The 55,755-nt window shown below is 68.3% G+C and carries 53 protein-coding genes (2 of these 53 only partly in view); 35 read left to right on the forward strand and 18 right to left on the reverse strand.

From position 1 onward, the window contains the following. The 4 genes from OU996_RS19540 to OU996_RS19555 all read left to right on the forward strand — a co-directional run. On the forward strand, positions 1 to 125 hold the 3' portion of the coding sequence (locus tag OU996_RS19540) for a GlsB/YeaQ/YmgE family stress response membrane protein (RefSeq protein ID WP_267583247.1). 127 nt of this gene lie to the left of the window's left edge; the window shows 125 of its 252 coding nt (coding positions 128-252); the start codon falls outside the window, past its left edge; its stop codon occupies positions 123 to 125. 6 nt (positions 126 to 131) lie between these two features. Then, a complete protein-coding gene (locus OU996_RS21505) occupies positions 132 to 311 on the forward strand; it encodes a hypothetical protein (RefSeq protein WP_267583248.1) in 180 nt (59 codons plus the stop codon). Between the two features lie 24 nt (positions 312 to 335). Beyond that, entirely contained in the window at positions 336 to 1,934 is a 1,599-nt protein-coding gene (locus OU996_RS19550) for an alpha-amylase family glycosyl hydrolase (protein ID WP_267583249.1), read from the forward strand. Between the two features lie 63 nt (positions 1,935 to 1,997). Further along, positions 1,998 to 2,561, forward strand: a complete 564-nt coding sequence (locus OU996_RS19555) for a cysteine hydrolase family protein (RefSeq protein WP_267583250.1) — start codon at positions 1,998 to 2,000, stop codon at positions 2,559 to 2,561. Here OU996_RS19555 and OU996_RS19560 read toward each other — a convergent pair. The 3 genes from OU996_RS19560 to OU996_RS19570 all read right to left on the reverse strand — a co-directional run bounded on the left by OU996_RS19560 (position 2,558) and on the right by OU996_RS19570 (position 4,851). After that, positions 2,558 to 4,225 carry an alpha-amylase family protein gene (locus OU996_RS19560; protein ID WP_267583251.1) on the reverse strand — a complete coding sequence of 556 codons (1,668 nt, stop codon included), beginning with the start codon at positions 4,223 to 4,225 and terminating at the stop codon, positions 2,558 to 2,560. The genes OU996_RS19555 and OU996_RS19560 overlap by 4 nt on opposite strands. A 72-nt stretch (positions 4,226 to 4,297) precedes the next feature. Further along, positions 4,298 to 4,513 (reverse strand): hypothetical protein, encoded by a 216-nt coding sequence (locus OU996_RS19565; protein ID WP_267583252.1) that lies wholly within the window; start codon positions 4,511 to 4,513, stop codon positions 4,298 to 4,300. 59 nt (positions 4,514 to 4,572) lie between these two features. Continuing rightward, entirely contained in the window at positions 4,573 to 4,851 is a 279-nt protein-coding gene (locus OU996_RS19570) for a hypothetical protein (protein ID WP_267583253.1), read from the reverse strand. Positions 4,852 to 5,122: 271 nt separating this feature from the next. Here OU996_RS19570 and OU996_RS19575 point away from each other — a divergent pair, with 271 nt between their 5' ends. After that, a complete protein-coding gene (locus tag OU996_RS19575) occupies positions 5,123 to 6,418 on the forward strand; it encodes an SDR family oxidoreductase (RefSeq protein WP_267583254.1) in 1,296 nt (431 codons plus the stop codon). Continuing rightward, positions 6,415 to 6,891, forward strand: coding sequence for a DUF2269 family protein (locus tag OU996_RS19580; RefSeq protein ID WP_267583255.1), 477 nt, complete (start codon positions 6,415 to 6,417; stop codon positions 6,889 to 6,891). The genes OU996_RS19575 and OU996_RS19580 overlap by 4 nt, the downstream gene beginning before the upstream one ends. A 157-nt stretch (positions 6,892 to 7,048) precedes the next feature. Here OU996_RS19580 and OU996_RS19585 read toward each other — a convergent pair whose 3' ends face one another. The 3 genes from OU996_RS19585 to OU996_RS19595 all read right to left on the reverse strand — a co-directional run bounded on the left by OU996_RS19585 (position 7,049) and on the right by OU996_RS19595 (position 8,443). Then, positions 7,049 to 7,309, reverse strand: a complete 261-nt coding sequence (locus OU996_RS19585) for a hypothetical protein (protein WP_267583256.1) — start codon at positions 7,307 to 7,309, stop codon at positions 7,049 to 7,051. 70 nt (positions 7,310 to 7,379) lie between these two features. Beyond that, the gene (locus OU996_RS19590; RefSeq protein ID WP_267583257.1) at positions 7,380 to 7,967 is read right to left on the reverse strand and encodes a cysteine hydrolase family protein; all 588 of its coding nucleotides are present in this window, start codon (positions 7,965 to 7,967) and stop codon (positions 7,380 to 7,382) included. Between the two features lie 14 nt (positions 7,968 to 7,981). Next, positions 7,982 to 8,443, reverse strand: coding sequence for a DUF2934 domain-containing protein (locus tag OU996_RS19595; RefSeq protein WP_267583258.1), 462 nt, complete (start codon positions 8,441 to 8,443; stop codon positions 7,982 to 7,984). Positions 8,444 to 8,618: 175 nt separating this feature from the next. Here OU996_RS19595 and OU996_RS19600 point away from each other — a divergent pair, with 175 nt between their 5' ends. After that, entirely contained in the window at positions 8,619 to 9,725 is a 1,107-nt protein-coding gene (locus tag OU996_RS19600; protein WP_267583259.1) for a DNA topoisomerase IB, read from the forward strand. Positions 9,726 to 9,728: 3 nt separating this feature from the next. Here OU996_RS19600 and OU996_RS19605 read toward each other — a convergent pair whose 3' ends face one another. Together OU996_RS19605 and OU996_RS19610 are read right to left on the reverse strand one after the other, a co-directional pair. Continuing rightward, positions 9,729 to 10,343, reverse strand: a complete 615-nt coding sequence (locus OU996_RS19605) for a histidine phosphatase family protein (RefSeq protein WP_267583260.1) — start codon at positions 10,341 to 10,343, stop codon at positions 9,729 to 9,731. 244 nt (positions 10,344 to 10,587) lie between these two features. Next, positions 10,588 to 11,166 carry a DUF2934 domain-containing protein gene (locus tag OU996_RS19610; RefSeq protein WP_267583261.1) on the reverse strand — a complete coding sequence of 193 codons (579 nt, stop codon included), beginning with the start codon at positions 11,164 to 11,166 and terminating at the stop codon, positions 10,588 to 10,590. A 123-nt stretch (positions 11,167 to 11,289) separates the two neighbouring features. On the opposite strand from OU996_RS19610, the gene OU996_RS19615 reads away from it, so the two are divergent. The 6 genes from OU996_RS19615 to OU996_RS19640 all read left to right on the forward strand — a co-directional run bounded on the left by OU996_RS19615 (position 11,290) and on the right by OU996_RS19640 (position 17,193). Then, positions 11,290 to 11,538 carry a hypothetical protein gene (locus tag OU996_RS19615; RefSeq protein WP_267583262.1) on the forward strand — a complete coding sequence of 83 codons (249 nt, stop codon included), beginning with the start codon at positions 11,290 to 11,292 and terminating at the stop codon, positions 11,536 to 11,538. A 76-nt stretch (positions 11,539 to 11,614) separates the two neighbouring features. Beyond that, positions 11,615 to 12,574 carry a cytochrome c oxidase subunit II gene (gene coxB / locus OU996_RS19620; protein ID WP_267583263.1) on the forward strand — a complete coding sequence of 320 codons (960 nt, stop codon included), beginning with the start codon at positions 11,615 to 11,617 and terminating at the stop codon, positions 12,572 to 12,574. Next, the gene (gene ctaD / locus OU996_RS19625) at positions 12,571 to 15,096 is read left to right on the forward strand and encodes a cytochrome c oxidase subunit I (protein WP_267583264.1); all 2,526 of its coding nucleotides are present in this window, start codon (positions 12,571 to 12,573) and stop codon (positions 15,094 to 15,096) included. Before coxB ends, ctaD begins: the two co-directional genes overlap by 4 nt. An 11-nt stretch (positions 15,097 to 15,107) precedes the next feature. Next, positions 15,108 to 15,476, forward strand: coding sequence for a hypothetical protein (locus OU996_RS19630; RefSeq protein ID WP_267583265.1), 369 nt, complete (start codon positions 15,108 to 15,110; stop codon positions 15,474 to 15,476). Beyond that, on the forward strand, positions 15,476 to 16,123 hold the full coding sequence (locus tag OU996_RS19635; RefSeq protein ID WP_267583266.1) for a cytochrome c oxidase assembly protein: 648 nt from the start codon (positions 15,476 to 15,478) through the stop codon (positions 16,121 to 16,123). The genes OU996_RS19630 and OU996_RS19635 overlap by 1 nt, the downstream gene beginning before the upstream one ends. After that, the gene (locus tag OU996_RS19640; RefSeq protein WP_267583267.1) at positions 16,120 to 17,193 is read left to right on the forward strand and encodes a c-type cytochrome; all 1,074 of its coding nucleotides are present in this window, start codon (positions 16,120 to 16,122) and stop codon (positions 17,191 to 17,193) included. The genes OU996_RS19635 and OU996_RS19640 overlap by 4 nt, the downstream gene beginning before the upstream one ends. Before the next feature lie 62 nt (positions 17,194 to 17,255). Here the strand turns inward: OU996_RS19640 and OU996_RS19645 are convergent, their stop codons facing one another. Continuing rightward, entirely contained in the window at positions 17,256 to 17,753 is a 498-nt protein-coding gene (locus OU996_RS19645; protein ID WP_267583268.1) for a ferritin-like domain-containing protein, read from the reverse strand. A 74-nt stretch (positions 17,754 to 17,827) separates the two neighbouring features. Next, positions 17,828 to 18,841 (reverse strand): AraC family transcriptional regulator, encoded by a 1,014-nt coding sequence (locus OU996_RS19650; protein WP_267583269.1) that lies wholly within the window; start codon positions 18,839 to 18,841, stop codon positions 17,828 to 17,830. A 128-nt stretch (positions 18,842 to 18,969) separates the two neighbouring features. Between OU996_RS19650 and OU996_RS19655 the strand changes: the two genes are divergently transcribed. The 3 genes from OU996_RS19655 (at position 18,970) to OU996_RS19665 (ending at position 22,779) form a co-directional block, all read left to right on the forward strand. Next, entirely contained in the window at positions 18,970 to 20,469 is a 1,500-nt protein-coding gene (locus OU996_RS19655) for an APC family permease (protein ID WP_267583270.1), read from the forward strand. Further along, complete coding sequence (locus OU996_RS19660; protein ID WP_267583271.1) at positions 20,466 to 20,681, forward strand: hypothetical protein; 216 nt, start codon at positions 20,466 to 20,468, stop codon at positions 20,679 to 20,681. The genes OU996_RS19655 and OU996_RS19660 overlap by 4 nt, the downstream gene beginning before the upstream one ends. Before the next feature lie 94 nt (positions 20,682 to 20,775). Beyond that, on the forward strand, positions 20,776 to 22,779 hold the full coding sequence (locus tag OU996_RS19665) for a primary-amine oxidase (RefSeq protein WP_267583272.1): 2,004 nt from the start codon (positions 20,776 to 20,778) through the stop codon (positions 22,777 to 22,779). Between the two features lie 140 nt (positions 22,780 to 22,919). Here OU996_RS19665 and OU996_RS19670 read toward each other — a convergent pair whose 3' ends face one another. After that, positions 22,920 to 24,338: a helix-turn-helix domain-containing protein gene (locus OU996_RS19670; protein ID WP_267583273.1), complete on the reverse strand. Its 1,419-nt coding sequence runs from the start codon at positions 24,336 to 24,338 to the stop codon at positions 22,920 to 22,922. Between the two features lie 145 nt (positions 24,339 to 24,483). Here OU996_RS19670 and OU996_RS19675 point away from each other — a divergent pair, with 145 nt between their 5' ends. The 6 genes from OU996_RS19675 to OU996_RS19700 all read left to right on the forward strand — a co-directional run bounded on the left by OU996_RS19675 (position 24,484) and on the right by OU996_RS19700 (position 33,354). Continuing rightward, positions 24,484 to 24,711, forward strand: coding sequence for a hypothetical protein (locus tag OU996_RS19675; protein WP_267583274.1), 228 nt, complete (start codon positions 24,484 to 24,486; stop codon positions 24,709 to 24,711). Between the two features lie 155 nt (positions 24,712 to 24,866). Then, a complete protein-coding gene (aceA, locus tag OU996_RS19680) occupies positions 24,867 to 26,165 on the forward strand; it encodes an isocitrate lyase (RefSeq protein WP_267583275.1) in 1,299 nt (432 codons plus the stop codon). Positions 26,166 to 26,346: 181 nt separating this feature from the next. Continuing rightward, a complete protein-coding gene (locus OU996_RS19685; protein WP_267583276.1) occupies positions 26,347 to 28,524 on the forward strand; it encodes a malate synthase G in 2,178 nt (725 codons plus the stop codon). Between the two features lie 239 nt (positions 28,525 to 28,763). After that, the gene (locus tag OU996_RS19690) at positions 28,764 to 30,056 is read left to right on the forward strand and encodes a hypothetical protein (protein ID WP_267583277.1); all 1,293 of its coding nucleotides are present in this window, start codon (positions 28,764 to 28,766) and stop codon (positions 30,054 to 30,056) included. A gap of 11 nt (positions 30,057 to 30,067) precedes the next feature. After that, positions 30,068 to 30,859, forward strand: a complete 792-nt coding sequence (locus OU996_RS19695; protein WP_267583278.1) for a hypothetical protein — start codon at positions 30,068 to 30,070, stop codon at positions 30,857 to 30,859. Between the two features lie 119 nt (positions 30,860 to 30,978). Next, positions 30,979 to 33,354: a mechanosensitive ion channel family protein gene (locus OU996_RS19700; protein ID WP_267583279.1), complete on the forward strand. Its 2,376-nt coding sequence runs from the start codon at positions 30,979 to 30,981 to the stop codon at positions 33,352 to 33,354. 2 nt (positions 33,355 to 33,356) lie between these two features. Here OU996_RS19700 and OU996_RS19705 read toward each other — a convergent pair whose 3' ends face one another. Next, complete coding sequence (locus tag OU996_RS19705) at positions 33,357 to 33,968, reverse strand: nitroreductase family protein (protein ID WP_267583280.1); 612 nt, start codon at positions 33,966 to 33,968, stop codon at positions 33,357 to 33,359. A gap of 163 nt (positions 33,969 to 34,131) precedes the next feature. Between OU996_RS19705 and OU996_RS19710 the strand changes: the two genes are divergently transcribed. Together OU996_RS19710 and OU996_RS19715 are read left to right on the forward strand one after the other, a co-directional pair. Next, positions 34,132 to 34,449 carry a GNAT family N-acetyltransferase gene (locus OU996_RS19710; RefSeq protein WP_267583281.1) on the forward strand — a complete coding sequence of 106 codons (318 nt, stop codon included), beginning with the start codon at positions 34,132 to 34,134 and terminating at the stop codon, positions 34,447 to 34,449. 191 nt (positions 34,450 to 34,640) lie between these two features. Continuing rightward, positions 34,641 to 37,433 (forward strand): DNA translocase FtsK, encoded by a 2,793-nt coding sequence (locus OU996_RS19715; protein ID WP_267583282.1) that lies wholly within the window; start codon positions 34,641 to 34,643, stop codon positions 37,431 to 37,433. 31 nt (positions 37,434 to 37,464) lie between these two features. Here the strand turns inward: OU996_RS19715 and OU996_RS19720 are convergent, their stop codons facing one another. Beyond that, the gene (locus OU996_RS19720) at positions 37,465 to 37,839 is read right to left on the reverse strand and encodes a hypothetical protein (protein ID WP_267583283.1); all 375 of its coding nucleotides are present in this window, start codon (positions 37,837 to 37,839) and stop codon (positions 37,465 to 37,467) included. 217 nt (positions 37,840 to 38,056) lie between these two features. Here OU996_RS19720 and OU996_RS19725 point away from each other — a divergent pair, with 217 nt between their 5' ends. The 5 genes from OU996_RS19725 to OU996_RS19745 all read left to right on the forward strand — a co-directional run bounded on the left by OU996_RS19725 (position 38,057) and on the right by OU996_RS19745 (position 43,465). Next, complete coding sequence (locus OU996_RS19725) at positions 38,057 to 39,514, forward strand: NAD-dependent succinate-semialdehyde dehydrogenase (protein ID WP_267583284.1); 1,458 nt, start codon at positions 38,057 to 38,059, stop codon at positions 39,512 to 39,514. A gap of 86 nt (positions 39,515 to 39,600) precedes the next feature. Beyond that, a complete protein-coding gene (locus OU996_RS19730; RefSeq protein WP_267583285.1) occupies positions 39,601 to 40,455 on the forward strand; it encodes a DMT family transporter in 855 nt (284 codons plus the stop codon). Between the two features lie 64 nt (positions 40,456 to 40,519). Beyond that, positions 40,520 to 41,359, forward strand: coding sequence for an EamA family transporter (locus OU996_RS19735; RefSeq protein WP_267583286.1), 840 nt, complete (start codon positions 40,520 to 40,522; stop codon positions 41,357 to 41,359). Between the two features lie 86 nt (positions 41,360 to 41,445). Then, complete coding sequence (locus OU996_RS19740; RefSeq protein ID WP_267583287.1) at positions 41,446 to 42,738, forward strand: ATP-dependent DNA helicase; 1,293 nt, start codon at positions 41,446 to 41,448, stop codon at positions 42,736 to 42,738. Between the two features lie 262 nt (positions 42,739 to 43,000). Then, positions 43,001 to 43,465, forward strand: a complete 465-nt coding sequence (locus OU996_RS19745) for an RrF2 family transcriptional regulator (protein ID WP_267583288.1) — start codon at positions 43,001 to 43,003, stop codon at positions 43,463 to 43,465. Positions 43,466 to 43,495: 30 nt separating this feature from the next. Here the strand turns inward: OU996_RS19745 and OU996_RS19750 are convergent, their stop codons facing one another. Then, positions 43,496 to 44,728, reverse strand: coding sequence for an acyl-CoA dehydrogenase (locus tag OU996_RS19750; protein ID WP_267583289.1), 1,233 nt, complete (start codon positions 44,726 to 44,728; stop codon positions 43,496 to 43,498). 277 nt (positions 44,729 to 45,005) lie between these two features. Here OU996_RS19750 and OU996_RS19755 point away from each other — a divergent pair, with 277 nt between their 5' ends. From OU996_RS19755 to OU996_RS19780, 6 genes are all read left to right on the forward strand, one after another. Next, on the forward strand, positions 45,006 to 46,604 hold the full coding sequence (locus OU996_RS19755; protein WP_267583290.1) for an ABC transporter substrate-binding protein: 1,599 nt from the start codon (positions 45,006 to 45,008) through the stop codon (positions 46,602 to 46,604). Positions 46,605 to 46,886: 282 nt separating this feature from the next. Continuing rightward, positions 46,887 to 47,900, forward strand: a complete 1,014-nt coding sequence (locus tag OU996_RS19760) for an ABC transporter permease subunit (RefSeq protein WP_267583291.1) — start codon at positions 46,887 to 46,889, stop codon at positions 47,898 to 47,900. After that, entirely contained in the window at positions 47,890 to 48,822 is a 933-nt protein-coding gene (locus OU996_RS19765) for an ABC transporter permease subunit (protein ID WP_267583292.1), read from the forward strand. The genes OU996_RS19760 and OU996_RS19765 overlap by 11 nt, the downstream gene beginning before the upstream one ends. Before the next feature lie 3 nt (positions 48,823 to 48,825). Further along, complete coding sequence (locus OU996_RS19770; protein ID WP_267583293.1) at positions 48,826 to 49,842, forward strand: ABC transporter ATP-binding protein; 1,017 nt, start codon at positions 48,826 to 48,828, stop codon at positions 49,840 to 49,842. After that, positions 49,839 to 50,831, forward strand: a complete 993-nt coding sequence (locus tag OU996_RS19775) for a dipeptide ABC transporter ATP-binding protein (protein WP_267583294.1) — start codon at positions 49,839 to 49,841, stop codon at positions 50,829 to 50,831. The genes OU996_RS19770 and OU996_RS19775 overlap by 4 nt, the downstream gene beginning before the upstream one ends. Positions 50,832 to 50,833: 2 nt before the next feature. Continuing rightward, positions 50,834 to 52,018, forward strand: coding sequence for a PLP-dependent transferase (locus OU996_RS19780; RefSeq protein ID WP_267583295.1), 1,185 nt, complete (start codon positions 50,834 to 50,836; stop codon positions 52,016 to 52,018). Here the strand turns inward: OU996_RS19780 and OU996_RS19785 are convergent. The 4 genes from OU996_RS19785 to OU996_RS19800 form a co-directional block, all read right to left on the reverse strand. Beyond that, positions 52,005 to 52,883 (reverse strand): energy transducer TonB, encoded by an 879-nt coding sequence (locus OU996_RS19785; RefSeq protein WP_267583296.1) that lies wholly within the window; start codon positions 52,881 to 52,883, stop codon positions 52,005 to 52,007. The genes OU996_RS19780 and OU996_RS19785 overlap by 14 nt on opposite strands. Next, on the reverse strand, positions 52,880 to 53,449 hold the full coding sequence (exbD, locus tag OU996_RS19790) for a TonB system transport protein ExbD (protein WP_267583297.1): 570 nt from the start codon (positions 53,447 to 53,449) through the stop codon (positions 52,880 to 52,882). The genes OU996_RS19785 and exbD overlap by 4 nt, the downstream gene beginning before the upstream one ends. A 35-nt stretch (positions 53,450 to 53,484) precedes the next feature. Further along, positions 53,485 to 54,606: a tonB-system energizer ExbB gene (gene exbB, locus OU996_RS19795; RefSeq protein ID WP_267583298.1), complete on the reverse strand. Its 1,122-nt coding sequence runs from the start codon at positions 54,604 to 54,606 to the stop codon at positions 53,485 to 53,487. Between the two features lie 208 nt (positions 54,607 to 54,814). Continuing rightward, positions 54,815 to 55,755 carry the 3' portion of an FAD-binding oxidoreductase gene (locus OU996_RS19800; RefSeq protein ID WP_267583299.1) on the reverse strand. The gene runs 478 nt beyond the window's last position, so 941 of the gene's 1,419 nt are visible here — the last part of the coding sequence; its start codon lies beyond the right edge, outside the window — the gene reads right to left on this strand; its stop codon occupies positions 54,815 to 54,817.

Here is a 55,755-nt window from a genome sequence, read left to right on the forward strand (position 1 = left end):
CCGCCGTGGCGAGCTTCCTGTTCGGCTTCTTCGGCATCGGCTTCGGCGGGTGGATCGGTTATCTCGTGGCCGGTGTCATCGGTGCCTGCATCCTGATCGGGCTGGTGCGGGCGATCCGAAGCTAGCCGGCCATGGCGCTCGGCTACCACGCATCGCACGAGCAGTTCGCCCCGGCAAACGGCGCGCCGGCATCATCGCGGCGGGCACGTGGGTTCCGCGACATCTACCTTCACAATGTCGGAGTAAACCAGCGCGCCTTCATCGATGATTTCGGCGCGAAGGTGCTGCCGCATTTTCCCTCGGCAGCCTGACGCGCCGCATACAGGAGAGCCGACATGAGCGAGGCCCATTGGTGGCAGCGGGGAATCTTCTATCAGGTCTATCCCCGCTCTTTTCAGGACACCAATGGCGATGGCATCGGCGACCTCGACGGTATCCGCGAGCGCCTGCCCTATCTCGCCGGGCTCGGCATCGACGCGGTGTGGGTCTCGCCCATCTATCCCTCGCCCATGGCCGATTTCGGCTATGACGTCGCGGATTATTGCGGCGTCCATCCACTCTTCGGCGATCTTGCCGGCTTTGACCGGTTGGTCGCCGAGGCGCACCGGCTCGACCTCAAGCTGGTGCTCGACTTCGTGCCCAACCACACATCGAGCCAGCACCCGTGGTTTCTGGAAGCCCGCTCATCGCCCAACAGTGCCAAGCGCGACTGGTACATCTGGCGCGACCCGGCGCCGGATGGCGGCCCGCCCAACAACTGGATCAGCAATTTCGGCGGCCCCGCCTGGACGCTCGATCCGGCCAGCGGCCAGTATTATTACCACGCCTTCCTGAAGCAGCAGCCCGATCTGAACTGGCGCAATCCCGAGGTGCGGGCCGCCATGCACGATGTGCTGCGCTTCTGGATGAACCGGGGCGTGGACGGCTTCCGTGTCGATGTCATCTGGCACCTGATGAAGGATCCCGAGTTCCGCGACGACCCGCTGAACCCGGCCTATCGCCATGGCGAACCGGAAGTCTCCCGCCTGCTCCAGACCCGCTCGACCGACCAGCCGGACGTGCACGGCATCATCGCCGGCTTGCGGGCGGTGCTGGAGGAGTATGGCGACCGGGTGCTGATCGGCGAGATCTACCTGCCGGTCGAGCGGCTCGTCACCTATTACGGCGACAATCTGGAAGGCGCGCATCTGCCGTTTAATTTCCAGCTTCTGCATGCAAGCTGGACCGCCCCGGCGCTCGCCCGGCTGATCGAGGATTATGAGGCGGCGCTGCCGAAGGGCGGATGGCCGAACTGGGTGCTCGGCAATCACGACCGCCCGCGCATCGCCAGCCGCATCGGTCCCGAGCGGGCGCGGCTGGCCGCCATGCTGCTGCTCACGCTGCGCGGCACGCCCACCATGTATTACGGCGACGAGATCGGCATGGAGAATGTGCCGATCCCGACCGATCAGGCGCAAGACCCTTGGGAGAAGAACGAGCCGGGCCTTGGCGTCGGGCGTGACCCGGAGCGCACGCCGATGCAGTGGGACAGCTCGCCCCATGCCGGCTTCACCACGGGGCGTCCCTGGCTGCCGCTCGCCCATGATCACGCTCACCGCAATGTGGAGGCCCAGAGCGCCGACCCGCATTCGCTTCTAAATCTCTATCGTCGCCTGATCGCGCTGCGTCGCACGGCGCCCACCCTGCAACTCGGTAGCTATGGCCTTGTCGGCACGGCGGGCGAGGCGCTCATCTTCATGCGCGAGCATGAGGGCGAGCGGTTTCTCATCGCGCTCAATCTGGGCGACACGCCGCGCGGCGATATCGCCCTGCCGGCCGGGGAAACGGGCGGGTGCATTCTGATCTCCACCGAACTTGACCGAGAGGAACCCGTGCAAGGCGGCTTCTGGCTGCGGCCCTATGAGGGCGTCATCGTGCAGTTGGCGCAGACTTAGGGCCTATTGAAGCAAGGGGCACCGCGACTATGCTACCGGCGCTCTGACCGGGACTTATCGCGCATGCCCCTCGATTTGACCGCCGCCGCCCTGATCCCGATCGACATGCAGAAGGGCTTCGACGACCCGAAGTGGCCGCCGCGCTGGAACACGGCCTCGGACGATCATGGTCGCGCGCTAATCGCGGCGTGGCGGGAAGCGGGGCGGCCGATCTTCCATGTGCGCCATGACTCGGTGGAGGAAGGCTCAACGCTCCGCCCCGACCATCCCGGCAATGCGCTGCGCGACGGCTTCACCCCCGTGGGCGACGAGCCGCTGATCACCAAATCGGTCAACGCGGCCTTCATCGGCACCGATCTCGATTTGCGCCTGCGCCGGGCAGGGATTTCCACCCTCGTGCTCTTCGGCATCTCCACCGATATGTGCGTGTCGACCACCACGCGCGTGGGCGCGAATCTCGGCTATCGGGTCATTCTGGTCGAGGATGCCTGCGACTGCTTCGACCTGCCGAACCCGCACGGGGGCGTCATCCCCGCCCGCACGGTCCACGACATCCACGTGGCGACCCTGCGCTACGAATTCGCCACGGTCGCCACGACGGCCGAGGTGCTGGCGGCGCTGGGTTAGAGCTCGCTGCGGCGAAAGGCATAGTCGAGCCCGCCAACGCGGAACCAGCGATAGCCATAGGGCTCCAGCGTGATGACGTGACGCCCTTGGTCGTTCGCCTCGCTATGGTCGTCCGAGAGCAGGTTCACCAGCCGGTCGGGCTCGCCCGTCGGCGGCTCCAGCGGGAAATCGACCTCCTGCCCTTCCGCGTGGAAATTATGCAGGAACAGCACCGTGTTGTTCCGCCAGGTGTAGCGCAGCGCCAGCACGGACTTGTGGCCGACATCCATGATCTCGACGTCGCCCCAGCCGATCTCCTGCGTCTCCTGACGCATGCGGATCATGCGTTCCATCCAGTTCAGCAGCGAGCCCGGATCGCGGCGCTGCTCGGCGACATTGACCTGCTCGAAGCCATAGGCGCCCGCGTCGATCGCCGGCAGGAAGGTCTTCGGGTTCGGGCTGAAGCCGCCTTGCGGCTCGTTGGACCACTGCATGGGCGTGCGCGCGCACTGCCGCTCCGGCAGAGCAAGATCATCGCCCATGCCGATCTCATCGCCATAGCGCAGCACCGGCGTGCCCGGCAGGCTCAGCAGCAGGCTGTAGGCCAGTTCGAGCCGTCGCCGGTCACCCTGAAGCATGGGCGCGAGACGCCGACGGATGCCCCGGTCATAGAGCTGCATGGAGGCGTCCGGCCCGAAGGCGTCGAACACCGACTGGCGCTGCTCCGGGGTTAGCCGGCCGAGATCGAGCTCGTCATGATTGCGCAGGAACAGGCCCCATTGCGCGGTCGCGTAGTCCGGCCGCGTCGCTTTCAGCGCCTTGGCCAGCGGGCGCGTATCGGACGACGCCAGTGCATAGAACAGCGACTGGTTGACCTGGAAATTGAACATCATGTGCATCCGGTCGCCATCGGCGCCGAAATATTTCATGTCGTCCTCGGGCAGGATGTTGGCCTCGGCGAGGATGATGGCGTCGCCGCGCCGCCATTGCAGGAACTCGCGGAAGGTCCGCAGCATGTCGAAATGCTCGGTGGGCGGCCCGACAATGTCCGCGCCCTTCTCGGCAATGACGAAGGGCACCGCGTCCATGCGGAAACCGGAAACGCCGAGCTGCAGCCAGAACCCCATGATGCGCAGGATCTCCGCCTGCACATCGGGATTGGCCGTGTTGAGGTCCGGCTGGAAATCATAGAAGCGGTGGAAATAGTAGGCGCCGGCCTTCTTGTCATAGGTCCAGGTAGTCTTCTGAACGCCGGGAAACACCATGCCTTCATTGGCATTCCTCGGCTTCTTCTTCGACCAAACATACCAGTCGCGATAGGGCGAATTGGGGTCCGAGCGGGCCGACTGGAACCACGGATGCTGGTTCGACGTGTGATTGACCACGAGGTCGATCAGCACCCGCATGCCCCGCTGATGAGCGGCGTGGGTGAATTCCACGAAGTCGCCCAACGTGCCGTAGCGCGGGTCGACGCTGTAATAGTCGGCGACATCATAGCCGTCGTCGCGGCCGGGCGAGGTCTGGAACGGCATCAGCCAGACGGCGGTGACGCCGAGGCCGTGCAGATAATCCAGCCGGCGCATGAGGCCGCGAAAATCGCCGACCCCGTCACCGTTCGCATCCATGAAGCTCTCGACGGAGAGGCAATAGACGATGGCGTTCTTGTACCAGAGGTCGGTGATCACACAGCGCTTCTCCGCGGGGGCGAGAGCGCAACGCTCTGGAAGAGCGCCCGTTCCACCGGGAATCCCACTCCTTCAGCTTTCGCCGAGAAGCTTCCGGTACTCCTCGCCCAGCGCCTCGATGGTCCCGGCAGCGAAAGGCCACTCGCCATCGACGACACCCTGGCGAATCTCATTGGCAAGAATCGGCCAGAACCGCTCCACCAGGTCGGCCACCCGCCTCTCCGCGATGCCATGGGCGCGCAGATCAAGAGCGCACATTTCGCGCGCGGTCTGTTCGGTGCGTTTCAACCTGCCCCTCGACGCCTCGGGCGGCCGCGGGCTAACCCGCACGCCGCCAGCCTTTCCGGCTATTCCTCGTTGAGAAAGGAGATGTCGCCCACGCTACGGAACTTCAAGCCTTCAGCGGACATATCCAGCACCTCAATGGGCATCCAGCGGCCGCTTTCCAGGACCAGTGTTGCCCGGCGGGCGCTGCGCGCCTCCACCATCTGGGCCAGTTCCGCCCGTACATCACCCGTCGCGACGCGGCTCTCATGGACGTGGTCGAGCACGTAGCTGTAGCTCGCTGTCGATGAGCCCGACATGCTCGTGCGCAGCCAGCCACGCCCTTTGAATGTTCGTGTCATTCCACCATCCCGACCCGTTGGCGCCGACCGGCCCGCCACGTGGCAAACCATGGTTCCCGCGCCCATTCCGCAGGTCTTCCGAGGAGCCCTAGGATCCGCCCTTCAGTACTAATACGTACGAAAAGCCGGAAGGATCGCCGCGGCCTGGATTTATTTGCCGGCTTTTGTCACCGGATCGCCGAACCCGGGCGCACATGCCGCGTTGCCTAGGGAGTGCGCCCGCCGCTGGCCGGTGGGTGCCGTGTGCAGCCACGCATGGATTGACGCGACAGTGAGCCGTATCCTCGTCATCGGTGCGACCGGCCTGATCGGGTCCGGCATCGTGGCGCGCCTTGCCCACGAGGGGCATCAGATCATCGGTGTGGCGCGTGACATTTACGGCGCAGCGGAGCGGCTGCCCGTGGCCCAGTGGCACGACCTCGACCTGGCCCAAGCGGGGAGTGACCAGTGGAGAGAGCTGCTCGCCGGCGTCAGTGTCGTCGTCAATTGCGCGGGCGCACTGCAGAGCGGACCGGCGGACAATCTCCGAGGCACCCACATACGCGGTCTCGCGGCGCTGGTTGCCGCCTGCGAGGCCCAGAATGTACATCGGCTGGTGCATTTCTCGGCCATGGGAGTCAACCGCGCAACGCCCAGCGAATTCTCGCGCACCAAGCGCGAGGGCGAGGCTGCGCTGACTGCCAGCGCTCTCGATTGGATCATCCTGCGCCCCTCCGTCGTGCTCGGCGCACCCGTCTACGGCGCAAGCGCGCTGATCCGTGGTCTCTCCGCTCTGCCATTGCTGCCAGTGATGCCGGGAACAGGGCTGCTACAGCCGGTGGCGCTGGAAGATGTGGTCGAGACCGTGGCCATCCTCTCTCGGCCCGAGGCGCCAGCGCGGGTTGCGCTCGATCTTGCCGGACCGGACCGACTGAGTTTCAGCGATCTTGTTCGCCTCTACCGAGGGTGGCTCGGACTGCGTCCTGCGCGCGAGGTGACGCTTCCCTTCTTTCTCGCTGGGGCAATCTATCGGCTGGGCGATCTCGTCTCCTGGCTGGGCTGGCGGCCGCCGGTGCGCTCGACCGCCCGCCAGGAGATCGCCCGCGGCGCGGTGGGCGACACGACGGACTGGCGGCGCGTCACCGGAATCGTGCCCCGCGCCATTCCCGCCACCCTCCATATGCGCCCGGCCAGTGTGCAGGACGGCTGGTTCGCCCGTCTTTATCTGCTGAAGCCCGTGGTCCTCGTGGGCCTCGTGCTGTTCTGGATCGGTTCGGGGATCGCTTCGCTTGGCCCCGGCTATCGCGGTGGGCTCGCCATGCTCGCCGATAGCGGGCTGGGCGCCCTCGCGCCGGTCACCGTGATCGCCGGAGGGCTCGCCGATCTACTGGTGGGCGCTGGCATTGCGATGCGCCGGACGGCTCGGCCGGCCCTGCTGGCGGGTATCTTCGTCGCTCTGCTCTATGCCCTCTCGGGAACACTGCTCACGCCGGCACTCTGGCTCGACCCGCTCGCGCCTTTGCTGAAGATCGCGCCCATCACCGCGCTGATGCTGGTCGCCCTCGCCACGCTGGAAGACCGCGCATGACCTATCTGATCCTAAAATATCTGCATCTCATCGGCGCCATCGTGCTCATCGGCACCGGTGCCGGCATTGCCTTCTTCATGGTGATGGCCCACCGCACCGGGAATGCGACCAAGATCGCCGGTGTCGCGCGCATCGTGGTGAGGGCGGACTTCCTGTTCACCGCCACGGCCGTGGTCGCGCAACCCATCACCGGTGTTCTGCTGGCGCGCGAGGTCGGCTACCCGCTCACCGAAAGCTGGATCGTGCTGTCGGTCATTCTCTATCTGGTGATCGGCGCGTTCTGGGTGCCGGTCTTGGTCATTCAAATGCGGGTGCGCGACATGGCGGAAGCGGCCGACACGATGCATCAGCCGCTTCCACCTCAGTATCATCGTCTGTTCTGGATATGGTTTGCCTTTGGCTTCCCGGCTTTCGGCGCCATCCTCGCCATTCTCTGGCTGATGATCGCTCGCCCTCAGTTCAGCCTGTTCTAGGCCTCCAGGGGAACCCGTTCGATAACGGCATGAGTAGGCCCGGAAAGGCTGCCCCGCGGATTCTCATCCTCCAGCAAAAAGAAGGAGGAGATGAACCAGACAAGGGCGATCACGGCGATTGCCCCAAGCGCCAGCCGCAGAAGCCACTGGCCCCGCATCAGTAGCGCCTCCCGTGCGCCCAGAGAGCGCCCGCGAGGAAGCCGGCTGCCGCGGCGAGAACCATGCCGGGGAGCGGGTCGACATGAGCGGCAACAGCCTCGTTGCCGCTGCGATAAGCGCTCTTGCCGCGCTCACCAAGGTCGGCGGCATAGCCCTGGGCGGTTTCCACAGCAGCCTGCACCTTGCGGGTGGCGGACTCCGAGTCAGCCGAGCCCGGCATCGTGTCGGCCTTGGAGGGAAGATCGTCGTTCATTGCCATGGGTATCTCCTTTGTCTCGAAAGGGAACGCGCCCGATCGGACACGGTTCCGGTGGTGGCGGCGCCGCGCGCTAAAGGGCGCCTTCGGCCCGCCGCTCCATCAGTTCCGTGGTGGTGAGCGTCTCGATTTGTCGGGAAAAGCGCCGGCGATAAATTGCCAGCGCCGCCTCATGCCCCTCGTCCGAGGACGAGCACACCGCATCCGCGACAAGCAGGACGCGGTAACCCCGGTCGACGGCGTCCGTCACAGTGGAGAGCACGCACATGTCGGTCTCCGCGCCGGTGATCACCAGCGTGTCCGTGCCAGAGCCATTGAGAAGTGGCGCGAGTCCGGGTGCCGAGAACGCAGAGAAACGCCATTTGTCGACGACCTGAGCGGGCGGAGTAAGCGCCGCAAGCCCCGGCACGAGATCGAGCAGCCGCGTATCCATCTTCTCCAGCGTGAGGCCAGACCACCGCTGATAATAGCCGCGCCAGGTTCCGATCTCTTCGTCCGGGTGCCGCGCCGGGATGAAACGGGTGAAGACGGTGGCAGCCCCGAACGCAGCCGACACTGCCGTGACGTTCGGCAAGGCTCGTTCCATCCAAGGCGTCGGCCAAGGCCCTTCCGGCGCGAAAAGCTTCTGCATGTCGAGGCAGAGGTGCGCAACGGCCACCATTTCCGCCGCGCCGGTCAGACGCCGGGGCGCCGATGGCGCGCCCCGGCGTTCCCGCTCATCGCGCCTTCCGGATCCCCCGCCGGCGAACCCTCGCCCCGGCGCGACGGCGGCACTTCCAGCGTGCGGCGGATGCTGGCGATTTCACTGACCGGCTCCACCTCGCCGCCGGTGATGCCGACATTGGGTTCGGCGTTGGCCGGATTCGGGCTGGGGGGCGCGATGTGATCGGGTTCGTCGGGATAGTCCAATGCGCCCGGGGGCATGGGCACGGGCGGCGCCTCGGCCGCGTCGGAGGAACGCAAGCTGCCGTTCCCGGTATTATCATCCCGCATACCCGCCTGCTCCTGCTCGGCGCCCGCGCCGTCATGCGCGCGCTCGGCCCGCAGCCAGTGATCGTGCTCGCGGCCCGCCGGCTGCCCGTCGCTTTCCCAGAGCCGGTAGGCATGTTCACGGATACGTTGCTCACGTTCGTTCATGGTGTTCTCCCGTATTGGTGCGATCCCAACGCCGGGAGCTGGCGGACGTTCCGGCCCCAGCCGACCCGCAAAGGCGGAACGCGCCGGGGGAACGCCCTAGGGAACGCGACGTTGATGGACAGCGCGGCGGCCAAGCGGCGCCCGCCGACGGACCGGCGGCACGGAGAGTGCTCCCATGCCCAGCAAGACCGAACTGCGCCGGCTCGCCCGGCGCTTCGACCTCACCATCGTCGGCTGCCCCGCCCTCACCCTCCGCCGCCGCAAGGCGGGACGTGGCTTCAGCTACACAGATGCCGAGGGACACCCGATCAAAGACCCGGAAACACTTCGCCGGCTGAAGAGCCTCGCCGTGCCGCCGGCCTATCGCAATGTGATGTTCGCCACCGATCCGCGCGCCCACCTCCAGGCGATCGGCGAGGACACGGCCGGACGGCTGCAATATCGCTATCATCCCGACTGGACCCGCGTGCGTGAGGCAGTGAAGGCGCAGAAGCTCGCCGACCTCGCCGAAGCCCTCCCCGCCATCAACCGCGCGGTACAGCGCGCGCTCAGACGCCCCGAACCCGATCGGCGGCTGGCGCTGGCGGCGGCGGTGCAACTCGTCGCGCTCACCGCGATCCGCGCGGGCTCGGACGCTTATGCCGAGGAACACGGCACGCGCGGCGCGACGACGCTGCTCAAGACCCATGCGCGGATCGAGGAGGATCGCATCGCCCTGTGCTTCAAAGGCAAGGGAGGTAAGATAATAGTGAAAGAAACACGCCACGCCGCGCTCGCCGAAGCGCTGCGGCGGATGCGCGAAATGCCTGGCCGGCGCTTGTTCAAATACCGCGACGCCAAGGGCGCCATCCACCCCATCCGCGCCTCGGATGTGAACGCTTTCCTGAAGGGCATCGGCCGCAGCCGTATCTCGCTGAAGGATTTCCGCACGCTGACCGCCTCCATGGGCGTGCTGGACCGGCTGGCGAAGGAGACACCCGAGACCAGCGCCGCCAAGCGCCGCAAGCAGATCAATGCCGCCGTTTCCCCGCTGGCGGAAGAACTCGCCAATACGCTCACCGTCTGCCGCACCAGCTATGTGCATGACACGGTAATCTCCGCCTTTGAGGCGGGGAAGCTGACGACCACGGCCCTGCGCGCCCGCTCGGCCACCGCGAAAGCGGCGCTGCTCGCGGAACTCTTGGGCAGCGGCGCGCGAAAGCGGATCAAGGCCGCGAAGGTCGAGGCCGGCGCCGTGCGCCAGGAAGGGCCTGTTCTGGGTGGCACCGCCCCCGCCGCGTGAAACTCAGGGCCGGATGCGCCCGACCTCGCGCAGCGTAGTGCCCTCCTTCCGCAACACGACACCTTCGCCCGAGGCCGGCACCATGCCGGTCAGCGCGGTGATGTTGACCTGATGGCTGACCACCACGAGCGCGCCGGGCCCGTTCCACGCCATGAGCCGGCGCCGGGCGGCCGCGGTCTGCTCGGGTTCGTCCGCACGGTCCTGGAAGAAGGAATCGAAGGGCGGCGCCGGCGTTACCCGGCCGGGAAAGGCCAGCTCCGCCGTCTCCAGCGCCCGACACCAGCGGGATGATAATACCTCTCCGACCGTCACACCCTCACGACGGAAGACGGCACCGATACGAGCCGCCTGCGCGCGGCCGGCGGCGTCGAGGTTGCGCTGGGTGGCGCACTCGCCGAGCCGGAAGTTCGGCGGATCGCCCACGCCCGGCGCGATCGCGTGGCGGAATAACACAATACCGCCCTCCCGCAGCGCCTGCCACGCCGCGGCCTCATCCGCCCGCGCCGGCGCGAGGCCAAGCAGGGCTAAGCATCCGAAAAGGCCGATAAAGAGCCGACGCCGCATGGTCACTCCCGGTTTTCCAGAAGGATTGGTGACATTTTTACGTAACGTCACCACCGGCCGATCACATCAGAGAAACGGCGCCGCCGGTTGTTTGATGCATCCGCATCAGGGACAGCGAGTCCTCGCACGCCTGCATTTTGTCGAGGAGGCATACACATCACGCAAGCAATTTAATACCTCCGCACACGCCCGGCGGGGTAGCTCCGCCGGGTAGAAATGGCCGCGCCAGAGAGAATACGTCCAGCCGGAGACACCCATTCGGATTGTCGCCATGCCCGTTTCCCCAGGGGGTGAGCCCTCAGGCCGGCGCCTTCTTGGGAGCCGCCTTCTTCGGACCCGTCTTCTTCGCGGCCGACGCCGCCGGAGCGGCCTTGGCGGGAGCAGGCGCCGTCTTCGGCGGGGCAGCAGCCGGCTTGGCCGCCGGCTTCGCCTCGGCCTTGGGAGCGGGCGTGGACGCCGCCTTGACGGGCGTCTGGGTGGCCTTGGCGGGCGCAGCGGCCGGTTTGGCCACCGGCTTCACGGCGGGTTTCGCAGCCGCCTTGGTGGCGGGCTTTGCCGCCTTGGCGGCCCTCGGCGAGGACGTCTCGACATGGGGCGCCGGGATATCGCCGCCCGCCTCAGTCCCAGGGAAATGAGGAGCCTGCTGCTCGCCCTGATCGGTCAACGTGGGAAATTCCCCCGTATTAACAAGCGCTTCAATCGGCTCCGCATCCGGCTCCGGCGCGTCGACCGCATGCAGCGCCGTCTGCTGGCTGTCCTCAATGGCGATCATTTCCTTGGCGGCGAACCAGTGATGTTCGGAGCGGCCATCGGGCCGGCCCTCTTCTTCCCACAAGCGATGCGCCCTCTCGCGGATGCGGTGTTCACGCTCGTCCATCTTGTCCTCCCATGCGGTGATCCAACAACGTCGCCCCCCAGGTCGCGTTCCCCACAGGATGCGACGCTAGGGAACTCTCGCGCGCCTCAAACCGTTGATCCGCATACAGCGGGAGATATGGCGATGCGCGACGACGGAAATCCGGCCGAGATGTTTCGGGTGCGGGGAACCGAGGCCAACTGGTTTGTGGAGCAGAATGGTACCACCGGTATGTCCTACGCCAGCAAGGAAGCCGCTTTCGAGGCGGCGGTCGGCGCGGCGTCAAACGCGGTACGAGAGGGACGCCACGTCGTCATCGACGTGCCGGCTCCCAAGGTGACTGAATCGACGCTGGGCGTCGAGGGTGCGAACGGCCGCAGTTCCTCATCCTGACCCCGGATCACGGGGGGTGAGAGTAGAAAAACACCGAAGGACGACCCGGCACGGGTGGCTTGCGGCCGCGCTTTTGGTGAGCGGCTGCACCGGCCCGCAATCGGCGCTCGACCCGGCGGGCTCCAGCGCGGCGACCATTGCCGAGATCTTCTGGGTGATGCTAACCGGCGCGGCCGTGATCTGGGTCATCGTGCTCGGCGCCATCGTGTTCGGCGCCCGCCTGCAGAAGCGCCCCATCTCCGACCGCACGGGAGTTCGGCTAATCCTTTGGGCCGGCGCGGTTTTTCCCACACTTGTGCTGACCGCGCTGCTCATTTACGGGCTGCGGCTGATGCCCACACTGCGCCCCGCCGAGGCCGATTTTCGCATCCACATCGTGGGCGAGCAGTTCTGGTGGCGCGTCACCTACCATCTGCCGGACCGCGCACCGATCATCAGCGCCAACGAGGTCCGGCTACCGGTCGGCGCCTCCGTCGCCTTTACCCTCGATACCGCCGACGTCATCCATTCCTTTTGGATCCCCGCGCTCGGGGGCAAGCTGGACCTTATTCCCGGTCGCACCAACCGGCTGGTGCTCGACGCGATCAAGGTAGGAATATACCGCGGCGTCTGCGCAGAATTCTGCGGCGAATCACACAGCTTCATGGGATTCGCCGTCCATGTGATGGAGCCGGACGCCTTCGCCCGCTGGGTGGAGCGTGAGGCCAGTGTGGTGGACGATCAGGCCAGTCAGGTGGCCAGTGAGACCGATCAGGCCGATGTGGCGCGCGGGCGGGATGCCTTCCTCGCCAATGGCTGCGGCGGCTGCCACACGGTGAGGGGCACGCCGGCCGCCGGTGAGATCGGACCCGATCTCACCCATGTCGCCGGCCGCTCGACCCTCGGCGCCCATGTGCTGACCAACACGCCGGAGAACCGGGCGCTGTTCATTGCCGATGTGGAGCGGGTGAAGCCGGGGGCGCGGATGCCCTCCTACGGCGCTCTGCCGCCCGACGAACTCGCCGCCATCACCGCCTATCTGGGGAGCCTGAAATGAACGCGGACCCGCAGGAGCGGCGCGACAGCGAGGATCTGCCGGATGCGCAGGAACAGCGGCTGCGCCGGGTATGGGCGTTCTCGGCGGGCTGGCGGTACTTTTCCAACGTCAACAACCAGGTCGTCGGCCTCTGGTACACCGGGACGGCCTTCGCCTTCTTCCTGTTCGCCGGCGTGCTGGCGCTGATCATGCGCACGCAGCTCGCCGTGCCGGGCAACGACCTCGTCTCGGCCGATACCTACAACCAGCTTTTCACGCTGCACGGCACGATGATGATGTTCCTCTTCGCCGTCCCGATCTTCGAGGCGGTGGCGATCCTCATCCTGCCGCAGATGCTGGCGGCGCGCGACCTGCCCTTCCCACGCCTCTCCGCCTTCGGCTTCTGGTGCTTCCTGATCGGCGGCTGCTTCGTCGCCGGCTCGATCTTCTTCGATGCCGCGCCCAATGGCGGCTGGTTCATGTACCCGCCGCTCGCCACCGATACCAAGCAGAGCGGCATCGGCGCCGACATCTGGCTGCTCGGCCTGTCCTTCATCGAGATCGCCTCCATCGCCGCGGCGGTGGAACTGATCGTCGGCGTGCTGAAGTGCCGCCCGCCGGGCATGCGCATCAACCTGATGCCGCTCTATTGCTGGTATGTGCTGATCGTCGGCGGGATGATCCTGTTCGCCTTCCCGCCGCTGATCGCCGGCGACATCCTGTTCGAGGCCGAACGGCTGCTCGGCTGGCCGTTCTTCGACGCGACGCGGGGCGGCGACCCGGTGCTGTGGCAGCACCTGTTCTGGATCTTCGGCCACCCGGAGGTCTACATCATCTTCCTGCCCTCCATCGCGCTGCTCGCGATGATCGTGCCGACCTTCGCCCAGCGCCCGATCCTTGGCTATGGATGGATCGTGCTGGCGGCGGTGGGCACCGGCTTCCTGAGCTTCGGGCTGTGGGCGCACCACATGTACACGATCGGCATGCCGGCCGTGTCGCAGGGCTTCTTCTCGGCGGCCTCCGAGGCGGTGGCCATCCCGACCGGCGTGCAGATCTTCGTCTTCGCCGCGACGCTGCTGGCGGGGAAAGTGATCTTCGCCATCCCCATGCTGTTCGCCACCGGGGCGCTCGCCATCTTCGTCTTTGGCGGGCTGACGGGGGTGATGGTGGCGCTCGCCCCCTTCGACTGGCAGGCGCATGACAGCTATTTCGTCGTCGCCCACCTGCACTACACGCTGATTGGCGGCATGTTCTTCCCGCTGATCGCCGGCGTGTACTATTTCTTCCCCTTCGTGACCGGGCGGATGCTGTCCGAGCGGCTGGGGCGCTGGTCGTTCTGGCTGATGTTCGCCGGTTTCAACATTTCCTTCCTGCCGATGCACATCACCGGGCTGCGCGGGATGCCACGCCGCGTTTTCACTTACCCTGAAGGGCTCGGCTGGGACTGGCTGAATATGGTCTCCACCCTCGGCGCCTTCACCATGGCGGCGGGTGTTGCGGTGCTGCTCGTCGACGTATTCAGGCCCGGCAAGCCGAAGGCGCCGCGCAATCCCTGGAAGGCCGGCACGCTGGAATGGGTAGCGGGCGATCCGTCCGAGCCATGGGGCATACGTTCCGTGCCCGTCATCTCCAGCCGCTACCCGCTCTGGGAGCAGGAGCACCTGCTGCGCGACATCGACGAGGGCCGGTTCTTCCTGCCGGACGCCCGCGAGGGCAAGCGCGAGACGCTGGTGACGGATGTGCTCGACGCCGAGCCCCTGCAGGTGCTGCGCATTCCCGGCGACAGCTTCAAACCGATGATCGCCGCCTTCCTCATCGGCGGCAGCTTCATCTTCGCCACCTTCCACTGGTGGATGCCCGCCCTCGTCTCCGGCCTGGCGGGCATCGCCGCCATCATGGTTTGGCTGTGGACCGGAACCGCGATAATCCCGGACCAGCCCTCCAAGGACGCCGGCATGGGGCAGGAGCTGAAGCTCTACGCCTCAGGTTCCCAGTCGGTCGGCTGGTGGGCGATGTTCATCACCATGGTCGGTGACAGCACCGCCTTCATCAGCCTGATCTTCGGCTATTTCTACTACTGGACCATCCATGACGTGTTCCCGCCCGCGCACGCGAACGGGCCCGGCGTGCTGTTCCCGGCGCTCGGCGTCGGCGCGAGCCTTCTCGCCTGGGGGCTGATGGTGCTAGCGCGGCGGGCCAATGACGCCGACCGGCCGGGCCGGCTGCGCGTGCTGCTGGCTCTGGCGGCCGTCTCGGCGCTGGCGGGAGGCGCCGGCCTGCTGCTCGGGCCATGGACCACCGCGCTTGAACCCACACGGCATGCCTATGACGCCATCGTCTGGGTGCTGGTGATCTGGGCGGCGCTGCACAATGTCGTCGGCGTGCTCATGCAGGGTTACTGCCTCGCCGGCAGCTTGGCCGGCAAGCTGACCCGCACGCACGACATCGATATCCAGAACGTGGTGCTCTACTGGCACTTCGCCGCCCTCACCGCCTTCGCGACCGGGGCCGTCATCGCCCTGTTCCCGCTGGCCGCGAACTAGGGAGGGCGCGGATGCTGCTGTGGCGCGACAAGGCCAATCTCTGGACGCTGATCCTGCCGCCCACCGTCTGGGCTGTTCATTTCACCTTCAGCTATGTGGCGGCGGCGGTCGCCTGCGCGCGCGACCCGCAGACCGATCTCAACGGCGTGCAGATCGCCGTCGGGCTCGCCACGCTGGTCGCGCTCGCCGCCATCCTGCTCTCGGGCTGGCAGGCGGTGCGGCACTGGGGCTTCGGCTCGGACCTGCCGCCGCACGACCAGGCGACGGATGAGGACCGCCAGCGTTTTCTCGGCCTCTCCACCCTGCTGGTCAGCGCGCTCAGCGCCATCGCGGTGGTGTTCGCCGCTTTTCCCGTCATTTTCATCACGGATTGCCGCTGATGCGCGATGCCGCCCTCCTCCTCGGCGCGATCCTGCTCGGCCTCATCTGGGGTGGGCCGCTGCCGGCGCTCGCCGCGCATTCCTTCACCGCGCATATGACGATGCATATGGGCGTGGTCGCCATCTGCGCGCCGCTGATCGCGCTCGGCATCGCCGGCGGCCCGCTCGACCCCTCGCCGCGCCACCCGCTGCTGTTCGGCCCGCTCATCGCCGCCATGCTGGAATTCGTCGTCGTCTGGGGCTGGCACCTGCCGGTGCTGCATGGCGCGGCGCGCAGCCGCACGCTGCTGCTGGTGCTCGAACAGGGCTCGTTCTTCGCGGTCGGCGTGCTGGTCTGGGTCGCCTGCTTCGGCTTCGGGCGGGACAGCCGCACCGGGCGCAGCCTGCTGGGCACGCTCGGCCTGCTCATCACCTCCATGCACATGACGCTGCTCGGCGCGCTCATCGCCTTTGCCGGGCGTCCGCTCTACCGCCATGCCGGTCATGTCGGCGACACCGCCGCGCAGGTCGCCGACCAGCAAATCGGGGGCATCGTCATGCTGCTGATCGGCGGGTTGGCCTATCTGATCGGCGGTCTCGTGCTGATGGCTCGGGTGCTGCTGGCCGAGCCGGACCCGCCCTCCGGGCGGCGGGAGGTGGCGCGATGAGGCTACCCTTCCGGCTTCCCGAACTGACCTGGCGCCGCCTGTTCCTCACGCTGGCGGGCCTCGCCCTGTTCAGCGTGCTGGTGGCGTGGTCCGGCCTCGTCAATGTCGGCGCCAGCACCGGCCATTGGGCGATCACCAATTGGGGGCTGCACTGGGTGATGGGTAACTATACCCGCACCTATGCGCGGCTGGAGGAGCAGCCGCCGGCCGATCTCGATGACCCCGCGCGGGTGCGCCGCGCCGCCGGCCATTTCGAGACCGCCTGCGCCTTCTGCCACGGCTCGCCGGCGCATGAGGGGCCGATCCTGCCCGCCAACATGACGCCGCGCCCGCCGGCGCTCGACGGCTCGGCACAGATATGGAGCCCGCGCGAGCTCTCCCGCATCATCCGCCACGGCATCAAATATACCGGCATGCCGGCCTGGGTCGCGCTGGAGCGGGAGGACGAGGTGTGGGCAATGGTCGCCTTCGTGCGCGCCTTGCCGCAGATGAGCCCGGACGCCTACCGCGCCATGGCGATCGGCCCGGCCGTGCCGGACGATCCAGTGCTTCAGGGCTGCGCCCGCTGCCACGGGACGGAGGGCGCCTCGGTGGAGGGCGCCGTCCCGGTGCTGGCCGGCCAGAGCGCGGCCTATCTGACGGCGAGCCTGCGCGCCTTCGCGACGGGATCGCGCCACAGCGGCTACATGCAATTCGCCGTGGACGGGCTTGAGGACACCGCGCTCGCCCGCATGGCGACCCATTATGCCGGGATTGACGCCGGGGTTGCGGGCCTCTCCGAGAACGCCCCGGCGGGTGACGCGCGGGGCGCGCGGATCGCCCGCGAAGGGTTGCCGCTGGCGGATGTGCCGGCCTGCCAGAGCTGCCACGGCGCGAGCGCTGGCCGCAACCCGGCCTATCCGCGCCTTGCCGGGCAGGATGCGACCTATCTCGCCGACCAGCTGCGCGCCTTCAAGGCGGGCGTGCGCGGCGGCACCGCCTATGGCGACATCATGCGCAAGATCGCCGAGCGGCTGGAGGATGAGGACATCGAGGCGGTGGCCGAGGCTTATTCGACGGTTCGCCCCTAAGAAAAAACCGGCGCCCGAGGGCGCCGGCTAAAGATGGGTCCGGGGATCGTCGGCCTGGTCGCTCAGGCGGCCTTCAGCGCCTTGCTGTTGGCGACCTGGTCGGCGAGCTTGGAGAGCAGCGCGTCGGTCTTCGTTTCTTCCTGCAGCGTGGCGTCGAGCAGGGTCACCGCGTCCTTGAGGCCGAGCACCTGCGCCCAGCGCTTCAGCGTGCCGTAGCGGCTGATCTCATAGTGCTCCACCGCCTGCGCGGCGGCGGCGAGGCCCGCGTCCAGAGCCGGCTGGCCCTTGAACTCGTCCATGATCTCCTCGCCCTCTTCGAGAATGCCCTCGATCGCGGCGCAGGTCTTGCCCTGCGGGCGCTTGCCGATCAGCTCGAAGACCTGCTGAAGGCGCTCGATCTGGCCTTCGGTCTCGTCGCGGTGCTGCTCGAAGGCCTTCTTGACCTCCGGCGACTGGGCGGCGCGGGCCATCTTCGGCAGCGCCTTCAGAATCTTGCGCTCGGCGTAATAGATGTCCTTGAGCGTCTCGTGAAACAGGGTGTCGAGCGTCTTCTCCGCCATGTCCGTCTCCAGTTCGTTTGGTCCCCTCAAGCGAGCAGACAACGGGCGGGACGTGGCTTCGTTCCGCGGAAATCTCAGGCACGCGGGCCCCGCCAGCCGCGCCGCGCCCGCCAGAAAACCGTGCTGTCGGCATAGCCCAGCGCCTCGGCCACACGGGCGAGGCTGGAGCCGCCCTCCACCAGCTGCTCGGCGATGGAGCGGCGCTGCTCGCGCACCAGATCGCGCAGGCTCACCCCCTCCTCGGACAGGCGGCGCTGAAGGGTGCGGGGCGACAGGCCGAGCTCGGCGGCGACCGAGGTGAGGGTCAGCGGCTTGTGGCCGAGATAGATGCCGATGACCCCGCGCACCTGATCGGCGAGCCCCGGCGCGCGCTGCGCCTTGCCGCCGAGATCGGTCGCGTGCCGCTCCAATATGGCGATGAGGTCATGGTCCTCGGCGCGGTAGAGCCGGTCGGCATCGGCCTTGGTCATCAGCATGCGGTTCGCCGACTGGCCGAACAGGATCGGGCAGCGCAGCAGCCGTTGCAGCGGGGCGGGATCGACCGGGGCGCCGTGCTCGAGATGCACCTCGAGCGGATTCCAGCCGGCGGAAAAGCAGCTGCGCACCATCTGGCAGGTCGCCGCCACCGAGAACTCGCTGTCCTGCCGGCGCGGCCAAAGGCGCGGGTCTTCCAGCCGGTAGCTCCAGACCAGCCGGTCGCCCTCCTCCATCAGGCCGATGGCGGTCGCGCCCTGCACCACCGCCACATGCTTGGCCATGCGCGCCAGCGCGGCGCGGATGGTGCCGGAGAGCGAGAACAACATGCCGATGGGGCCGATATCGGCGGGCCGGAAGGCGGCGCCGAGCCGCGCGCCGAAACAGGGATCGCCGGTATGCACCGCCGCGTCCTCGAACACGGCGAGATAGCGCGCCATGGGGATAAGGGCGTAAGAATCCTCAAGCTGCGAGCGCAACAGCCCATGGCCGGCGAGGATCATGTCCGCCTTGCCGGTCAACCGGTCGAGCGGGCCCATCAGACTGAGCAGCACGGAGGCCCGAATTGAAGCGATTTCAGGCACGCGCACGGTCAAATTCGGTGCATTTGCCATTGAGGGCGGCTCCCGCGCCATCGCTGGCGCAAACTATCGAAATCTCGGCATATCCAGCAATTTCAGGACCACCCGGCACCCTCGATATTCCCCCGAGGAAATAAATGCCTCAACCAGAGGGGGTCTCCATGTCCTTGAACGATGCAGTGCCACATGCCGTCAGCGGCGGCGCGTTGCCGCTTGCGACCGACGCCCTTTTGACCGACGCCCTTGCCCCGAAGGCGCTGGCGAAGAATTCCGTCGGCCTCGCCCATATCGTGTTCTTCGTGGTGGCGGCCGCCGCGCCGCTGACCGCCGTGGTCGGCGCCTCGCCGGCCGCCTTCGCCTTCGGCAACGGGCCGGGCGTGCCCGGCGCCTTCGTGCTGGCGGGGCTGCTCTACCTCGTCTTTTCGGTCGGCTTCACCGCCATGAGCCGCCATGTCGGCGGCGCCGGCGCCTTCTACACCTATATCGCGCAGGGCATCGGCAAGCCGGCCGGCGTCGGCGGGGCGATGATGGCGCTGGTCACCTACAGTGCGGTGCAGATCGCGGTCTACGCGCTGTTCGGCGTGTTCGTCGCCGGGGCGCTGGCGCCCTTCGGCATCGAGCTGCCCTGGTGGATCTGGGCCTATGTGGCGCTGATCGCGGTGATGGCCTGCGGCCAGCGCAATATCGCCTTTTCCGGCGCCATTCTCGGCGTGTGCATGCTGGCGGAGATCGCCATCCTGCTGCTGCTCGACATCGGCATCGTGTTGAAGGGCGGCGGGCCGGAGGGCTTCACCTTCTCCGCCTTCGCGCCGTCCACCGTCTTCGCGCCGGGGCTGGGCGTGGCGCTGGTCTTCGTCATCGGCTCCTTCATCGGCTTCGAGGCCACCGCCATCTTCGGCGAGGAAGCCGAGAACCCGGAGAAGACCATTCCCCGCGCCACCTATGTCGCGGTGCTGCTGATCACCCTGTTTTACGCCTTCTCGACCTGGGCGGCCGTGCAGTTCTACGGCCCCTCGCAGGTGCAGGCCGTCGCCGAGAAGGGGCTGGAGGCCTTCTACTTCACCGCCGCGGCCGAGGTGCTGGGCGGCTGGTCGGTGGAGGTGATGAACCTCCTGCTCATCACCTCGCTGTTTGCCTGCATCCTCTCCTTCCACAACACGCTCAACCGCTATTTCTTCGCACTCGGCCGCGAGGGGCTGGCGCTGCGGGCGCTCGGCAAGGTGCATGACGTGCATGGCTCGCCGCACATCGCCGGCTATGTGCAGAGCGCGGTGGCGGCGGTGATCCTCGCTTTGTTCATCGCGGCGGGCGCCGACCCCTACACCACCGTGTTCTCCTTCATGTCGGCGCTGGCCGTGCTCGGCATCCTCGCCGTGCAGGTGCTGGTGTCGCTGGCGGTGATCCGCTTCTTCCGGGTCACCCCCACCCGGCACGGCGTTTGGACGACGCTCATCGCCCCCGTTCTCGGCCTCATCGGGCTCGCCGGCGCGCTGGTGCTGGTGACGGTGAACCTGTCGCTGCTGACCGGCAGCGAGAGCCCGCTGGTGATGGCCTTCCCCTATGGGCTGGCCGTGGTGTTCCTGCTCGGCGCCGGCTTCGCGCTGTATCTGCGCCAGCGCCGGCCGGAGCTTTATGCCAGCCTCGGGGAGGTGTTCGCGTGAGCACGCTCAGCCTCTCCCCCCATACGCACGCTGCCGCGCCGGCACCGGGCCTCGCCCGCGATCTCACCCGCGCCGCCCTCGCCGGAGCGATGGTCGCCCTGCTGATCGTCGCCAGCATCCAGAGCCACGCGCTGTGCGACCTGTTCTGCCTCCATGAGGTGCTGGGCGCGCCGATGGACGCGGTGCTCTGCACCGCCGCCGCGCAGCCCTGATCCCGTGACCCGGCGGGCACCGCGCCCGCCGCACCCCATCCCGGCGGCGGGGCTCTCGCCCCGCCTGTTTCCTCATCCGTTCGGGAGGTCCACCATGGACGCCAAAGTCGACATCACCCACCCGCTCGACCCGCTGAGCACCGCCGAGATCGAACAGGCGGTCGCCATCCTCACCGCCGCCAAGGGACTCGGGGCCTATCACCGCTTCCCCATCGTCCGGCTGGAAGAACCCGCCAAGGCCGAGCTTGCCGCCTGGCGCGCGGGCGGCGCCCTCCCCCGCCTCGCCTTCCTGCTGGTGCTGGAGGTGACGACGGGCACGGCGAGCGAGGCGATCGTCGATCTCGCCACCGCGCATGTCGTGTCCTTCACCACGCTGCCGAACGACCAGCCGCCCTATGGCCAGCCGCCGATCATGATCGAGGAATTCATCCGCGCCGAGGAGATCGTGAAGGCCGATGCCGGCTGGCGCGCGGCGGTGGCCAAGCGCGGCATCACCGAGGCCGATATCCCGCTGGTGCAGATCGACCCCTTCTCCTCCGGCTATTTCGGCCGCGATTTCGAGAAGGGCCGGCGCATCGTGCGCGCGGTCTCCTATTGGCGCGAGGACATCCGCGACAATGGCTACGCCCACCCGATCGAGGGCGTGGTGGCGGTGGTCGATCTCATCGCCAACAAGGTGGTGGATCTGGTGGACGAGGAGAAGATCGTCCCCGTGCCGAAGAAGAAGCGCAATTACGGCCGCGAGGCCTTCCCCGATGTGCGCACCGACATCAAGCCGCTCGACATCGTGCAGCGGCAGGGGCCGAGCTTCACCGTCGATGGCTGGCGCGTGGAGTGGCAGAACTGGAGCTTCCGCGTCGGCTTCACCCCGCGCGAGGGGCTGGTGCTGCACGAACTGGCGATCAAGGATGGTGGGCGGGTGCGCCCGGTAATCTTCCGTGCCAGCGTGACCGAGATGGTCGTGCCCTATGCCGACCCGACCGCCAACCACTATTGGAAGAGCGCCTTCGACGCCGGCGAATACGGCCTCGGGCGCCTCGCCAACCAGCTGGAACTCGGTTGCGACTGTCTCGGCCATATCCACTATTTCGACGTGCCGGCCGCCGACGATCTCGGCCAGCCCTTCCTCATGAAGAACGCCATCTGCATGCATGAGGAGGACTATGGCACGCTGTGGAAGCATTATGAGTTCCGCAACGGCATCTATGAGACACGGCGCTCGCGGCGGCTGGTCATCTCCTTCTTCGCCACCGTCGGCAATTACGATTATGGCTTCTACTGGTATCTCTATCAGGACGGCACGATCCAGCTCGAAGCCAAGCTCACCGGCATCATCCAGACCGCGGCGGTGACGCCGGGCGAGGTCTATCCGTGGGGCGGCATGGTGGATGAGGGGCTGGGCGGGCCGACGCACCAGCATTTCTTCAACGCCCGCCTGCACATGGACATTGACGGCGGCGGCAACACCGTGACCGAGCACGAATTCGCCCCCCGCCCCTGGGGCGACGACAACCCCTATGGCAACGTCTTCGACACCAAGACCCGCACCCTGAAGCGCGAACTCGACAGCCCCGCGGTGGCCAATGGCGAGACCGGCCGCTACTGGAAGGTGGCGAACCCGTCTGCGGTGAACAGCGTCGGCAAGGCGCCCGGCTACAAGCTGGTGGTGACGCCCACCCCGGTGATGCTGGCGCAGGAGGGCTCGACCGTCGCCCGGCGCGGCGGCTTTGCCAAGAAGCACATCTGGGTCACCGCCTTCGATAGCTCCGAGAAGTATGCCTCCGGCGACTACCCGAATGTGAATGCGGGCGGGGGCGGCCTGCCGGCCTATGTGGCGCAGAACCGGCCGATCGAGAATGCCGATGTCGTGCTCTGGCACAGCTTCGGCCACACCCATGTGTGCAAGCCCGAGGACTTCCCGATCATGCCGGTGGAATATGCCGGCTTCCTCCTGAAGCCCAACGGCTTCTTCGCCGGCAACATCGCCATGAACCTGCCGCCGGAGAAGAACGCCCATTCGCGCGACAACCGCGAGGCGTGGGAAGACGAGGGCGGGAAGGAAGGCGGCGGCAAGACGGGCGGCTCCTGCTGCCATTGAGGCGGGGATGTGCAGCCGTCATGGCCGGGCTTGGCCCGGCCATCCACGACTTTCCCCTCGCGCCCGAAGGCGTGGATCCCCGGGTCAAGCCCGGGGATGACGTTGTGCAGGATGGAGGACGCCGCACAGCGACGCCGGGCTCACCCCCGTCGCACGGTGGCGTAGAAGCTCTCGGCCATCTCGCTGTCGTTCAGGGTAAAGCGGTGGTCGACCGGGGGCTGGGCGCGCTGTTCGCAGTCGAGGCGCGGGCAGATGCGGCAGCCGACGCCGATCGGCACGGTCTGCGAGGGGTCTGCGAGGTTCATGCCGTCGGAATAGACCATCTGGTGGGCGTGGCTGATGTGGCAGCCCAGCCCGATGGCGAGGTGGCGGCGCGGCGCGTTGTGGCGGTAGCCGCCCTTGGTGATCGACTTGGCGATGCAGAAATAGCGCTGGCCCTCCGGCATCTGGCTGAGCTGCACATTGATGCGCTCGGGATGCAGAAACGCCGCGTAGACATTCCAGCGCGGGCAGGCGCCGGAATGGCGGGAAATATGGATTCCCGACAGCGAGAAGCGCTTGGAGATGTTGCCGGCGATGTCGGTGCGCACGAGGTGCAGCGGGATGCCGCTCAGGCCCGGCCGCTGCAACGTCGTCATGCGGTGGCACACTTGCTCGAAGGAGGTGCGGAAGCGCCGCTCGATGCGCTCGATGTCGTAGCGCGTCTCGGTGCAGGCGCGCAGGAACGGCTCATAGGGCATGATGAGCGCGGCGGCGAAATAGCTCGCCAGCGCGTTGCGGGTGAGGATCGGCGCGTCGGCGGCGAGGTTGCCGCTCTCGATGAGCTGGTCGATCTCGCGCGAGGCGGCGAGCAGGCCGAGCTGGTGCGCCACCGCGAACAGCGCCGATTCCGGCGGTAGCACCTCGGCGGTGATGAGCTCGCGCGTGTTGGCGTCGTGCCGGCGAGCGATGCCGGCGGGCAGCGAGGCGGAGCGCCAGTTCAGCCCGAACACGTTGAACAGATAGGTCTTCAGCCCGTATTCGAAGGAATCGGCCGCGAAATCGATGTCGTGGCGCACCCGCTCGGCCGCCGCCTCCAGCGTCGGGAAATAGTTGGCGTGCTCCTGGATGAAGTCGGACACCGCGTCGGTGGCGGGGTGATAGCCGATCTCCTCGGCGTCCGGCACGCCGGCGGCGCCGGTGCGGCGGGCCTCGCGCAGCGTCTTGAACTGGTCGTAGAGCCGCACCACGGCGCGCCCCACCGCCGGGTTTGAACTGGCGAGGTCGCGTATGTCCTGATTGGTCAGGGCCGCATCGGTGAACAGATCATCGCTGAACAGCTCCATCAGATCGCCGACGAGGCGGGATTCGTCGCTCTCCACCAGCTCGCCCGGCTCGATGCCGAAATAGCCGGCGAGCTTCATCAAGAGCGGCACGGTGATGCGGCGGCGGTTGTGCTCGATCAGGTTGAGATAGCTCGCGGAAATGCCCAGCGCGCTGGCGAGGTCCGCCTGCGAGATGCGCTTTGTGCGCCGCAGCCGCTGCACCCGGCTGCCAATGCGCGGTTCGGTGGCGAGCATGGTCCCCGTTCCTTTGCTCGGTTTACAAAATAGGCCTGTAAACTTTACAAGCCTTATCAGCTTAACACACTCATATTGCTATATTTATTGCCCCTCCATGTCGAGTGTGAAAGATTTACATCACACCCAGACGGGAGGAATTGACATGCAACGCCACCAGCACAACAGCGACGAGGAATTCGTCACCATCGTCGGCGGCACCGCCGAGGAGATCAGCCGGACCTTCCGCGAGCAGGGACTGGCCGAGCAGGATTACAGCATCGTCCACCGCATTGGCCGCCACCGCCTCGCGCTGGCGCCCGGCCAGGATCCGGTGTCGCTGTTCGACGGCCGCGCCTTGGTGGCCGCGACCTATACCCGCCGGGCCCGCTAGTTCCGCCATGGCTGCTCGGCCGCGTTTCCGCCCGATCCGCTTTGATGACGCGCGAAGCGGTCGCCCCGGCGGAGCCCCGGGCGCGGGGGTCGTCCCCTCCACAACCCCCGCGCCCGCCTCGCCCCTTTCCTCACCTTCAACAGCAGGCCATTCCCATGCTGGACACTCGCCGCGACACCCCGAGCAACCCCTTCCCCGCGCCGCACTGGGCGCCGGAACGCTGGAACGGCATCAGCCGCAGCTACGGGCCCGCTGACGTCAACCGTCTCTCCGGCTCGCTGCGCCTTGAGCACACCCTCGCCCAGCACGGCGCCCGCCGCCTGTGGGAGCTGCTGCAGAGCCAGGATTTCGTGCCGACGCTCGGCACCTATACCGGCGCGCAGGCGATCCAGCAGGTGAAGGCCGGGCTGGAGGCGATCTATCTCTCCGGCTGGCAGGTCGCCGCCGACGCCAATTCCTCCGGCGACATGTACCCGGACCAGAGCCTCTACCCGGTCGACAGCGTCCCCGCCGTGGTCCGCCGCCTCAACAAGGCGCTGGCGCGCGCCGACCAGATCCAGACCATGGAGCAGGCCGACGGGGTTGCCGGGCCGCACCATGATTACTTCGTGCCGATCATCGCCGATGCCGAGGCCGGCTTCGGTGGCCCGCTCAACGCCTATGAGCTGACCAAGGCGCTGATCGAGGCCGGCGCGGCGGCCGTGCATTTCGAGGACCAGCTGGCCTCGGAGAAGAAGTGCGGCCATCTCGGCGGCAAGGTGCTGGTGCCTACCCGCCAGTTCATCCGCACGCTGAACGCCGCGCGCCTCGCTGCCGACGTGCTGGGCGTGCCGACCGTGCTGATGGCGCGCACCGATGCCGAATCCGCCCGCCTCATCACCTCGGACATTGACGAGACCGACCGGCCCTTCATCACCGGCGAGCGCACCCCGGAAGGCTTCTACCGCTACAAGGGCGGCTTCGAGGCCGGCATCGCCCGCGCCGTCGCCTACGCGCCCTATGCCGACCTGTTGTGGTGCGAGACCTCGACGCCGAGCCTGGAGGATGCCCGCCGCTTCGCCGACGGCGTTCACAAGGTCCATCCCGGCAAGATGCTCGCCTATAATTGCTCGCCCTCCTTCAACTGGGCCAAGCACATGGACAAGGCGCAGATGAAGGCGTTCCAGCGCGAGCTGGGGGCGATGGGCTACCGCTACCAGTTCATCACGCTGGCCGGCTTCCACAACCAGTGCTTCACCACCTTCGAGCTGGCGCGGCGCTACCGGCAGGACGGCATGGCCGCCTATTCGCAGCTGCAGGAAGCCGAGTTCGCGGCGGAAAAGGACGGCTTCACCGCCACGCGCCACCAGCGCGAGGTCGGCACCTCCTACTTCGACGCCATCGCCACCGTGCTCAGCGAGGGCCTGAGCTCGACCACGGCGATGAAGGAATCCACCGAGACCGCCCAGTTCTGAACCGGTCCATCCCGCCTCGCGCAAGGCTGACATGCGACAGGCGCCCCCGACAGCACCTTGCCGGGGGCGCCTCTCCGACTATGTGCGATATTGCACCGCACCCTAACTCGCCGCATAGCAAAATCCGGCCGACGTCTGTTCTCGGCGTCGGTCCCAAACTCGGAACGGGAGGGAACCGTCCATGAGCTATTCCGACGTCGCCAATCTGAAAGTGGACAGCGCGCTGGTCGATTTCATCGAGCGCGAAGCGATCCCCGGCACCGGGGTAGACGCAGCCGCCTTCTGGAAAGGCTTCGCCGCGCTCGTGGCCGAATTCGCCCCGCGCAACGCCGCTTTGCTCGCCAAGCGCGACGAGTTGCAGAAGCAGATCGACGCCTGGCACCTCGCGCACAAGAACAAGCCGGTCGACCCCGTCGCCTATGAGGTGTTCCTCGCCGAGATCGGCTATCTGCTGCCCGAGCCCGAGCCGTTCGAGGTCGCGACCGTGCGCGTCGATGACGAGCTCGCCCGCATTCCCGGCCCGCAGCTTGTCGTGCCCGTCACCAATGCGCGCTACGCGCTGAACGCCGCCAATGCGCGCTGGGGCAGCCTGTATGACGCGCTCTACGGCACCGACGCGCTGCCCGAGGACAATGGCGCCAGCCGCGCCAACGGCTTCAACGCGGTGCGCGCCCAGCGCGTGATCGAGCGTGCCCGCGCCTTCCTCGATGAGAGCGTGCCGCTCGCCGGCGCCAGCCATGCCGATGTGACCGCCTACCGCGTCGCCGGCGCGGCGCTGGAGGTCGTGCTGGCTTCGGGTGCGGTCACCGAGCTGAAGGATGCCACGCAGTTCGCCGGTTATCGCGGCGCGGCGGACGCTCCCGCCTCCGTGCTGCTGGTCAATCACGGCCTGCATATCGACATCGTGATCGACCGCGCCCACCGCATCGGCGCGAGCGACCCGGCCGGCATCGCCGACATCGTGATCGAGGCGGCGGTGACCACCATCGTCGATTGCGAGGACAGCGTCGCGGCGGTGGATGCGCAGGACAAGGTGCTGGTCTATCGCAACTGGCTCGGCCTCATGAAGGGCACGCTCAGCGCCGATGTCGCCAAGGGCAAGGAAATCATCGAACGCCGCCTCGCGGGCGACCGCAGCTATGCCGCGCCCCATGGCGGCAGCCTCACCTTGCACGGGCGCAGCCTCATGCTGGTGCGCAATGTCGGCCAGCACATGATGACCGACGCGGTGCTGGATGCCGCCGGCCACGAGACGCCTGAGTCGATCCTCGACGCGGCGGTGACGACGCTGATCGCGCTGCACGACCTCAAGGGCGAGAGCGCGGTGAAGAACAGCCGCACCGGCTCGGTCTATATCGTCAAGCCGAAGATGCACGGGCCGGAAGAAGTCGAGCTCGCCGTCGACCTGTTCGCCCGCGTCGAACAGATGCTGGGGCTCGACTCCAACACGCTGAAGATCGGCATCATGGACGAGGAGCGCCGCACCAGCGTGAACCTCGCCGCCTCGATCCGCGCGGCGCGCGAGCGGGTGGTGTTCATCAACACCGGCTTCCTCGACCGCACCGGCGACGAGATCCACACCTCGATGCAGGTCGGGCCGATGGTGCGCAAGAACGAGATGCGCGCGCAGGCCTGGATCAAGGCCTATGAGGACAACAATGTCGATGCGGGCCTTGCCGCCCATCTCGACGGCCATGGCCAGATCGGCAAGGGCATGTGGGCGATGCCCGACCGCATGGCGGACATGCTCGCGCAGAAGGTCGCCCACCCGCTCGCCGGCGCCAACACCGCCTGGGTGCCCTCGCCGACGGCGGCGACGCTGCATGCGCTGCACTATCACAAGGTCGACGTGTTCGCCCGGCAGGACGAACTGCGCGCCCGCACCCCGGCCGCGCGCCGCGATATCCTGACCATCCCGGTGGTCGATCGCGGCAATTGGGAGCCGGCGGCGGTGCAGCAGGAGCTGGACAACAACATCCAGGGCATTCTCGGCTATGTCGTGCGCTGGATCGACCAGGGCGTCGGCTGCTCCAAGGTGCCGGACATCCATGATGTCGGGCTGATGGAAGACCGCGCGACGCTGCGCATCTCCTCCCAGCATGTCGCCAACTGGCTGCTGCACGGCGTCGTCACCGAGGAGCAGGTGGAGGAAACCTTCCGCCGCATGGCGCAGGTGGTCGACCAGCAAAACGCCGGCGATCCCCACTACACGCCGATGGCGCCGGCCTGTGACGGCTTCGCCTTCCGCGCCGCGCGCGACCTCGTCTTCGAGGGGCTGACGCAGCCGAACGGCTATACCGAGTTCATCCTGACCCAGCGCCGCCGGCAGGCCAAGCAGGCGCAGGCCGCCGCCGCCTGACGGCGCATGGACAGGCGGGACACCGCGCAAGACCACCACTCGAAAGGCCGCTCCGGGAAACCGGGGCGGCCTTTTCCTTGGCAGGCCAGGCACCGCTTCGCCACAATCGGCCACCGCCAGCGTCCACTACCGCACGCTTCGGGCGCGATTTCGGCCGCGGGATACCTTCCGTAAGGTCACATTGCCGGCGCAAAGCACGGGCCTGATTGAGGAAATTCCTCGGATGGCGGACCTTTTCCATGGCTTCTTCGCTGCGTGCCGGCGTTGCCGGGCTCGATGTGACCCTGCGCGTCACGCTCGGCGTTCTGGCGCTCGCGTCCGGCGTCTACACCTATCTCGGCGTGCGCGACCTGCTGGACGGCTCGCCGGTCATCACCGTCTTCGCCGCGCTGATCTATTCGACCGCCGTGTCGGTGGCGATCTACGCCTTCTGGACCATGCTGCTCACCTTCCTGCCGCATGTGCGCGACACGGCGAGCCGGGTCTGGCTGGCGGCCGCCATGGTGCTGGGCTCGCTGATGATCGTCGCCATGTCGTCCTGGCTCAACGCGGCGGCGCTGGCCGGCTCGGCAGCCATCGAGCAGCATCTCGCCGTGACGCTGCAGGACTACACGCGCGATCTCGACGCGGCGCATAACCGCGCGCTCGGGGCGCAGAGCCTCACCCCGGACATCCAGCTTGCCTCCACCCGCTTTGCCCGCCTCGCCGAGGCCGAGCGCTCCGGGGCGCTCACCGGCACGGGCGGTTCGGGCACGGTGGTGCAGTTGCTCACCCAGATGTCCAACCAGCTCGACGATCTCGGCCGCCAGCTCACCGAGAGCAGCGAGCGCACCCGCCAGCTCTATGCCGAGGGCAGCGCACAGATCGCCAAGATGCGCGAGATGGTCTCCGGCAGCGGGCCGATCAAGGAGCGGGGCGACACCTTCGGCGCGGAGGCGCTGCGGCTCGTCGGCACCATCGCGGCGATGGAGCAGAGCTCCATGGCGCCGGCGGTAAAGCGGGCGGCGGACGACATGGCGCGCGGCTTCATCGCCCCGGCGGCGGACGGACGAAATGCCGACCTCGCCGGCCGGCAGAACGCCGTCGTCGGCAATGTCGAGCGGGCCGTCGCCGTGCAGGCGCGCGCGCTGGCGCAGGCGGCGGACGACATCATCGGCGCGGGACCGGTCGAGCCCGCGCGCTTCCAGCCCCTCTCCACCGCCGAGGCGGTGCTGCGCTATGCCGGCGACTTCCTGCCGAGCTGGGCCGGCGCCATTTCCATCGACCTTTTGCCCGCCGTGCTGGTGCTGGCGCTCTGCGTCGTCCACGCCGCGCTGCGCCGCGAGGACACGCCGGCCGATGCCGAGACCATGACCGCCGCCCAGCTCATCACCGCCATGCGGCTGCTACGCGAGGTGAAGAACGAGGAAGCCGTCGCGGGGGCCGAAGCGGCGACGCCGGATCGCGAGGTTGAGCTTGCGGAGGCCGAAGCGGCGCTCGTCCCCTCCACCGTGACGCCCCTGCAACCCGGCCGTGGGACGCGCAAGGAGTGAGCGCGCAAGGAATGAGCGCGGCCGAGACGGCATCTGCCCCGCTCTGGCGGCGCCTTCTCGGCGCGCGGCCGGACGAGACGGTGCTGCGCGCGGTGTTCCGCACGCTCATCGTGCTCAGCCTCGCGGTGATCGGCTGGGACGCCTATGACCGCGCGGAGCAGGCCGCCAACGCCCCGCCGCCCGCTCTGCTGCCGGGCGAGCAGCCGGACGCGCCGCCCTTCCTGCCCTCGGCGCGTCCCGGCGTCGATCCCGCGCAGGAGGAACGCACCCGTCCGGCGCCGCAGGCCGATCTGCGTAAGGCGATGACGCTGGAACTCGTGGCCGGCGGGCGGCTGGAGGCGCGCGGCACCATCACGCCCGGCACGGCGGAACGCTTCGCCGCCGAGGTGGAGAAGCGCGGCGCCTATGTGACCACCGTCGTGCTGAACTCGCCCGGCGGCTCGGTAAGCGACGCGCTCGCTATGGGGCGGCTGATCCGCGAGAAAGGATTCGCCACGGAAGTGCCGGCGGACGCGCATTGCGCCTCCTCCTGCCCGCTGGTCTTCGCCGGCGGGGTGCGTCGGCTCGCCAAGGCGGGGGCGTCGATCGGCGTGCATCAGGTCTTCGCCGTCTCAACTGGCGGCAACGCCGCCGATACGGGGATGGCAAGCGCGCAGCGCGTCTCCGCCGAATGCCAGCGCCATCTGGTGGCGATGGGGGTCGATCCGCGCGTGTGGATCCACGCCATGGAGACCCCGCCGGAGCGGCTGTTCTACTTCTCGCCGGCGGAACTCACCGACCTCAAGCTCGCCATCGGGGCATGAGCGGACGCCTACGGATGGACCAAATCCTGATGGACGCTCCCGACGCCACGTAACATAGTGCCGGCAAGGCCCGTATTCTCTGGTGGCCGCCATCCCGGTGGCCCGTTGCGGCGCGTCCCATGAGCGTTTTCGTGCGTTTCCGCCTCCTGCCCGCTTTGCTCGTCCTCTCCCTGCTGACGGCGATGAGCCTGCCCGCGCGCGCGCAGACTGCCGCGCCGGCGCAGGGCACCGCCCCCGCAACGGCGCCGCTGCCGATCAGCCCGCAGCAATTCGACCAGCTCGTCGACGCCCTCTCCAAGGCGGTGGCGGAACGGCTGAAGGCGGAAGGGACGGCGCCCACCGCCGGCATCGCCGCGAAACCCGCATCGAGTGCCGCCGCACCGGCGCACAACGCCGCGCCGAGCCCGGCGGCACCCACGGCCAGCGGCACGGCGCCCGGCACCCCGCCCATGACCATGAACATGGAGATGGAGGAGCCGTTCAGCGAGGTGTTCATCGATGTGGTGGAGAAGGGAGAGGACGCGCTGCAGCAGTTCCCGGCCCTGGTGGAACACACCGCCCGCATCCCGATGATCCTCGGGCCAGAGCTGAATGGCGGGCGCGAGCCCGGCCGCTATTTGCTGCTGCTGCTGGCCTGCGTCGCCGCCGCGCTCGGCACTGAGGCGCTGCTGCGCCTCGCCCTGCGCCCGGCGCGCCGCTACCTCGCCGGTCGCATTGAGGGCACTGCCTCGATCTGGGCGCTGGCGGCGCTGATCGGGCTCGACATTCTCGTGCTCACCGGCATGTGGCTGGTCACCCACGGTTTCGTGGTGAGCCTGTTCGCCGGCACCGAGCCGCAGGCGCGCTTCGGCTACCTCGTGCTGACCAGCGTGTTCTACTGGCGGCTCTACCTGCTGGTCTTCCGCATCGCCCTGCGCCCCAATCTGCCGCAGGCGCGGCTCGCCGCCATCAGCGATGCCGAGGCGCTCAAGGTCTACCGCTGGACGGCGGTGGTCATCCTCACCGCCATCGTGCTCGCCGACATACGGCGCATCCTCGAAGGCATGCAGTCGCCGCCGCTGGTGATTGCCTGCGCCATGCTGGTGAACACGGCGCTGCTGACCGGCCTGCTGATCGCCACCGCCGTCGCCATTCGCGAGCCCGTCGCCAAATGGATGCACGGGCTGACCCAGTCCGGCCAGCCCGGACCGATGGTGTCGATCCTCGCGCGCTGGTGGCTGGCGCTGGCCATTCCGATCTTCCTCCTGCTCGGCATGGCCCGCGTCTATGGCGCGCTGACCTCGCTCGAGGGCATCCACCTCGCCATCCTCATGACCATGGATGTGCTGATCGGTCTCATCGCCATCGAATCCTTCATGGACAAGATCTGCCGGATGATGCGGGTGCAGACCGCAGCCGCCGAGGCCGAGGGCGAGCCGCCAGCATTGGGCGAGCGGTCGGAGGCGCGCGAGCGGCTGGTCGAGGCGATCATGCGCTGCATCCGCATCGCCGTGCTGCTGGTGGCGACCTCGCTCACCGTGCGCATCTGGCTGGTCTATGGCATCGGCATGATGGACAACAGCCGCTACAACGCCTTTGCCAGCGCCGCCCTGCCGGCCGGTGGGATCCTGCTCGGCGCCTATTGCGCGTGGCAGGCGGTCGAGTACGTCACCAGCTTGCACGCCGGCAAGCGGCCGTCCTCCGGCGGCTTCGAGGCCGAGGACAGCGCCGAGGCCCCGGCCTCGCGCATGAGCACGCTGATGCCGCTGCTGCGGGTGACGTTGACCCTCGTCATCATCATCCTCGCCGGCCTGACGCTGCTGAGCCAGATCGGCATCGACGTGACGCCGCTGATCGCCGGCGCCTCCATCATCGGCCTCGCCATCTCCTTCGGCAGCCAGACGCTGGTGAAGGACATCGTCTCCGGCGTGTTCTATCTGGTGGACGATGCCTTCCGCGTCGGCGAGTACATCGACTGCGGCCGCGCCAAAGGCACGGTGGAAGGCTTCACCCTGCGCTCGCTCAAGCTGCGCCACCAGAACGGGCAGATCTACACCGTCCCCTTCGGCCAGCTCGGGCAGGTGACGAATTTCAGCCGCGACTGGACGACGATGAAGTTCAACCTGCGCTTCGCCCGCGACACCGATCTCGAAAAACTCCGCAAGACGGTGAAGAAGATCGGCCTCGAAATGGCCGAAGACCCCGAGCTGAAGGACGAGTTCCTGATGCCGCTGAAGATGCAGGGCGTGGCCGATATCGACGACACCGCCCTGATCGTGCGCTTCAAATTCACCGTGCGGCCGAACAAGCCGACCGTGGTGCGGCGCGAGGCGATCAAGCGGATGATCTTCCAGCTGCCGCAGCAGGGCATCGAATTCGCCAGCAACACGGTGGCGGTGCAGGGTCTCGGTGATGCCGGCGCCGCGGGCGCGGGCGCGGCGGTCGCGGCCAGCGCGCGGGCCAAGGCGGCGAACGACCTTCTGCAGCAGATGGAGAGCGAGGCGGCGGCCAGCTAGCCTCAGGCGTCCGGCGGCGCCCAATGGGTGGTGAGCGCCGCCACATCCGGGCGCGGGCGCTCCGCGGGCGGCTCCTTCGCCGTGCCGATGTGCAGGATGCCCGCCACCCGCTCGCCCTCGCCGACGCCGAGCAGGCGCACGGCGTGCCCGTGCGTCGCCGCCCAGCCGGTGACCCAGATGCCGGCATAGCCGAGCGCATGGGCGGCGTTGAGCAGATTGAGGCACACAGCGCCAGCGGACAATTCCTGCTCGATGAGCGGGATCGAGGCATGCGCCACCGGCCGGCTCACCACCACCACGGCGAGCGGGGCGGGGAACAGCCGGCCCATGATGGCGGCGAATTTCTCGCGCTTCTCCTCGGGCATGTGGCCATTGGCCTCCCGGTAGGCCTGCGCCAGCCGCGCGCCGAGCGCCGCGCGCGCCTCGCCTTCGATGAGGATGAACCGCCAGGGGGTGAGCATCCCATGGTCCGGCACGCGGGCGGCAAGGGTGAGCAGCGTCGCGCGCTCCTCGCCCGTCGGGCCCGGCTCGATCAGCCCGGCTGATGGCACCGAGCGGCGCGCGGCAAGGGCCGCCAGAACGGCGGCGCGGGTCTCAGGGGCTGTCGATGTCATCGGAGCTTTCCACAATCCAGCCGCGCCCTAGATGCCCGGACGCAGGAAATTCACGCCGACCCGCCGCCCTAGGGGCGACTCGGCCGGAATTTTGGTCGACAATATCCCATGGCCGACCCGAACCACGCCAACATAAGCGGGTACGGCCCCCAAGGAGCAAGAGATGAGCATCAACGGCGAAATCCCCGTGCGTGACAACCGCGCCGCCGACCGTTTCGAGATCGAGCAGGACGGCCACCTCGCCGTCGCCCAGTATATTCTGGCCCCGGACCACATCATCTTCACCCATACGGAAGTGCCGCCGGAACTCGGCGGGCGCGGCATCGCCACGCGCCTCGTCGAGGCGGGCCTCGCCAGCGCGCGCCAGCGCGGCCTCTCCGTGGTGCCGCGCTGCTCAGTCTTCGGCCGCTACATGATGAAGCGCCCGGAGACGCACGACCTGATGGCGCCGGAGATCCGCGCGACGCTCGGCCTCGCCTGACACCGGCCGCGCCGGACGCCGGGGCACGCTGGGGGCGGGTGACATCCGCGCCACAGCTCCGGGGAAAACCTGCCGCTTCATACCCTTCATTAACGCTGTGCTCCTAACCATGGAGCACGGCCGAAGGGGGCGCCCGCCCGCCCTTCGCGGCCGGTGCACCACGGTATTCAGCGGCAAAGGTTCTGGCGTCCATGCGTACCCCGGCGCGTCCGTCCGACACGAACGAGAGCAAGCCTTCCGAGGCCAGCGAGAGCGCGCCGCGCGTCCTCTCGCGGGCCAACCCCAAGCCCGTCTTCGCCCCGCCCCCGCCAAAGGGCGCCAAGGGGGTGAACACGGCCGTGCCGGTGCCGGCCCGCGTTCTGGTGCCGAGCTGGTTGCAGCCCTTCACCCTGCCGTCCAACACCCGTTTCACCCGCACGCCGGATTATCTGCTGCGCAAGCCCGCGCCGGAGCCGGTGAAGGCCGAACCCTCGCTGGAGAGCGCCGCGCTCGACACCACGGCGCTGGTGCCGCCGCGCCCCTCGCAGACGCCGGTGCTGCGCGTGCCGCCGCGCAAGCCGCCGCTGGGCGCGATTCCCAAGCCGCTGATCGCCGCCGACGCGCGCCGCGCGCTCGCCGCGCAGGAAGACGCGCTGCGCCAGGCCGCCGGGCAGGCGGCGGAGAAGGCGGCCGGGCAGGCGGCCGAGCACGCTGCGGAAACGGCGATCGAGGCCGCCATCCCGGCGTTGCAGGTGATCGAGACCCTCGCGCCGGTCGCGGTCGCCGTGCCGGTGGCCACGCCGGTCGTCGCTGCGCCTGCCGTCCCCGCGCCCGCCGCCGAGCTGACGCCGCCGCTGGCCGCCAATGATCGCGCCGCCACCGCGCCGCGCCCGTCGCCCGTCACCGCGCCGTCCTCGATCCGCCAGATCGCCGGCATGATCCAGCTCGGCTGGGACGTGCCGCCGGTCGGCTCGACGCAGCAGGATGTCGCGCCGAGCGAGGATGTCTGGTTGGAGGACGCCGAAGCGTTCGAGGCCCTGCCCTTCGCCGACGCCTATGAGGCGCCCGAGGCGGCGGACCACGCGGCCCCATTGCCGGAACTGCTGGCCGCACCCGTGAATGCCGCCGCCGACGAAGCCGTCTGGGGTTCCCTCGCCGGCTTTGACGAGCTGATCGAGGACAGCCTCGGCGACGCGACCTCCGACGACGCCACGCCCGAGGAAACCTCCGTCGAGGAAGCCGTCTCCGAGGATGCCCCCGCCGAGTGGACGGCCTCCGTGCTGCCGAGCCTCGGTGGCTATACTGTCGCGCCGGCGGAAGTCTCGTTCTCCTGGCCGAGCTTCGCTCTGGTGCCCGCCGCCGAGCCCACGCCGCCGCCGGCCCCCGCCCCGGTCGTCGCCGCCCCTGTTGCCGTTATCGCGCCGGTCGCGCCCGCCCCGGTGGCTGCGCGTCCCGCACCGACGCCGCGCCCGGCGGCGCTGCCCGATAGCGACACCTATGAACTGCCCCCGCTCGACCTGCTGGCCGAGCCGCCGGAGACCGAGCCGGACTATGAGCTGTCGGAAGAATTCCTCGACCGCAATTCGGTGAAGCTGCAGCAGGTGCTGCATGATTTCGGCGTGCGCGGCGAGATCATCGACGCCAATCCCGGCCCGGTGGTCACGCTCTATGAGCTGGAGCCGGCGCCCGGCATCAAGTCCAGCCGCGTCATCGGCCTGTCCGCCGACATCGCCCGCTCGATGAGCGCGGTTTCCGCCCGCGTTGCCGTGGTGGAAGGGCGCAATGTCATCGGCATCGAACTGCCGAACCAGCGCCGCGAGACGGTGTGGCTGCGCGAGATGCTGGCGAGCCATGAATATGAGGCGGCCAAGGCCAAGCTCGCCATCGCGCTCGGCAAGACCATTGGCGGCGAGGCGGTGATTGTCGACCTCGCCCGCATGCCGCATCTGCTGGTCGCCGGCACCACCGGATCGGGCAAGTCGGTCGCCATCAACACAATGATCCTGAGCCTGCTCTACCGGCACCGCCCGGACCAGTGCCGGTTGATCATGATCGACCCGAAGATGCTGGAACTCTCGGTCTATGAGGGCATCCCGCATCTGCTCACCCCCGTCGTCACCGACCCGAAGAAGGCGATCGTCGCCCTCAAATGGGCGGTGCGCGAGATGGAGGAGCGCTACCGCAAGATGAGCCGCCTCGGCGTGCGCAACATTGATGGTTTCAACGCCCGCGTCGCGGAAGCGGCCGGCAAGGGCGAGATCATCACCCGCACGGTGCAGAAGGGTTTTGACCGCGAGACCGGGGAGATCATCGAGGAGGAGGAGATCATGGATCTCGCTCCCCTGCCCTACATCGTCATCGTCGTCGACGAGATGGCCGACCTGATGATGGTCGCCGGCAAGGAGATCGAGGGCGCGATCCAGCGCCTCGCCCAGATGGCCCGCGCCGCCGGTATCCACCTCATCATGGCGACGCAGCGCCCGAGCGTCGATGTCATCACCGGCACCATCAAGGCGAACTTCCCGACCCGCATCTCTTTCCAGGTGACGAGCAAGATCGACTCGCGGACCATTCTCGGCGAGATGGGCGCCGAGCAGCTGCTCGGCCAGGGCGACATGCTCTACATGGCCGGCGGCGGGCGCATCTCGCGCGTCCACGGCCCCTTCGTCTCCGACCAGGAAGTCGAGCGCGTGGTCGAGCACCTGAAGTGCCAGGCGCGGCCGGAATATCTCGACGAGGTGACGGCCGAGGAAGAGGACGAGCCGATCCCGGACGATGCCGCCGTGTTCGACAAGAGCGCGATGGGGGAGGAGCCGGGCGAGGTCTATGATCAGGCGGTAGCCGTGGTGCTGCGCGACAAGAAGGCGTCGACCTCCTACATCCAGCGCCGCCTGCAGATCGGCTATAACCGCGCCGCTTCCATCATGGAGCGGATGGAGAATGAGGGCATCGTCGGCCCGGCCAACCATGCCGGCAAGCGCGAGATCCTCCGCGAGAACCGCTGATTTCAAGAAGCGCTGAACGCGGCGTCCGCGTTCACGCCATGATCGCCGCCCAGATCGCCAGCAGCGCGCCCATCACCACCACCGCGCCGGCCAGCACATAGGCGGCGCGGCGGTTGCCGCCCCGGCCATGGCGGGGCGCGGCGGGGGCGCCCGGCATCTGGCCGGGAAGGCTGTCCTGCGCCTCGTCATTATAGGGCCGGCCTTCCTCGCCGGTATCGCCCGGCGGCGGCTCGCGCCCGGCCCCGCCTTCGGTGGCGCGGGCGAGCGCCACGCGCTCGGCGGTCGGCGGCGTGCCGGCTGCCTCGTCATCCGTGCCAAGCGGCGCCGCCGCCGGGTCGGAGAACGGCACCTTGTCGCCGGCCTTGCCCCGGTCGATATCCGCGCGCAGTCGATCCGCCGTCGTCATATCTGTCCCGCCTGCTGTGGTTCCCAAGGGTAACGGCCCGTTGCTGCCGCGGTTCCTCCGGGCGTTTTCGCCCATGACCCGCCGGCAATGTGCAGAAATGCGGGCACAGAGGCGCGCCGACGCCCCTTTCGCAATGCAGCGCGGGAGATTAGGTGTGGGGGCAATCCGCCGCCGGCCCGGTCCGGCTCCCGACGCGATCGTGCCGAGAGGACAGATCATGCTCACCGTCTCCTATCCCGACGTCCAGCTTTTCATTGATGGCCAGTGGCGGGGAGGCAGCGGGCACGGGGACAAGCCGGCGACGCAGCCCATCGTCAACCCGGCGACCGAGGAAGTCATCGGCACGCTCGCTCATGCCAGCAAGGCCGATCTCGACGCGGCGCTCGCCGCCGCCGAGAAGGGCTTCGCCACCTGGCGCCACACCGCCCCGCATGAGCGCTACAAGCTGATGCGCAAGGCCGCCGAGCTGCTGCGCGAGCGGGCGGAAGAGATTTCCCGCATCATGACGCTGGAGCAGGGCAAGCCGGTCGCGGAAGCCCGCGTCGAGACGCTCGCCGCCGCCGACATCATCGACTGGTTCGCCGAGGAAGCCCGCCGCCAGTATGGCCGCCTGATCCCCGCGCGCGGCGCCGGCATCCAGCAGATTGTCCACCGCGAGCCGGTCGGCGTCGTCGCCGCCTTCACGCCGTGGAACTTCCCGATCAACCAGGCGGTCCGCAAGGTCTCGGCCGCGCTCGCCGCCGGCTGCGCGGTGATCCTCAAGGGCCCGGAAGAGACGCCGGCGAGCTGCGCCGCCCTCATCAAGGCCTATGAGGATGCCGGCCTGCCCAAGGGCGTGGTCAACCTCGTCTTCGGCATTCCCTCGGAGATTTCCGAGTACCTGATCCCGCACCCGGTGGTGAAGAAGATCTCGTTCACCGGCTCCACCGTGGTCGGCAAGCAGCTCGCCGCGCTGGCGGGCCTGCACATGAAGCGCGTCACCATGGAGCTCGGCGGCCACGCCCCGGCCGTGGTGTTCGAGGATGCCGATGTCGAGGTGGCGGTGAAGCTGCTCTCGAGCGCGAAGTTCCGCAATGCCGGCCAGGTCTGCGTCTCCCCGACCCGCTTCCTCGTGCATCAGGACATCTATGAGCGCTTCGTCGACGGCTTCACCGAGGCGGTGAAGACCGTGAAGGTCGGCAACGGGCTCGATGAGAGCGTGCGCATGGGCCCGCTGGCCAATGCCCGCCGCGTCGAGGCCATGGAGGCGCTGACCGCCGACGCCGTGGCCAAGGGCGCGACGCTGCGCACCGGCGGCGCGCGTATCGGCAATAAGGGCTATTTCTTCCAGCCGACCGTGCTGACCGACCTGCCGGCCGATGCCCGCATCCTCAATGAGGAGCCCTTCGGCCCGGTCGTGCCGATCCAGCCCTTCTCCTCCATGGAGGCGGTGATCGCCGAGTCCAACCGCCTGCCCTATGGGCTCGCGGCTTACGCCTACACCACCTCCGGCCAGCGCGCCGACGAGTTCGCCCGCCGGGTGGAGAGCGGCATGGTGTCGATCAACCATCACGGCCTCGCCCTCCCCGAAGTGCCGTTCGGCGGCATCAAGGATTCGGGCTACGGCTCGGAAGGCGGCATCGAGGGCATGGAAGCCTATGTGAACACCAAGTTCGTCACCCAGCTCGGGGTCTGATCCCGCGCCGACGTTACGAAAAGCAGGCTCGGCAGCGGGTGCGGTATGGGGTAACAAGGTAATGCCCCGCCGCACCCGCTGTGTTCATGGACCTCACCGTCTTCCTCGTGATGCTCGTCTCCGCCGCCACCCAGGCGGGCTGGAACGTCATCCTCAAGATCCGGCTCGATCCGTTCGGCGCGCTGGTGCTGGTCGGCATCTGCGGGGGCGTCGCCGCTTTGCCCTTCGCGTTGTGGTTCGGCCTGCCGGGCCTCGACGTGCTGCCCTGGATCGGGCTCTCGGTCTGCTGCCACCTGTCCTATTACGCCTTCATAATCGGCGCCTATAGCCGGGCCGATCTCGGCATGGCCTACCCGGTCGCGCGCGGCAGCGCCCTGTTGATGACCGCCGGCATCTCCATCTTCATCATGGGCGAGGCGATCTCGCCGGTCGGCATGGTCGGCATCCTGCTTCTCGCCTCCAGCATCCTCATCGTCGGCCGCCACGCTTTCGATCGCCATGCGCTCGGCCAGCGGCTCGAAGGGCGCGCGCTGCTGCTGGCGCTCGGCTCGGGCGTCGCGGCCACCGCCTTCACCATCGTCGACGGCACCGCCGCACGAGTGACCGAGCAGGCCAATCTCTACACAACCTGGCTGTTCGTGGCGGATGCGGTGGTCATCACCATCCTCCTGCTGTCGTGGAAGGGCCGGCGGGCGGTGGCGCCCCTGCTCACCTTCCTGCCCTGGGGGCTTCTGGGCGGGGCGATGCTGTTCGTGAGCTACTGGCTCTCGGTCTGGGCAATGACGCAGGCGCCCATCGGGCTGGTGACGGCGGTGCGCGAATCCAGCGTGCTGTTCGGCGCCATTCTCTCGGTGACGCTGCTGCGCGAGCCCTTGCGGGCCGACCGGGTGATCGCCGCCCTGCTCGTGGTGGGCGGCCTCGCGCTGATCAAGCTGTTCTGAATTTTCCCGCCGCCGGCTAAGGAATCAGCTAACGAGGCGGGGTCTTCCACCTGCCGGCAGTGTCATGGAACCCAGCGTGTTTCTGGCGGTCATCGCCGCCGCCGCCATGCATGCCGGCTGGAACGCCATTCTCAAGATCCGGCTCGATCCGCTGGTCGCGGTGGTGCTCATCACCGCCGCGTGCAGCGCCATCGCCTTGCCCGCCGCCCTGTGGTTCGGCCTGCCCCCGCTGCATGTCTGGCCATGGATCGCCGGCTCCATCGCCGTCCATCTGTTCTATTATCTCACCCTCACCGGCGCCTATCGCCGCGCCGATATGGGTTTCGTCTACCCGCTGGCGCGCGGCGGCTCGCCGCTCATCACCACGCTGTTCTCGCTGGTACTGCTGGGCGAGCCGATCGACGCGCAGGGCGTGCTCGGCGTCGTCGTGCTGGCGGCCGGCGTGCTCGCCATCGCCTGGCGACCCAAGGGTGGCGGGTTCGACGGGCGCGCGCTCGCCCTTGCCCTCGCCTGCGCGCTGAGCATCGCGGTCTATTCGGTCATCGACGGGCTCGGCGCTCGCTCCGCCGGCAGCCCGCATCTCTATTCGGCCTGGCTGTTCCTGCTGGAAGGGCCCTGCGTGCTCACCGTGGCGCTGCTCCGGCTCGGCCCCGCCGCGCTGCGCCCGGCGACCGGCTTCGTGGTGCCGGGCATCTTCGGCGGGGCGATGTCGCTCTCGGCCTATTGGATCACCATCTGGGCGATGACCAAGGCGCCCATCGGTCTTGTCTCGGCCGTGCGGGAATCCAGCGTCATGTTCGCCGCGCTCATTGCCGTGGTGGTGCTGCGCGAGCCGCTTAAGCTGGAGCGGCTCGGGGCGGCCGGGCTCATCGTGCTCGGGCTCGCCCTCATCAAGCTGCATTAGAGCCGGCGCCCCGGCGTGTGTTCCGGGCGTTCCTGTGCTTTTTTGCCGGGATGACCGAGCGCCCTACCCCCGCGATTCGACCCACCGTGCCCGATGATGCCTTTGCCGGGCCGCTGGCGCTCATCCGCGAGGGCGCTCCACTGGTGATGGTGATCGGTGGCGCGGGCACCGGCAAGACGACCTTCCTGCAGGCGCTGCGCCGGCAGGGCGGCAGCAAGCAGGCGTTTCTGGCGCCCACCGGCGTTGCCGCCTTGCAGCTCGGCGGGCAGACCATTCATTCCTTCTTCGGCCTGCCGCCGCGCCTCATCGACCCCGATCAGGTGAAGCCGCGCGCGCCCAAGCGCACGCTGATGAAGAAGCTGGAGCGGCTCATCATCGACGAGGTGTCGATGGTGCGTGCCGATGTGCTCGACGCGGTCGACCGCTCGCTGCGCATCGCCCGCAATGACCCCACGCCCTTTGGTGGCGTGCAGGTGATCCTGGTCGGCGATTTCCTCCAGCTCCCGCCCGTGGTGCCGCAGGCCGAGCGGGAGATCCTCGGCCATCTCGGCTATGAGGGGCCGTTCGCCTTCGACGCGCGGGTGCTGCGCGAGGTTGACATCACCCGCCTGCCCTTCCGCCAGGTCTACCGGCAGAGCGACGCCACCTTCGTCGATCACCTCGCGGACCTGCGCGCCGGCCGCAACATGATGCGCGCCATCGATGCCATCAACGGCGCCTCCTTCCGCGAGCATCGCCCCGGCCGCATCCCGGTCGTGCTGGCGCCGACCAATATGCGGGTGGACGGCTATAACCGCCACGGCATGGACGGGCTGGTCGAGGCTGGCCGCATCTATGAGGGGCGCAGCGAGGGCGAGTTCGACCTCGCCAATGATCGCCTGCCCGTGCCGGAACTGCTGGTGCTCAAGGTCGGCGCTCGCGTCATGGCGGTGCGCAACGATCCCGAGCGGCAATGGGTCAATGGCTCGGTCGGCTCGGTGATCGGCCTCGCCCCGGACCGCGCCTTCGTCCGGCTCGACGCCGGCGGGGTGGTGGAGATCGAGCGCACGAGCTGGGAGCGCATCCGCTACGACTGGAGCGAGACCACGGGGAAGATCGAGGCCAAGGTGGTCGGCAGCTACACCCAGCTTCCCCTCGTCCCGGCCTGGGCCGTCACGGTCCACAAGGCGCAGGGCCTGACGCTGGAAGATGCGCGCATCGACTTCGACAGCGGCGCCTTCGCCGCCGGCCAGGCCTATGTCGCGCTCTCGCGTGCCCGCTCACTGGAAGGGCTCTCGCTCGCGCGGCCCTTGCGCGCCTCCGACATCCGCATCGACCGGCGGGTCGCCGCCTTCACGGCGGCGTTCGAGGCGGGGCTGCCGCCCGACGCCATCGGCTGATCCGACTCCGCTCGGGAACGGCATCACATTTATTAATACAAAATTAATTGCAATTTCCTCCCATCCTACGGAAGGTAGCGCGGTGACATCGCTGCTGGCGCGGGATGTTGCTTTCAGCACTCGCGCAGGGTCGGCCTTCGCCGGCGGCCCGGAATGGCCCGCGGCTGGAGCCTCACCCTGGGGTTCACGGGCTATAGCCGGATAACACCCTGCGATCCCGTCCCCTGCCTAGCGTGCGCCTTTCGGACCCGAATCGACGGATATGCTGACCAACAAGGGCAAATACGGCCTCAAGGCGATGATGTTTCTGGCGCAACGCAGCGAGGGCGCCAGCGTGCCCGGCCAGGAAATCGCTGACGCTAACCATATCCCCAAGCAGTTCCTGAACGGCATCCTGCTGGAATTGCGCGCGGCCGGGCTGGTGCGTTCCAAGAAGGGGCCGGGCGGCGGCTACGCGCTGGCGCGCTGCCCCTTCGCCATCTGTATCGGCGAGATCGTCCGCGCGCTGGATATGCCCATTGCCCGCCTTGCCTGCACGGAAGCCGGCGGCGATGTGCCCTGCATGGATTGCGATGACCCGGCCGGCTGCGGCGTGCGCACGACGATGAGCCAGGTTCAGGCCGCCGTCTCCGGTGTCATCGATACGCTGACGCTCGGCGAGCTTGTGCGCTCAAATGCCGGCCAGGAGCCGGCGCTGTCCGATATGGACCTCGCCGGCACCCGCTAGGAACAACGCTCCGCCCGCAGGGCGCGGGGCTCAGAAGAACGCCTGATGGCCGGTGATCGCCCGGCCGAGGATCAGCGCATGAATGTCATGCGTGCCCTCATAGGTGTTCACCGTCTCCAGATTGATCATGTGGCGCATCACCGGGTACTCGGACGAGATTCCGTTGCCGCCATGCATGTCGCGGGCGGCGCGGGCAATGTCGAGCGCCTTGCCGCAATTGTTGCGCTTGAGCATGGAGATGGACTCCACCGGCAGCCGCCCGGCATCGAACAGCCGTCCCGCCTGAAGCGCGAGTTGCAGGCCGAGGGTGATCTCGGTCGCCATATCCGCCAGCTTCTTCTGGATCAGCTGCGTCGCCGCCAGCGGCTTGCCGAACTGCTTGCGCTCGAGCGTATAGCCGCGCGCGGCGGCGTAGCAGGCTTCCGCCGCCCCCATCGTGCCCCAGCCAATGCCGTAGCGGGCGCGGTTGAGGCAGGAGAACGGGCCCTTGAGGCCGGAGGCGCCGGGCAGGATGTTCTCTTCCGGCAGCTCGACGCCGTCGAGCACGATCTCGCCGGTGACGGAGGCGCGCAAGCTGAGCTTGCCCTCGATCTTCGGCGTCGTGAAACCCTTCATGCCGCGCTCGACGAGGAAGCCGCGAATCTCCCCGTCATGGGCCGCCGACTTCGCCCAGACCACCGCGAGATCGGCGATGGGCGAGTTGGTGATCCACATCTTGGTGCCGCTGAGGCGATAACCGCCGTCGATCTTCTCGGCGCGGGTGCGCATGCCCGACGGGTCCGAGCCCGCATCCGGCTCGGTGAGGCCGAAACAGCCGATCCACTCGCCGGTGGCGAGCTTCGGCAGGAACTTCTTCTTCTGCGCCTCGGTGCCGAAGGCGTTGATCGGGTGCATGACCAGCGAGGACTGCACGCTCATCGCCGAGCGGTAGCCGGAATCGACACGCTCCACCTCGCGGGCGACGAGGCCATAGGACACATAGCCAAGGCCCGCGCCGCCATATGCCTCGGGGATGGTCGGCCCGAGCAGGCCGAGCTCGCCCATCTCGCTCATGATATCTCGGTCGAAGCGTTCCTCCATATAGGCGGAGGTCACGCGCGGCAGCAGCTTTTCCTGTGCATAGTCGCGCGCCGTGTCGCGGACGAGGCGCTCCTCTTCGGTGAGCTGGCCGTCGAGGTCGAACGGGTCGGCCCAGTCGAAGCTGGCGCGGGGGGCCTTGGTTTCAGCCGGGGCTTTGGAAACAGCGGCAGGCGCGGCACTCATGAGCGGAGTTCTCCCATCAGCCGGCGGATCGCGCCGGATGACATGCTCTTACAACTTCGCACGGCGCCATGCACGCCAAGAGGCTGTTCGGGAAAGCCCTGGAAGCCGCTCGGGAAGGGCCTGCGTCAGGTCATGCGACTTAGGTCGGGGGGGAGAGCCAGATTGCGCAACCCTCGGACACGTGATTGATTTCACACTTGGACGACGGAGATCAAACAACAGGCTGGCCCATGCAATGGGCACGGCGCCGCTTCGTTCAATGAGAGGGGTCTTTTCTATGCGGGTAATCACTCCCAAGGTGGCGCTTGCCGCCGCGATGCTCACCGTTCTGTCGGCGCCGGCTTTCGCCGCCAAGACACTGGTCTACTGCTCCGAAGGCAGCCCGGAAAACTTCACGCCCGCGCTCAACACGACCGGCACCAGCTTCGATGCCGCCCGCCCGGTCTACAACCAGCTCGTCGAGTTCGAGCGCGGCTCGACCAAGGTCGTCCCGGCGCTGGCCGAGAGCTGGACGGTGAGCCCGGACGGCAAGGAACTCACCTTCAAGCTGCGCAAGGGCGTGAAATTCCACGCCGGCGTCAACGGCTTCACCCCCACCCGCGACTTCAACGCGGATGACGTGCTGTTCTCGTTCGAGCGGCAGTGGAAGCCGGAGAACCCGTACCACAAGGTCACGGGCGGCGCGTATGACTACTTCAACGACATGAGCATGCCCGACCTGCTCAAGTCGATCGACAAGGTGGACGACTACACGGTCAAGTTCACCCTGACCGAGCCGAATGCGCCCATGCTGGCGAACCTCGCCATGGACTTCGGCACGATCATGTCGAAGGAATATGCTGACTTCCTGCTGAAGAAGGGCACCCCCGAGCAGTTCGACCAGATTCCGGTCGGCACCGGCCCGTTCTCCTTCGTCGCCTACCAGAAGGACGCGGTGATCCGCTTCAAGGCCTTCCCGGCCTATTGGGGCGGCCCGGCCAAGGTGGACAACCTCGTCTACGCCATCACCCCCGACCCGACCGCGCGCTACGCCAAGCTGAAGAAGGGCGAGTGCCATGTGATGATCGCGCCGAACCCGGCCGACATCGCGGCGCTGAAGACCGATCCGGTGGTGAACCTGATCTCCCAGCCGGGCCTCAACATCGCCTATCTGTCGTTCAACACGCAGAAGCCGCCCTTCGACAAGAAGGAGGTCCGCCAGGCCTTCAACATGGCGATCGACAAGGCCGCCATCATCAAGGACGTCTATCAGGGCGCCGGCCAGGCCGCGATCAACCCGATCCCGCCGACCATCTGGTCCTACAACACCGCGGTGAAGGACTATCCCTACGACCCCGAGAAGGCCAAGAAGATGCTGGCGGATGCGGGGGTCAAGACGCCGCTCGACATTGACCTGTGGTGGATGCCGGTGCAGCGCCCCTACAACCCGAACGCCAAGCGCATCGCCGAGATGATGCAGTCGGACCTCGCCAAGATCGGCGTCAATGCCAAGCTCGTCTCCTATGAATGGGGCGAGTACCGCAAGCGCCTGCAGCAGGGCGAGCACATGACCGGCCAGCTCGGCTGGACCGGTGACAATGGCGACCCGGACAACTTCTTCTTCCTGCTTGGCTGCGCCGCCGCCCGTCCGGGTGGGCAGAACCTCGCCAAGTGGTGCAACAAGGAGTTCGACGACCTCATCAACAAGGCGAAGACCATTTCGGACGTCGCCGAGCGCACCAAGCTCTATGAGCAGGCGCAGGTCATCGTGAAGGAAGACGCGCCCTGGTTCACCATCGCCCACTCGGTCGTCTATGAGCCGACCCGCAAGGAAGTCGTGGACTACAAGGTGAGCCCGTTCGGCCGCCACGAGTTCTACGGCGTCGATCTGAAGTGATCGTGACGTGACGCGGACGGTGCCGGCGGCGGGAGCGCGCCGCCGGCACCGTGCCTTTCGGCAAGACGCGCGGCGTGCCCGCCTCTAGACGCACGGCGATGCTGGCGCGGCAGCGTGTGGGCGCGCGTCCGGCGCATCGCGCGATCCTGCGCATCCCTATTGCGGCGCAGCCGTGACGGCCGGCGAAACACGCCTGTCCTGATCTGCCCGTCATGATCGCCCCCGCCCGTCGCGGAGCGCCCTCCCGCGTGTGACGCCGGCGATCCCAAGCCCGGGAATTCCATGTTCCGTTTCATTCTCCGCCGCGTCGCGCTGACGCTGCCGACCTTCGTGGCGCTGATGTTCGTCACCTTCGTCGCGGTGCGCCTGGTGCCCGGCGACCCGATCGAGGCGCGCACCGGCGAGCGCGGCATCGCGCCCGAGCGCCTCGCCCTGCTGCGCCATGAACTCGGCCTCGACCAGCCGGTGTGGAAGCAGTTCCTCGACTATGCCAGCGGCATCGCCCATGGCGATTTCGGCGTCTCCATCGTCACCAAGACGCCGGTGCTGCAGGAATTCGCCGTGCTGTTCCCGGCGACCCTGGAACTCGCCTTCTGCGCGCTGATCTTCGCCGTGGTGCTCGGCCTGCCGGCCGGCGTGCTGGCCGCCGTCAAGCGCGGCTCGGTGTTCGACCATGCGGTGATGACCGTGGCGCTCGCCGGCTACTCCATGCCGATCTTCTGGTGGGGCCTGCTGCTCATCATGTTCATGTCGGAATATCTCGGGCTCACCCCGGTCTCCGGCCGCATGGACCTGATCAACTATTATTTCGAGCCGGTGACCGGCTTCATGCTGATCGACAGCCTGCTGTCGGGCGAGGACGGCGCGTTCAGCGCGGCGCTGGCGCATCTCGTGCTGCCCTCGATCGTGCTCGGCACCATCCCGCTCGCGGTGATCGCCCGCATGACGCGCTCCTCCATGCTGGAAGTGCTGGGCGAGGACTATGTGCGCACCGCCCGCGCCAAGGGCCTGTCGCCGCTGCGCGTGGTCGGCCTGCACGCGCTGCGCAACGCACTCATCCCGGTCATCACCGTCATCGGCCTGCAAACCGGCACGCTGCTCGCCGGCGCGGTGCTGACCGAGACCATCTTCGCCTGGCCGGGCGTCGGCAAATGGCTGATCGAGTCGATCGCCCGGCGCGACTACCCGGCGCTGCAGGGCGGCATCATGCTGATCTCGGGCATCGTCATCCTCGTCAACCTCATCGTCGACATGCTCTACGTCGCGATCAACCCGAGGATCCGGCATGGCGGATGAAGCCCTCAACGTCGCCCCGGTCCTCCCGGGCGCGGTGCCGCCGGTGGAGAGCGTGCCGGCCGAACAGTCGCCGCTGCGCGCCTTCTGGTCGGCCTTCAGTGAGAATCGCGGCGCCGTGCTCGGCCTCGCCGTGGTGGTGTTCATCGCCCTGCTCGCGCTGTTCGCGCCCTTCGTGGCGCCACACTCGCCGATCGAGCAGTTCCGCCAGCATGTGCAGCAACCGCCGGTCTGGGCCGGCGGCAGCTGGGAATTCCCTTTCGGCACCGATGCGGTGGGCCGCGACGTGCTCTCGCGCCTCATCTACGGCGCGCGCATCTCGCTCGGCATCGGCCTGTCGGTGATGCTGGTCTCGGTCGTGGTCGGCATCGTGCTCGGCCTTGCCAGCGCCTTCCTGCGCGGCATCGTCGAGGTGGTGGTGATGCGCGTCATGGACCTCGTGGTGGCGATCCCCAGCCTCGTGCTGGCCATCCTCGTGGTCGCCGTGCTCGGGCCGAGCCTCGTCAACACCATCGTCGCCGTCACCGTCGTCTACCTGCCGCGCTATGTGCGGCTGGTGCGCGCGGCGGCGCTGGCGGAACTGTCGAAGGAATATGTCATCGCCGCGAAGGTCGCCGGCGTCGGCAAGCTGCGGCTGATGTTCGTCACCGTGCTGCCGAACTGCCTCGCCCCGCTCATCGTGCAGGCGGCGCTCGGCATTTCCGACGCCATTCTGGAAGCCGCCGCGCTCGGCTTCCTCGGTCTCGGCGCGCAGCCGCCGACCCCGGAATGGGGCGCCATGCTCGCCGACAGCCGCGAGTTCATCCGCGCCGCGCCCTGGATCGTTACGCTGCCGGGCCTCGCCATCCTCGTCACCGTGGTCGCCATCAACCTGATGGGCGACGGCCTGCGCGACGCGCTCGATCCCAAGCTGCGGCGGAGCTGAGCCATGACGGGAACCATGACCGGAACCACCGCTCCCCTCCTCTCCATCCGCAACCTGTCGGTTACCTTTTCGACCTCGCGCGGGCCGTTCAAGGCGGTCGACGGGGTCGATCTCGACGTGGCCGAGGGCGAGCTGGTCGCCATTGTCGGCGAGTCCGGCTCGGGCAAATCGGTCGCCATGCTGGCGGTGATGGGGCTGCTGCCCTGGACCGCCAAGGTGACCGCCGACCGGGCGAGCTTCGCCGGGCGCGACCTGCTCACCCTCTCCGCCCGCGAGCGGCGCAAGATCATCGGGCGCGACATCGCCATGATCTTCCAGGAGCCGATGTCGAGCCTCAACCCGTGCTTCACCGTCGGATTCCAGATTCGCGAGGCAATGGCGACGCATCTCGACCTCTCGCGCGCGGAGCGGCAGACGCGGGCGGTCGAGTTGCTCGATCTCGTCGGCATTCCCGAGCCGGAGCGGCGGCTGAAGGCCTTCCCACACCAGCTCTCCGGCGGCATGAGCCAGCGCGTGATGATCGCCATGGCGCTCGCCTGCAACCCGAAGCTCATCATCGCCGACGAGCCGACCACCGCGCTGGATGTCACCATTCAGGCGCAGATCCTCGACCTCCTGCTGCGCTTGCAGAAGGAGAGCGGCGTCGGCCTCGTGCTCATCACCCATGACATGGGCGTGGTGGCGGAGACCTCGCAGCGGGTCTGCGTGCAATATGCCGGGCAGCAGATCGAGATGCAGTCGACGCGCGGCCTGTTCGCCGACCCGCACCACCCCTACACGGCGGCGCTGCTGGCGGCGCTGCCGGAGCGGGCGACCGGGCGCCTGCTCCCCTCCATTCCCGGCGTAGTGCCGGGCCTTGCCGACCGGCCGGTGGGCTGCCTGTTCTCGCCGCGCTGCCGTTTCGCGACCGAGACCTGCCGCACCGTGCCGCCGCGGCGCGCCAGCGCGGAGCTCGGCCTCGCGCTGTGCCATTACCCGATGAAGGACGGCGTGCCGCTCAACCGGGAGCCTGCCCTATGAACCAGATCGCTCCCCACGAACCGAGTGCCCGCGACGCAGTGATGGAAGCCGTCGACCTCGCCCAGAGCTATGAGGTGGCGCGCGGCATGTTCGCCAAGTCCGCCACGGTGAAGGCGGTCGCCGGCATCAGCTTCCGCCTCGCCCCGCGCTCGACGCTGGCCGTGGTCGGCGAGAGCGGCTCGGGCAAGTCGACGCTCGCGCGCATGCTCACCATGATCGAGCGGCCGGGCGCCGGCTCGCTGCTGCTCGACGATGTCGATGTCGCCGAGGCCGATGCCGCCACGCTGCGCCGCTACCGCGGCGAGGTGCAGATGGTGTTCCAGAATCCCTACGGCTCGCTCAACCCGCGCCAGACGGTGGGCACCGCCATCGAGGAGCCGCTGCTGGTCAACACCAAGCTGTCCTCGGCCGAGCGACGCGCCCGCGCGCTCGACATGATGGCCCGCGTCGGCCTGCGCCCGGAACATCACGGGCGCTACCCGCACATGTTCTCCGGCGGCCAGCGCCAGCGCATCGCCATTGCCCGCGCGCTGGTACTGCGCCCGAAGATCCTCGTGCTGGACGAGCCGGTCTCGGCGCTCGACGTCTCCGTGCGCGCGCAGGTGCTGAACCTTCTGGTGGAGCTGCAGGAGCAGCTCGGCGTCGCCTATGTGTTCGTCTCGCACGATCTCGGCGTCGTCCGTCACATGGCCGACGAGGTGCTGGTGATGTATCTCGGCCGCGTGGTCGAGCACGGGCCGCGCGAGGCCATCTTCACCGCGCCGAAGCACCCCTATACGCGCGCTTTGCTCTCGGCGACGCCGGTGGCGGACCCCGGCGCGAAGAAGGAGCGCATCGTGCTGCAGGGCGAACTCCCCTCGCCCTTCAACCCGCCCAAGGGCTGCCCCTTCAACCCGCGCTGCCCGCTGGTGATGGACCGCTGCCGGGTGGAGATGCCACCGACCGAGCGCAAGGGCGACCAGCTCGTCGCCTGCTGGGCGGCGCAATAGCCATGGCAAACGAAGATTCCCGGCACGACGCGACGCTCTGCGTCCACCCGCCCGCCGCGTCCATGGAAGGCTATGCCAGCCTCGCCGTGCCGACCTACCGCGCCTCCACCATCGTCTATCCCGATGGCGAGGCGTTCCTGCGCCGGGCGAGGCGCGGGGCGGACGGCTACACCTATGGCCTGCACGGCACGCCGACCACGCGCACGCTGGAAGAGCAGCTCACCCGGCTGCATGGCGGCGCGCGCACACTGATCGTGCCCTCCGGCCAGGCGGCGATCTCGCTGGTGATGCTCGCCCTGCTGAAGCCGGGCGAACATGTGCTGATCCCCGACAATGCCTACCCGCCGGTGCGCAGCTTCTGCGCCGACTATCTCGAACCGCGCGGCGTCGCCCACACGGTCTATGACCCGATGATCGGCGCCGGCATTGACGGGCTGATCGAGGCGCGCACCCGTCTTCTCTGGATCGAGGCGCCCGGCTCCGGCTCGATGGAAGTGCCGGACGTGCCGGCCCTCATCGCGGCGGCCCGCGCGCGCGGCGTGCTCACCGGCTGCGACAACACCTGGGCGACGGCGCTGCTGTTCAAGCCGCTGGCCCATGGCGCGGACATCGTCTGCGAGGCGCTGACCAAATATGTCGGCGGCCATTCCGACCTGCTGCTCGGCTCGATCACCGTCGCGGATATCGCCCTGCACCGGGAATTGCGGGCGACGCTGGGCGTACTCGGCATCGGCGTCTCGCCGGAAGACTGCGCGCTGGCGCTGCGCGGCATTCAGACCATGGCCGTGCGCCTCGCCCATGTCGGGCGGGTGGCGGAGGATTTTGCGCGCCGGCTCGTCGACCGACCCGGCGTCGCGGCGGTGCTGCACCCGGCGCTGCCCGACCATCCCGGCCAAGCGGCCTATAGCCGCGATTTCAAGGGCGGTTCGGGCGTGTTCAGCCTGGTGCTGGAGGCGGGCTGCGAGGCGCGCCTCGGCGAGGGACTGGGCGCGCTCAAGGTGTTCGCCATCGGCGCCTCCTGGGGCGGCACGCACAGCCTCATGGCCCCGCAGGAGATCGCCGCGATCCGCAGCGCGACGGCCTGGCCCCATGCCGGCCCGCTGCTGCGCCTCAGCATTGGGCTCGAAGACCCCGCCGAGCTGTGGGACGACCTCGCCGCCCTGCTGGAGCGACTCAGCGCAGGTTGAACAGCACCGGCACGGTGAAGCTGAAGCTGCCGCCGGGCATGTCCGCCGGCGGGGCCGGCAGCGGCGAGGCGCGGCGCACCATGGCGACCGCTTCCGCATCGAGGCTGGCGCTGCCGGAGGAGCCGGCGAGCCGCACGCTCGTCACATTGCCGGCGCGGTCGATGGAGAAGGCAACGCGCGGGCGGCCCTGCTCGGCATTGGCGCGCGCCTCGTTCGGGTAGCGCTTGTGCCGGTTGAGATGCGACATCAGCCGCGAGCGCCAATCGGCCTGGGCCCGGCTCGACGAGGCGCTCGACCCCGAAGTCGGGGCGGCGACGCGGTCGGACGGGGCGGCGTTCAGCGACGGCGCGGCCGAGGTCTGCGGCGCCGGCGGCTTCTCGCTCTTCTCCCGCTCCTTCGGCTTGGGCTTGGGCTTCGGGCGCTCCTTGGGCGGCTCCGGCTTCTTTTCCGGCGGCGTCAGCTCGGAGGCGAGCGGCGGGGGGGGCGGCAGCGGCACCTCGATGTCGGGCGCCGGGCTCTCCGTCACCTGCGGCACCGGCTCCTGCTCGGGCTCCGGCTCGGGGGGCGGCACGTCCTCTTCCTTGGCGAGCGGATCGGGGGGAACTTCCTCCTCGATCTTCTCGGGCGCCTCGACCATTTGCGGGCCGGGCGGCAGCTCGACCGGATCGGCGGCGGGGGCCACCGGCATCTCGGCAAGCTCGATCATGATGGCGGCGGGCTCGTCGGCCGCGTGGATCGGCGGCTCGGAGAGGATATAGGCGAGCGCCCCGCCATGGGCGGCCAGCACCACGACGCCGCACAGGGCCCAACCCGCCGCCCGCAGCGCTTCCTGCCGACGGTTGCCATGAAGCAGCATCAGACTCATGGGGCGGGTGAACCTGGCGTGGGCGAACCTGGCGCGGGCGAACCTGGCGCGGGCGCACCCGGTGCAGGAGCCGTGGCGGCCGGAGCCGGCGCCGCGCCAGCGGCGGGCGCGGTGGACGGTACGGCAGGTGCGCCGGTGGCGGGCGCGCCGGCCATTTCCAGCCCGACCAGCGCGATCTTGAGATAGCCGGCCGAGCGCAGGAGGTTCATCACCTCCATCAGGTCGCCATAGGCCACCGCCTTGTCGGCGCGCAGGAAGATGCGGGTGTCGCGCTTGCCCTCGGTCGTGCGGTCGAGCGTGGCGCCGAGTTCCGGGCGCGGAATGTCGTCATTGCCGAGCGCGAGGGCGAGATCGCCCTTCACGGTGAGATAGACCGGCTTGTCCGGGCGCGGCTGCACGGCGGCGTTGGAGGCCGGCAGGTCCACGGCGACATCGACGGTGGAGAGCGGCGCGGCGACCATGAAGATGATCAGCAGCACCAGAATGACGTCGATGAACGGGGTGACGTTGATCTCGTGGTTCTCGACGAGATCGTCGCTATCCGTGCTCTGGAGCTTGGCGCCCATGGTTCACTCCTGTCCGATCACAGCCGGATCGGCGGTCACTCGGCGGCGGCAGCGCGCACGCGCACCGGGGTCACGGGCGCGCCATGGGACGCCCCATGGGGAGCGACGTGTGCGGTCTGCCGCAGCTCGGCGCTGTGGCGGGCGATGGCGTCGCGCTTGTCGAGATCGCGCGAGAGCAGGCGCAGCACCTCGGCGGCAGCGTCGCCCATCAGCACGCGGTAACCGGAGACCTGGCGGGAGAAGTGGTTGTAGATGACCACGGCGGGAATGGCGGCGACGAGGCCGATGGCGGTCGCCAGCAGCGCCTCGGCGATGCCCGGCGCGACGACGGCGAGATTGGTGGTCTGCGCCTTCGAGATGCCGATGAAGGAATTCATGATGCCCCACACCGTGCCGAACAGGCCGACGAACGGGGCGGTGGCGCCGATGGTGGCGAGCACGCCGGTGCCACGGGTGATAGCGCGGCCAGTCGCCACCTCGATGCGGCTGAGCGAGATGGAGACGCGCTCCTTGATGCCCTCGGCCGGCAGGTCGCCGGAGCGCTGCAATTCGAGATCGGTCACCTTCAGCATCGCTCCGGCCGGGCCGGCGGCGCCGACCACGCGGGCGGCATCGAGCGAGGCGCTGGCAAGATAGCCCTTGAGCGCCCGGCGCAGGCGCGCCTTGGCGACCATCAGTTCCAGCGACTTGGCGAGCCCCACCGTCCAGGTGACGACCGAGGCGAAGGCGAGGCCGATCATGACCGACTTCACCACCCAGTCGGCGGCCATGAACATGCCCCAGGGCGACAGATCATGGGGAAGCTGCGCGGCGACCGAGCTGTCCTCGCCAGCAACCGGGGCGGATGCCGGCACGTCCGCCGGAGCCGGAGCGACCACCGCATCGGCGGGGCTCAACGGGGCCGCGGCCTCGGGCGCCGTCGGGGCGGGCGCCGTCGAAGCAGGCATCGGCGGAACCAGCGCCTCGGGAGCGGCTGGCGCAGGAGCCGCCTGAACGGGCGCCGACTGAACGGGAGCAACCGGAGCGGGCTGGAAGGCCGGCGCGGCGGGCGCGGCCTGCTGCGCCACCACCGGAATCACCGACCCGCTGAACAGTGCCAGCGCCAGTAGCGCGGGGACGAGACGGCGGAGCGGAGCGGCGGGGCGAGAGGTCAGCATGGCAGCCATCCGATGTTCCGGCCAGCTTCCCTCTCCCGCCGCTGAGAGCGGAAGGTCTCGGGACGCCGGCCCCTCAGTTAACGGCTTCCATACCCCTCAGCTACATGGTCGACAACAGCAAAAAGCCGCATCAACGCATTGTGGAACCACTCAAAACTGCGATCTTGCTAGTAATTCTTGTTTGTTATAATTCCAGACAAGCACTTTACTACCGCACAGCGCAAAGCACCTTGCCGGGATTGAGCAGCCCCTGCGGATCCAGCGCCGTCTTGACCCGGTGCATCAGATCGAGCGCCACCGGATCGGCGTAATGCGCCAGTTCCTCGCGCTTGAGGATGCCGATGCCATGCTCGGCGGCGATGGAGCCGTCCATGTCGGTCACGATGTCGTGGACGATGCGGTTGAAGGTCTCCCACATGCCGAGGAAGGCGGCCTTCTCCAGCCCCACGGGCTGGCTGAGATTGAAATGGATATTGCCGTCGCCAACATGGCCGAACGGGCATGGCCGCAGCCCAGGCAGCGCCGCCATGCAGGCCGGCAACGCACGTTCCAGAAACTCCGGCACGCGCGAGACCGGCACGGAGACATCGTGCTTGATCGAGCCGCCCTCGTGCTTCTGCGCTTCGCTCATATCCTCGCGCAGCCGCCACAGATTGGCCGCCTGCGCCTCGCTTGCCGCGATCACCGCGTCCAGCACCTCGCCCGCTTCCATGGCGGCGCCCAGCGTCTCCTCCATCAGCGCGCCGAGATCGAAAGCGCGGGTGGGGGCGGACAGCTCGGCCAGCACATACCAGTCGTAACGCTCAGTGAGCGGCCGCACCGTGCCGGGCATGTGGGCGAGCACGGTCTCGACGCCGAAGGCCGCCATCAGCTCGAAGGTGGTGAGCGCATCCCCCGCCTCGCCGCGCAGGCGCTTGAGCAGGGCGAGCGCGCTCGCCGGATCGGGAACCGCGAGGAAGGCGGTGGTGCGCTGCGCCGGCTGCGGAAACAGCTTCAGCACGGCGGCGGTGATGAGGCCGAGCGTGCCTTCGGTGCCGAGAAAGAGCTGCTTGAGATCATAGCCCGCATTGTTCTTGCGCAGGCGCTTCAGCCCGTTCCACACCCGCCCATCGGCCAGCACGACCTCGAGACCGAGCACGAGATCCTTGG

Source organism: Ancylobacter sp. SL191 (assembly GCF_026625645.1).
Classification (GTDB): domain Bacteria; phylum Pseudomonadota; class Alphaproteobacteria; order Rhizobiales; family Xanthobacteraceae; genus Ancylobacter.

What these genes read in the sequence shown, in the direction of transcription:
- OU996_RS21505 (WP_267583248.1), top strand. Translation starts at nt 132, where the DNA reads ATGGCGCTCGGCTACCACGCATCGCACGAGCAGTTCGCCCCGGCAAAC.
- OU996_RS19550 (WP_267583249.1), top strand. Translation starts at nt 336, where the DNA reads ATGAGCGAGGCCCATTGGTGGCAGCGGGGAATCTTCTATCAGGTCTAT.
- OU996_RS19555 (WP_267583250.1), top strand. Translation starts at nt 1,998, where the DNA reads ATGCCCCTCGATTTGACCGCCGCCGCCCTGATCCCGATCGACATGCAG.
- OU996_RS19570 (WP_267583253.1), bottom strand. Translation starts at nt 4,851, where the DNA reads ATGACACGAACATTCAAAGGGCGTGGCTGGCTGCGCACGAGCATGTCG.
- OU996_RS19580 (WP_267583255.1), top strand. Translation starts at nt 6,415, where the DNA reads ATGACCTATCTGATCCTAAAATATCTGCATCTCATCGGCGCCATCGTG.
- OU996_RS19585 (WP_267583256.1), bottom strand. Translation starts at nt 7,309, where the DNA reads ATGGCAATGAACGACGATCTTCCCTCCAAGGCCGACACGATGCCGGGC.
- OU996_RS19590 (WP_267583257.1), bottom strand. Translation starts at nt 7,967, where the DNA reads ATGGTGGCCGTTGCGCACCTCTGCCTCGACATGCAGAAGCTTTTCGCG.
- OU996_RS19595 (WP_267583258.1), bottom strand. Translation starts at nt 8,443, where the DNA reads ATGAACGAACGTGAGCAACGTATCCGTGAACATGCCTACCGGCTCTGG.
- OU996_RS19600 (WP_267583259.1), top strand. Translation starts at nt 8,619, where the DNA reads ATGCCCAGCAAGACCGAACTGCGCCGGCTCGCCCGGCGCTTCGACCTC.
- OU996_RS19610 (WP_267583261.1), bottom strand. Translation starts at nt 11,166, where the DNA reads ATGGACGAGCGTGAACACCGCATCCGCGAGAGGGCGCATCGCTTGTGG.
- OU996_RS19615 (WP_267583262.1), top strand. Translation starts at nt 11,290, where the DNA reads ATGCGCGACGACGGAAATCCGGCCGAGATGTTTCGGGTGCGGGGAACC.
- ctaD (WP_267583264.1), top strand. Translation starts at nt 12,571, where the DNA reads ATGAACGCGGACCCGCAGGAGCGGCGCGACAGCGAGGATCTGCCGGAT.
- OU996_RS19630 (WP_267583265.1), top strand. Translation starts at nt 15,108, where the DNA reads ATGCTGCTGTGGCGCGACAAGGCCAATCTCTGGACGCTGATCCTGCCG.
- OU996_RS19635 (WP_267583266.1), top strand. Translation starts at nt 15,476, where the DNA reads ATGCGCGATGCCGCCCTCCTCCTCGGCGCGATCCTGCTCGGCCTCATC.
- OU996_RS19640 (WP_267583267.1), top strand. Translation starts at nt 16,120, where the DNA reads ATGAGGCTACCCTTCCGGCTTCCCGAACTGACCTGGCGCCGCCTGTTC.
- OU996_RS19645 (WP_267583268.1), bottom strand. Translation starts at nt 17,753, where the DNA reads ATGGCGGAGAAGACGCTCGACACCCTGTTTCACGAGACGCTCAAGGAC.
- OU996_RS19650 (WP_267583269.1), bottom strand. Translation starts at nt 18,841, where the DNA reads ATGGCAAATGCACCGAATTTGACCGTGCGCGTGCCTGAAATCGCTTCA.
- OU996_RS19655 (WP_267583270.1), top strand. Translation starts at nt 18,970, where the DNA reads ATGTCCTTGAACGATGCAGTGCCACATGCCGTCAGCGGCGGCGCGTTG.
- OU996_RS19665 (WP_267583272.1), top strand. Translation starts at nt 20,776, where the DNA reads ATGGACGCCAAAGTCGACATCACCCACCCGCTCGACCCGCTGAGCACC.
- OU996_RS19670 (WP_267583273.1), bottom strand. Translation starts at nt 24,338, where the DNA reads ATGCTCGCCACCGAACCGCGCATTGGCAGCCGGGTGCAGCGGCTGCGG.
- OU996_RS19675 (WP_267583274.1), top strand. Translation starts at nt 24,484, where the DNA reads ATGCAACGCCACCAGCACAACAGCGACGAGGAATTCGTCACCATCGTC.
- aceA (WP_267583275.1), top strand. Translation starts at nt 24,867, where the DNA reads ATGCTGGACACTCGCCGCGACACCCCGAGCAACCCCTTCCCCGCGCCG.
- OU996_RS19685 (WP_267583276.1), top strand. Translation starts at nt 26,347, where the DNA reads ATGAGCTATTCCGACGTCGCCAATCTGAAAGTGGACAGCGCGCTGGTC.
- OU996_RS19690 (WP_267583277.1), top strand. Translation starts at nt 28,764, where the DNA reads ATGGCTTCTTCGCTGCGTGCCGGCGTTGCCGGGCTCGATGTGACCCTG.
- OU996_RS19695 (WP_267583278.1), top strand. Translation starts at nt 30,068, where the DNA reads ATGAGCGCGGCCGAGACGGCATCTGCCCCGCTCTGGCGGCGCCTTCTC.
- OU996_RS19700 (WP_267583279.1), top strand. Translation starts at nt 30,979, where the DNA reads ATGAGCGTTTTCGTGCGTTTCCGCCTCCTGCCCGCTTTGCTCGTCCTC.
- OU996_RS19705 (WP_267583280.1), bottom strand. Translation starts at nt 33,968, where the DNA reads ATGACATCGACAGCCCCTGAGACCCGCGCCGCCGTTCTGGCGGCCCTT.
- OU996_RS19710 (WP_267583281.1), top strand. Translation starts at nt 34,132, where the DNA reads ATGAGCATCAACGGCGAAATCCCCGTGCGTGACAACCGCGCCGCCGAC.
- OU996_RS19715 (WP_267583282.1), top strand. Translation starts at nt 34,641, where the DNA reads ATGCGTACCCCGGCGCGTCCGTCCGACACGAACGAGAGCAAGCCTTCC.
- OU996_RS19720 (WP_267583283.1), bottom strand. Translation starts at nt 37,839, where the DNA reads ATGACGACGGCGGATCGACTGCGCGCGGATATCGACCGGGGCAAGGCC.
- OU996_RS19725 (WP_267583284.1), top strand. Translation starts at nt 38,057, where the DNA reads ATGCTCACCGTCTCCTATCCCGACGTCCAGCTTTTCATTGATGGCCAG.
- OU996_RS19730 (WP_267583285.1), top strand. Translation starts at nt 39,601, where the DNA reads ATGGACCTCACCGTCTTCCTCGTGATGCTCGTCTCCGCCGCCACCCAG.
- OU996_RS19735 (WP_267583286.1), top strand. Translation starts at nt 40,520, where the DNA reads ATGGAACCCAGCGTGTTTCTGGCGGTCATCGCCGCCGCCGCCATGCAT.
- OU996_RS19745 (WP_267583288.1), top strand. Translation starts at nt 43,001, where the DNA reads ATGCTGACCAACAAGGGCAAATACGGCCTCAAGGCGATGATGTTTCTG.
- OU996_RS19750 (WP_267583289.1), bottom strand. Translation starts at nt 44,728, where the DNA reads ATGAGTGCCGCGCCTGCCGCTGTTTCCAAAGCCCCGGCTGAAACCAAG.
- OU996_RS19755 (WP_267583290.1), top strand. Translation starts at nt 45,006, where the DNA reads ATGCGGGTAATCACTCCCAAGGTGGCGCTTGCCGCCGCGATGCTCACC.
- OU996_RS19760 (WP_267583291.1), top strand. Translation starts at nt 46,887, where the DNA reads ATGTTCCGTTTCATTCTCCGCCGCGTCGCGCTGACGCTGCCGACCTTC.
- OU996_RS19765 (WP_267583292.1), top strand. Translation starts at nt 47,890, where the DNA reads ATGGCGGATGAAGCCCTCAACGTCGCCCCGGTCCTCCCGGGCGCGGTG.
- OU996_RS19770 (WP_267583293.1), top strand. Translation starts at nt 48,826, where the DNA reads ATGACGGGAACCATGACCGGAACCACCGCTCCCCTCCTCTCCATCCGC.
- OU996_RS19775 (WP_267583294.1), top strand. Translation starts at nt 49,839, where the DNA reads ATGAACCAGATCGCTCCCCACGAACCGAGTGCCCGCGACGCAGTGATG.
- OU996_RS19780 (WP_267583295.1), top strand. Translation starts at nt 50,834, where the DNA reads ATGGCAAACGAAGATTCCCGGCACGACGCGACGCTCTGCGTCCACCCG.
- OU996_RS19785 (WP_267583296.1), bottom strand. Translation starts at nt 52,883, where the DNA reads ATGAGTCTGATGCTGCTTCATGGCAACCGTCGGCAGGAAGCGCTGCGG.
- exbD (WP_267583297.1), bottom strand. Translation starts at nt 53,449, where the DNA reads ATGGGCGCCAAGCTCCAGAGCACGGATAGCGACGATCTCGTCGAGAAC.
- exbB (WP_267583298.1), bottom strand. Translation starts at nt 54,606, where the DNA reads ATGCTGACCTCTCGCCCCGCCGCTCCGCTCCGCCGTCTCGTCCCCGCG.